Origin of the sequence: Psychromonas sp. MME2 (assembly GCF_040566515.1) — a bacterium.
Lineage (GTDB): Bacteria > Pseudomonadota > Gammaproteobacteria > Enterobacterales > Psychromonadaceae > Psychromonas.
Genome location: NZ_JBEWXI010000012.1, coordinates 346,029 through 403,699, shown reverse-complemented (window position 1 = coordinate 403,699; position 57,671 = coordinate 346,029). Strand labels below are relative to the sequence as shown.

The window sequence follows — 57,671 nt, the reverse complement described above, 5'->3', positions numbered from 1 at the left end:
ATTGTGCAAGTTGCTGTGAGATTTTATGACGAATTAAAGGATGTAATAAGGCTTCTAGCCATTTTTTTTGCTCTGCATCGTGAAAAATAATCTCACGTAATAGTGCGCGATTTAATTCACCTTCTATTAAAATTTCACGCCCAAAATGTTGTTCTATTGAAATTAATGCCGGTTGCCCTTTAGCAACAACTTCGCGAGCAAGTATATCGGCATCAATAACCGTAACATTTAACGCAGAAAAAAAGCAGAAACAGTCGATTTACCACTTCCTATTCCGCCAGTTAAGCCGATAATTACTGTCATACGCACTCCTATTTAATCACAAACAACTATTTTATAAGAGTTCTCGTTTGAGATCATTGCTATTAACAAGGTATTGAAGGTAATATTTATTATTATTTATTATTTAATGGGAACAAAGCATGGTTGGAAGTGAAATAGCGGAAAGCGTAAGAATCGCCTTGCATGAAGATTTAAATGGCTTACCAGCCACAGAAGGAGATATTACAGCAAACTTAATTCCTCAAGATAAGCAAGCCAAAGCCCTTGTCATCACACGTGAAGATGCTGTTTTTTGTGGTCAAGCATGGACGCAAGAAGTGTTTAGGCAACTCGGTAACCAAGTAAAAATAACGTGGTTGGTTAAAGATGGTGATTTTGTCCCGGCCAATAGCAAACTATTCTATCTTGAAGGACCCGCTCGCACATTATTAACCGGTGAGCGCACTGCACTTAATTTTATTCAGACACTCTCTGGAATTGCCAGCAAAGTAAAACTCTATATAGACTTAATCGCAGAAACAAAATGTAAATTACTCGATACACGTAAAACTCTACCGGGTTTACGCAATGCGTCGAAATATGCGGTACTTTGCGGCGGTGGGGTTAATCATCGTTTAGGGCTGTTTGATGCCTATTTAATTAAAGAAAATCATATTTTAGCTTGCGGTGGCATTGCTGAAGCTGTCGCGGTGGCAAGAGAACAACATCCAGAACGTTGGGTTGAAGTGGAAGTTGAAAGCATTGACGAGCTAAAGCAGGCATTGGATGCAGGCGCACAGCGTATCATGCTCGATAATTTTACTATTCCGATGATGGTTGAAGCTGTTGCTATCAATAACAGCAGAAGCCACAAAGCCGACTTAGAAGTATCAGGTAACGTTAACCGTAAAACCATCCTATCCTATGCACAAACTGGGGTTGACTTTATTTCCGTTGGCGCGCTTACCAAACATGTACAAGCAATTGATCTATCGATGCGTTTTATTGAATAGCGCGTTATCGTTTGAGTTCACAGTAACACTTTGAATAATTGAAAATTGCAGAAAAACTTCCTAAAATCACATTTTATAGCCCTGCATTTTAGGAAGTATCTTTATGTTTACTCGGTTGACAGTATATTTTGCCTTGTTTTTTTGTTCATTACTGCACGCGATGCCGCCCCCACCTATTCAACTCGCAACAATTTATCATGAAGATATTGATATTACAGAATATTGGGTGAGTGAAAAACTTGATGGCTTTCGTGCATATTGGGATGGTAAACAACTTATATCACGACAGGGTAATGTATATAATGCGCCTGCTTGGTTCACTAACGATTTTCCCTCTGTACCATTAGACGGTGAACTTTGGATTGGACGTAATCAATTTCAAACAGTAGCCTCTGTTGTGCGCAAACATTATCCCATAAATAGTGAATGGAAACGTGTCTCTTTTATGATATTTGACCTTCCTACCTCCCCATTAAACTTTACTCAGCGCATTGATAATATGGAAAAAATTATCGCTAACAGCTCATCACCTTATCTTAAAATGATCCCACAACAAAAAGTACAAAATAATCAGCAATTACAACAAATGCTCGAGCAAGTCTTATCTGGTGGTGGAGAGGGGTTAATGTTGCATAAAGGTACAGCTTTGTACCAAGCTAAACGCAGCCAAGATTTAATGAAGTTAAAACAATATCAAGATGATGAAGCCGTTGTGTTGCAACATGTTCCTGGACAGGGCAAATACGCCGGTAAATTAGGCTCAATACTGGTTAAAAACAGCGAGGGTGCCATCTTTAAAATTGGCACTGGATTTTCCGACACAGAGCGCGAAAATCCCCCACCGATTGGAGCGATGATCACCTATAAATACATGGGCAAAACGGATAATAACATTCCTCGTTTTGCTAGCTATATGAGAATTAGAGAAAATTTTTAAAGTTTTTCTACATAAAACAGCGAGACGGCCCCACTTTTTTATAATTGGGCAATCACGCTTTTATTGGCTTGTGGAAATTCATATAAGCTCAATTGCGCTTGGCTGACCCACTTAATGGGCTGACCTTCTCGTCCCGTTGCGATACCACTAAATTCAGTGACTAGATAAAAATGTAAATGTAACTGCGCATCGCTATAGTTAAACAGCTTAGATTCTATCAGCACATATTGCTGAGCAATTAAACCAACCTCTTCTTTAAGCTCTCGGCACATAGCTTGCGCTGGTTGTTCATCGCTTTCAACCTTACCACCGGGAAACTCCCATTTACCACCTTGATGTACCTGATCGGGGCGTAAACAAATTAAGTAAAGACCATCGCTATTTTTGACAACAGCGATACTGATTTCAGTGATTTTCATATTTTGACTAAACCTATTCTGCCATTCAAAATTAATTATACCACTCGGGTTAAGTATGTGATCTAAATTTTGCGCAGGAAAAATGGCTTAATTTGAGGCGTAAGTTGACGTAAATGGTTGCTCCCTTTTCGAAACTTACAACAAAAAAGTAAGTTATTTTAACCAGTAAAATAGATCAGCTATTTACTCCGATTGGTATTACTTAAAAAATTTAAAGGTAACTTTACTCGTCGCTAAAAATTCAACGTCGTAACAGTCATTTCTATACCCATGTTACAGTGTTACTCATTTTTAAAAAACTCAATGAATATCCCAAACAGTTCTTTGACGCTGCCGAGTTGATGGGATCTATTTAGCGATGTAATGCCTTAGCAAGCGCACTTAGAGAGGATTTTTTAAAAATAATGGTTCAACGATTGTTGAACCAAGCCCTGTATGGCTTACTCCACCCGAATAAGGTAGTGATGAGTTCGGGGAGAACCATATCTTTACACTGTAGTATGACTAGTTTAATGACGTCTGATAGTCCGAAAATATCTTTCTGCCATTATCATCTGTGATATTAATGCTATAGCTGCTCGCAGATGAAAGTGATGAGTCGAATGAAATATTTACCCAAATTCCATCTAATGTAACCGAGTATAGTGCAGAATCTAGCTCTAGATTCGTTTCTCTATCAAATATAGAAACAGTAAACTCCCCAAGATTATTGAATATAGGCAAAATAGCCCGTGACATAGAACCAAGTTGTGTATCCTCTTCAGCAGGTGATTGAACAAGTCCGTGATTGGGAGATAGCCCAGAATAAAAAAATCTATCTTTTATATCAGCCTTGTCTGTAAGAATAGGTCCCTGCTTACTTAAAAAACCAGTACGGCTGGTGAAAGAAAATATATCAGATTCCATGGCAAAAGAAGCAGCAAAACGATTTCCAGGTTGGTAGGTCTGACCATTATCGAATTCCGTTTCAATATCAAAAGAATATGGACGGGGATCAAATTTTGAAATTGAGGCTTTAATACGGCTTTTACCATCATCAATAATTAAAGTCCCATTAAGGAAGTGATTACTATAAATTAATTCAATCGGTTCAGGAGTGGTAATAAATACTGAGACATCTTCACCATTATATTTTGTTATTTGACCATCATAAGCAATGCTATAAATACCCGACTCATAATCGAGCTGTCTCTGCAAACTCATACTGGCAAATTTTACTACTTCATCATCACTCAAATGGTTGCTAGCTATAGTACTTTCTGAAAAATTAAGTGTCGTTAATGTACGATGTGATCCCGTGATTGTTTGTACCAATTCAACATCGAAATCATCTCTAAGTTCGGGCTCTTCATCTAGTGAAGAAGACCAGCTTATATTGCGACTAGAGAGCCTGCCATTCAATGCCAGCAGATAGCCTTCTTTTTCAATATCAGTGAGTTCAAGTACTAACACACCATTAAGATGAGGCAAAAAAACAGAGCAATCGTGAAACTCCATTTGCAATATATTATTATGCAAAGTAGCAGTAAAAGTGCCAAAATTGCACTTGCCCTCCTTGGTCCCCTCCTGTGCATTCAACAGATGTAATGCACTGAGAGTGGTGTCTGCTAAATAAAAATAAGGGTTTAAATTTTCCAAGCTATCACTGGCTATACCATAGGATGCCTTCGTCTGTGCTAGCATCTCCTGATCATTAGTCGAATTCTCCTTGCATCCAGACAAAGCAATAAAACAACATGCTGTTATAAATAAAAACCGTTTAAAACCGTCCATGTACATCGTAATTTCCTTTCCAAGTTTAGGGTTGAGCGTATCAACCATGAAAATGTCACGTATAAAATCGTGGGCCATTTAACGTTTAACGAGGCTATCGCATTTATCACTAGCAGCCTGATTTTATTAAAAAAAATAGTAACTCACAGTTATTTGACAATAAATTAATATTTGTTTTTTTTAATCACTAAATACTTAAATTGAGTAATAATCTCTTAATTGGGGGGTAATTCGGGGGGTTAATTCGGGAAAACTGGGTGAATTCGGGGAAAACTGGGGAATTCTCCTTGCATCCAGACAAAGCAATAAAACAACATGCTGTTATAAATAAAAACCGTTTAAAACCGTCCATGTACATCGTAATTTCCTTTCCAAGTTTAGGGTTGAGCGTATCAACCATGAAAATGTCACGTATAAAATCGTGGGCCATTTAACGTTTAACGAGGCTATCGCATTTATCACTAGCAGCCTGATTTTATTAAAAAAAATAGTAACTCACAGTTATTTGACAATAAATTAATATTTGTTTTTTTTAATCACTAAATACTTAAATTGAGTAATAGATTCTTAATTGGGGGGTAATTCGGGGGGTTAATTCGGGAAAACTGGGTGAATTCGGGGACATCCATATCTTTTCATTTATAAAAATATAATAGCCATTCTTTTTAAAAATAATCTTAATCAGCGCTTTGCTGTAATTAAATAGTTAAATTCCCGCACTTGAGACTCAATCCAATATGTTTAAACAAGTTTTATTAAAATCAACGCACAGAGCCTCCTTAACGAAGCGCTAATAGTTAATAAAAAAACAAATGATTGGGAGTTAATGCAGCATACAACTCAGTTTGTTTTGCCCAGATACCCAACATCGGCCTGTATGCTCGGCAAATAATGTCAGCTCTTCGAGTGAGCCCACTGCACCATGGTAATCTTTACCAAAACTCACCGCTAAGGACAACCAGGTATCACTCTCTAAGCCAAGGGTACTTAATAAGCTTGGCAGTTGGCTCGAAATCACGCCGCGCTTATCCTCTCGAATGGCTCGTCCAGTCCAATCAACAAGCTCTAAATAATCGAGCAAGGCATAGGGTATACCTTCTTGGGGCGTATGACATTCTGCCGCTAAAAAACCAAATAAGGGTTTACTGTTATCATGGTGATGCAACGCTTCATCGTGACTACATTTACTGTGGATACGCTCAAATATGGACGTAAACTCCGATGTTTCCACACTTTCTGACATTTTTGCTCGCACGGGGTTTAAATCAACATAAGCCATGCAAGTTAATAGTGCTTTTTCATCAAGCAATGCTTGCGACTTAAAGCGCCCTTCCCAAAAGCGTCCTTTACAGTTATCTTCGGCGTTCGCTTTGCGGGCAATAAATTCATTTAATGCGCGCATGAACCAAGAGATATCAAGCAAGCGATGACGCCATTTGCTGATTATATCAAGCGCCACCTCTATTTGACCTGCGCAAGTCAGCTCCCCTTTGCGCCATCGCGAAACTATTTCTGAGCCGGAATAAAGTTGATACCAACGTCGGCAAACTTCTTCATCGCTACAGGCGCTAATCTCGGCTTCATTAGCATGTAAAACAAGGTGATAGTGATTAGACATAATCGAATAAGCGCAAACATCAATGGCAAAGATATCACTTAATTGCCGAATGCGATTCATCATCCATTGCCGGCGATGTGAATAGTTTTTACCGCTGTAATTATCTTCGCCACACAAAAATGCACGGCGAACACATCGAGAAATGCAATGATAATAAGGTGTGTCCACAAGAGAAATTAACGAAGCACGTGATTGTGTCATACCAAACCCCCACAACTGTAAACAAAAACACTGTTTATATAGTAGGTACAATATTCAATTTAGTCAAAAAGGTGTGGGTGTCCTGAACTACTTGACATCAAACATATTAAAAGACTTTGCCTCACGACAGAATAAAGGTGACTTAGGTTTTACCAGCGTATTACACACACATAATCGTAAAAGAGAATGTCATCCTCATCTACATATCATCGTGCCCAGTGGAAGCTATGATGCAACGAACAAGCAGTGGCATAAAAATGATAAGAAATATCTCTTTAATGAATTGGCACTCGCCAAGGTATGGCGAGCAAGAGTGATTGATGCAATCAATCACCACCCCGAGTTAGCTATGCCCAATGATATTGCTAAAAAATGGGTCGTTGATTGTCGCAAGGTCGGATTTGGTTTGTCATCATTCCAGTATTTATCTCGTTACCTGTACCGTGGCGTGTTACCCGATAAAGACATTATTAATGTCAGCGAAAAAACAGTGACCTTTAGATATAAAGAAGGAGGAACAGATATTATCAAAAAGCGAACATTACCCGTACTTAAATTCTTATGGTTAATCTTACAACATGTATTACCAAAAGGCCTGCAGCGCGTTCGTGATTACGGTTTCTTGAGAGGTAATGCTAAACAACTTCGCTTGCAAATCATGCTGATACTAGGGAGTCATTTAAGCACGGTGGCAATAACACCAAAACGAAAAAAAACCGTCTACATCTGCCCATGTTGTCAGCATGAAATGAGTTTTGTAGGTATAAAGCGACTGAGAAATTAGCGTGTTATCACGCGTGATCTTCTACGAAGAATTCATAACAGAAAGCGAATAAAAAGAGGTGTATTGGCATTCAACCAAAAAAGATAACAGATTGATATAATTGAACTATCAATTGTATATTAGCGAAACTCGCCTAAAGAAAAGTGACAAATTAAATTTAGCCTTCAGCAAAATCCACTATTTACTATAAAGAGAAGCAATTCCCAATCGGGCTTGTTCAACACCCGAATAAGGTGTCGGCTGCGCAACACCTATTCTTGTTTGTTATAGCTCTAGCTTTGCGGGACGGTAATCAAATGAATGAACAATTATCTCTCCTGCATGAACCAAATCATGGCAAGTTTTACATACAACTAGAATATTCTCAGGTGTAGCCTCACCGCCCAAACTATAATCTAAAATATGATGCCCATGTATATCTATATCCGATTCACACCGTAATTCACACCTATATCCTTCTCGAATTTTAGCTAATGCAATAGCACGAGCATGGGCGTGATTTCGGGTACTACTCATCGTTGTCATCGTTATTACCCTCTATTAGCTTAATCCCAGTAGAAGGTGATTCAAGACCTAGCCTTTCAGAAGCAAGGGCGATAACTTCTTCCATAAAATCTTCAATTTTTTCTTCATCACCAGATGCCTTGGCCATAATATCCGAAGCGGATTTGTTTTGTAGCTTACTCTTCTCTACTTTATTTGGAACTTTATTGATTACTAGGTCTTCACCTATTAAGCCTAACTCTTCTGCCTGTTGAATAATTTCATTGAATGCTTCTTCAACTTTAGCATTCTCGCCAGAGAATCTTGCAATGATACTTTTCTTTTCCACACCTACTTCCTTTCAATGATATGAGATACTAGCCCATGCTTTTTAGCCACCTCTTTTATGAGCTTTTTAAGCTCCTTTTTCTTTTCAGGAGGTACACGTCGATAAATTAATGAACCAGTTACTTGATCGCCATCCGTAATCTCAGTACCTGTATTAATTTTCTTAGGAGGTTTAGCCACTTTACTCCTCCCATAGCTCTGCAAGATCATTCAAATCTGCGTCAGCAATTAACTCAAAATCACCATCCCCTTTTGTAATAGCAAGGACATCGAATCCAATTACCTGATTTTCCTTGTCCTTGTCCATCTTCATCTTGTATATAACATACTCGCCAGTATCTTTACTTACGTGAATATCTTGTCCTTCTACTTTTACCACCCGATCACCATTTTTGATGTCTAGGATTTCAAATTTTAAAATATTCATTATTACTCCTTATGAGTTACAAACTTAAAAATATGAGTGAGCTATAACGCCGCTAAACACTGGCGCGTAGGTTGGCAGTGTTTTTGCTGGCTTTTTGTTTTAGCAAAAACAGTGACACCCGTTATGCGTCCAGTGCTTTGCTTTGTTAGTTTTGTCTGCGCGTTGATCTACTTTTATAGACTTTATTCTTTTTTAAAAAGCTAAAGGAATTAATATTAAAGTGTCCACTTCCTAGACTTTTAGGACACACCATTAATTTATTATCTTCTTGTTCATTTGTGATCATTTTTAAACCGCAATGAAACTTTTCTGTATCCGCAGAAATTAATATAAAAATAAATGAGTAGGTTTCATTATGAGAAAATATTGAAGCATCCATTTTACAAATAAACTCTTCGATTTCTCCAGGTTTTAGAAGTTTTTGTATATCAAAACTTTTACTTGTAGCATTAATAGAAGTGTCATCTCCTTTATTTATATATAGCCTATCAATATATAGGTTTTTATTTCCTGAGCATGAAATAAAAAACTTACTTTCGTAAAATTTATTATCATTTTCAATCTTCCAACGGAACGAAATTAATCGACAATTAAACTCTAGCGAATTCCAAATATGAGTTTTAAATATGCTGAATAGTGACAAAAAAACTGCCGATATTGATATTAATACAGTCCAGCTTTTTGCGTCCATATAAATTCCAATTTGAAAATAGATGCCAATTTCTATGGCAAACTAACGCCGCGCTCTGCGGAAATTTAGGAGCGCCAGCGAGTAAATTTTCCGTAGCAGCGCCTTGTTAGATGATTAGTTACACTCAAGCACTTTTACAACTTCGCTTTCTAATCGCTCCCTAAGAGTTTCAAGGGTGCCTTTTGTTAGAGCATTTACATTGTATTGATAAAAGTGCCTTTTCACTATTTCATGGCTTCTATTCACCTTTTCTAGCCCAACCATTGAATATTCTGCAGAAAGCTTTGCTTCGTCATGATTAGTGTGAATCGCAATGCTTGTTGAGATTGCCTCTATGCTGCCGGCAAGCTGGACGAGACCATGTTTATTTAATGAATTCCATGCGTAATAAGGAGAGTGCCTGATCGTAGACACAAGCGCAGCCATGTACATCGCCAACTTATTATGATCAATTTCAGTTTTATCTGTGGTTATGCTTTGAAGGTCATGAAAAAGATACCATTTAAATTCATCTACTATGCTGAAATCGAGAGGGTTTGTTATTGGCGAAAAAATATCATTGTATATTAGAGTTGAAACTACAGGAGAATCAACTTTACCCGGAAAATCTTTGTGGAAATGATGAATAGCATCTGCATCGCTAAACACTCTACAACCTTTACCTCGAGCTTCATGCTTTGCTGCGCGAGTTACGGCATCGCCAAGAATAAATGAACCAAAAGATTCCTTGTCATTTGTTGGTATTATGACCTCGCCGTAACTTAAGCCGCCTCGGCATAACACACCAGAAAGCGTTAACTCCCACATCAGTTCTGACGAAGCCAATAGGAGCTCGCGGCTACTCTCCGACCAAACAAAAGCACAATCTGAGAGCTGCGATATTTTCACATCATATTTGTAGTGAACATTACGGAGCACCTCTCTAAATCGTTTAAGAGTCCATGCTGCAATAATTTGATTAGGGCTTGAAAGCCCTTTGCTTCCATTTATTTCTACTTCATAGATAGAAGTATCTATTTTTTCATTAATTCCATTTAAATTTATCTCGCCCTCAGTAAGCGCGCTCATGCCAAGTATATCAATGAAAAATACAGCGGCTTCTTTCGTCTCAAATTTCATTGATTGGTTATTCCTCTCCATTTTTGGTTTTCATCTAACAGCTTTATAAATGGCATGATGTAATGCACCGCGCCACTTATCTTATTTAAAATGATCATCACAATATCTATTAATCATCATTTAATCAATCAGTTCGCTAACTATTTGCATAAACTTTGATTTGAGATAGGTATGACACTGCCACCTATCACCTTTTTGAAATCATGCCCTAACCCACTAATTTATATAGAAAATCAGAATGTTAACAAATATAACCTGCACGGTGACGTAAAACTCAGCGCCACCTATCTCATTTTTTTAAACAATAAAAAATAGAAAAATAACGATTAAATTCAATTGGTTAAGCCTGATTTGTAACATAACGCCTTCTGAGATAGGTATGACACTGCCACCTATCACCTTTTTGAAATCATGCCCTAACCCACTAATTTATAAAGCAAATTAGAATGTTAACAAATATAACCTGCACGGTGACGTAAAACTCAGTGCCACTTATCTCATTTGGTTAAACAATGCGAAATTAAGAGTATCCACTTTTTTTAATAAAAACAAAAACCAGTCTCACTCTGCTGGCTTCTCTTTGGTATAATTCATGCGCGCCGCGAAAATGAACAAATCGCCCCTCTTATTGATGCGTCTAGCAAAGCGATCAAATATATTATAAATAGTTTGTCATTTTGCTAGATCTAGCCCAATTTCACTACCGCTAACATTTGCAATTTAATGACATGCAATTATGATGGAGGTATCCGAATGTAATAGAAAAGTGAGAATTATAATGATTAAAAACTACTCTGATAGCCTATTTGAAGAAATGAAACTGCTCGCTAAATTCCCTGAAAAATCTCAATTAGAAGGTATTAAAATTCATCACGATGCGAACCCTGCAATGATCTCCGCTGCACAATCTTTATATGATAAAGGGCTGATATCACAACCCGATGGTGGATATTTAACCGATAGTGGTTTAGAAACCGCGGATCATCTTCACCACGTACTTGTCACACTAAGCTAATCGCTACAATTGCCTATTGAGTTCTATCCCTAAGCAAGGTACATTCAGCCTTAATATTTCCCAATTAAGGCTTTTTCTATGAAAGTTATTTCATTTAATATCAATGGGCTACGCGCTCGACTTCACCAGCTTCAGGCTATTATCGATAAACATCAACCTGATGTAATTGGTCTGCAAGAGATAAAAGTTGATAATGACGCTTTCCCGCGTGAAGCGGTTGAGGCAATGGGATACCACGTTTATTTTCACGGCCAAAAAGGGCATTATGGCGTGGCGATGCTCTGTAAAAAGCAGCCAACAGCAGTGCAATATGGCTTTCCTACTGATAATGATGATCATCAAAAACGGATGATCATGGTGACCCTTGATAATGAACATGGTGAAAAAACACAAGTTTTAAATGGCTATTTTCCACAGGGTGAAAGTCAAGACCACCCTATTAAATACCCTTATAAGCGTCAATTTTATCAAGATCTTAATCAATACCTACAAGAACATCACAGTGCTGATGATAATATTATTATTATGGGTGATATCAATATATCCCCACTCGACCTCGATATTGGTATTGGTGAGGTGAATGCTAAACGTTGGTTAAAAACAAAAAAATGTAGCTTTTTACCTGAAGAGAGAGAGTGGCTTGCTAAATTAATGGATTTTGGTTTTGTCGATACCTTCCGTTTATTACACCCAGAAGTAACTGATCAATACAGTTGGTTTGACTATCGTTCTCGTGGTTTTGATGATAATCGCGGACTACGTATTGATGTCATTTTAGCCACGGAAAAACTAGCAGAAAAAAGTATTGAGGCAGGGATTGATTATGAGTTAAGGGGCATCGAAAAACCTTCTGATCACGCCCCTATCTGGACTGAATTTGCATAATCTATCCGCTCAGTAACATTTAGCCGATTTACTGCTGACAATCACCCTGCCCAGAAAATCGACCCATTGCAGTCAATAACATAGGCAATGAGTCGACAATTTCGTGCATGCTAGGGAGCTGCATGAATAACTCTCTCATTGCGACATCTTCCGTCTTCACATGTGCCATTTTGCTCAATAATAGCATCGTTGTTTGCACAATTTGCGCAAATTCTGCCCCCGATTCTTCACTCAATTGCCCCCATACCTCTTCTGCATACTGAAATGCACGTAAGTAGCCCGTAGCAAATGCCATGCCCGCTGCTGTGATTTGCTTATTTTCATCTAACCATGTATCACGCATCATTAATGCAAGAGGTTGCTGGCTTTGATACTGCTCTAAGCAAGCTTGATAAGCGGTTAATATTGTCGTGGCAAATTCATTGGCTAAGGCTTCACTGGTAAAATTAAACGCTTTATCTTGCTGCCACAGCATGGGTAACCAAAGTTGTAATTCGACTTCTTCAGGTAGCGCCGTAATTGCGTATAAAAATCCAATTACCTCATGAAGGTCACGGCCATTCTCTTGTATTTCTTGATGCTCAAATAAAGCCGTTAATAGCGGGTAGAGTTGTTGATGCGAATTCATAATTCAACCTCAATTTTTGGCTATCGTAGATAATAAAAAACCTACCAAGGGTAGGTTTTTAAATTTTGCAATGAGAGCGGTTTAATTTACACTAGCTTTTGCGATAGGTCGTATAAATCTTGACGGAATGTACGCTTCATACTCTCTAAACATTCAATAATATCGTGGTTAACTAGTTTTCCACTTTGAATACCGATACAACGAGCACTCTTACCTTCCATCAATAATTCAACAGCATTAGCCCCCATACGGCTCGCAAGAATACGGTCGAAGGCCATTGGAGAACCACCACGTTGAATATGGCCTAATACGGTTGCACGCGTCTCTAGACCCGTTTTCGCTTCAATTCGTTTTGCTAATTGATTCACATCGGTTACATGCTCTGTAATAGCAACAATTGCATGTTTTTTACCTTTTTCAACACCCGATTTTATTTGCGAAACTAGCGCGTTTTCGTCAAATTCAACTTCAGGCACAATGACAAATTCACTACCACCAGCTATCGCAGCCCATAAGGTTAAATCGCCACAGTAACGTCCCATAATTTCTACAATAGAGATACGTTTGTGTGAAGAAGAGGTATCACGTAGACGGTCTACAGCATCAACAACGGTATTTAACGCTGTCATAAAACCAATGGTGTAATCAGTACCTGCAATATCGTTGTCGATAGTACCGGGTACGCCAATACATGGATATCCCATCTCACTGAGTTTTTTCGCTCCCATATAAGATCCATCACCACCGATAACTACAAGTGCTTCAATACCATGTTTTTCTAAATTTTGGATAGCTTCTCTACGAACACTTTCCTCTTTAAATTGGGGAAAACGCGCAGAGCCTAAGAATGTTCCCCCTTTATTGAGGATATCAGAAACAGAATGACGATGAAGTTGCTTAATTTTATCTTTATGAAGGCCTTCATAACCGTCATAAATCCCGAACACTTCAATACCATTTGCTAAACAGGTACGTACCACCGCGCGAACTGCGGTATTCATTCCTGGAGCATCACCACCACTTGTTAAAACACCAATTTTTTTAATCACTTGTTACCTCTACCAATTACATAAATTGACAATAACCGACATTTTAACCATTCGCGTAAACGAACGGTTAAATCGTTGGACATTATAATATTAAAACCATTACGGCATATACCTATAATCACTCAAATTACGCTCATCAATGTGTTGTTAAGCTTCTTGCAAGACGCTAATAGTTTGCAAGAGTAATTATTATATTGCAAATGAAAACAGGTATATACGATACTGAAAATCCCCGGCGAGAAGATAGAAGCATCATGCTACTTATTATCTCAGCTGCGCCGACAGTAACGAAAACAACTCAAATACAGCACTAGTTATAGTTTACCTTTTTTTATTCAATGTCGTTACTTGATCAAAACAAAATTAACATAAAAACAAAAAACGGCTTATATACAATTATTTGTAGTAATTATACTCAGCTTTGTGCAATTATCTTACAGTAAATATGACCTTTCTTTGTTCTTTCGCAAAATAGTTTCAAATAAAAAATAGCTTTGCACTGTCATCGTCATGTCACATTTCTATATTACTTTATCTCAACAATAAATATAAAGAGAAATAATATGAGAAATAAAAAAAAGACAATACGTAATAAAAACATTTGGTATTCAATTTGGACTTCTAAAATCACAAACTTTAGCCCTAAATGTGATGCTCCGTATCGCCCCATTCGAGTTTCATGCAAATAATAACAACCGATTAAATAATCGATTGTTATTGTTTTACTAACCTAATGTGTCTGAAGCCACTTTATAAGATGGATCTTCAATAAGATTAACTTCAACTAACACGCCGGCCTTGTGCAGTAATTTACGGCAATCACGGCTGAGGTGGCGCACATGCACTTTTTTACCCTCTCGCACATAACGGTCGGTTAATACGCTTATCGCCTCGATTGCAGATTGATCGACAACACGCGATTTGGCGAAATCAACGACAACATGGTGTGGATCATTCTGCACATCAAAGAGCTCTAAAAAGTTACTGACTGAGCCAAAAAATAATGGTCCATCAATACGATAGCTCTTTTCTGTCTTTTCTAAGTTATGTTCAACTTCAGCATGAATATGCTTAGCATGCTCCCAAGCAAAGACTAAAGCTGAAACAATAACACCAACAAAAACAGCTATCGCTAAATCACTGATCACAGTGACAGCACTGACTAAAACGATAACAAAGGCATCTTTTTTAGGTATGTTACGCATCATTTTGAAGGAAGCCCATTCAAAGGTTCCCAATACGACAATAAACATTACACCGACCAGTGCGGCAAGCGGTACAATTTCAATTAGACTAGAGGCAAACAAAATAAAACATAAGAGCCCTAAAGCAGCTGTAATACCAGATAAACGGCCACGACCACCAGAGTTGATATTGATCATCGATTGGCCAATCATGGCGCAACCGCCCATACCACCAAAGAGACCATTAACCATATTTGCAGCGCCTTGAGCAATACACTCTTTGTTAGGACGCCCACGCGTACCAGTCATCTCATCAACAACGGTTAAGGTAAGTAACGATTCAATTAATCCGACCGCGGCCAGAATTAATGAATAAGGGAGAATAATTTGCAATGTATGCCATGAAAATGGCACTAAAGGTAAAGCAAAACTCGGTAGACTGCCGGCTACAGTGGCATTTTCATCCCCCGTCATGGTGCGTAAAAAATCAACAACGGTACGCGTATCTAGAGCCGGAATGAATTGAACCAATAGGGTGACAATAACGATAGCCACTAATGTTGAAGGCACAGCTGTCGTCAATTTAGGTAAAAAATGAATAATTAACATCGTTAGCAAGACTAAAGCCAACATAATGTATAATGGCGAGCCTTGTAACCAGTCGAACTCACCCATTGCATTTTTAACTTTAAATTGCCCAAGCTGAGCTAAAAAAATAACAATCGCGAGACCATTAACGAAACCTATCATCACCGAATGGGGCACCATTCTGATAAATTTACCAAAACGGAAAACACCAAACAGTATCTGCAATAGCCCCGTTAATAATACCGCAGCAAATAAAAATTGCAGGCCATGTAATGAAACCAAAGCCACCATAACAACCGCCATTGCGCCTGTTGCCCCCGATATCATACCCGGTCTACCACCAAAAATAGAGGTAACTAAACCAACCATAAATGCAGCATAAAGGCCAACCATGGGGTCAACACCTGCAACAAAAGCGAATGCAACGGCCTCTGGCACTAAGGCAAGGGCGACGGTCAACCCAGAGAGAAAATCATTTTTGACACTGTTCTTACTGAACGTGGGGAAATCAAACACGGCTTATAGTTCCTTAATAGCACGAATAAATGGGGGCAAATTATAGCCATGTTTGATGGGAATTGATAGCTAACGATTAATAATCAATCTTTATAACGCTCATTTATTGCTTGAGTGCTCTCTTGATAACGCTGCATATTCTCTGCTTGTTGTTGCATAGCATGTTGCTGTAAAACAACGCCACGAGCATCTTCATTAGTAGATAAATAATATGCTGTGGGAGCCGATATTCCGTCTCCATTACCGGTCAGGATATTGGCCATATCTGCATGAATTTGATACTGGGCTTGTGCTTTTTTAAATTGCACGTATTGCTGCAACTTCTCACCGGTTAGTGGTGTGTCAGGTTGTTCAGGCAAAGTGACGTTTTGCGACTGAAGCGGTGCCGTTTTTATTGATGCATTTTCACTTTCAGCAAGCTTTATCGCTTGTGCTGAAAAATTAACCTGCACCCCCGGCTCGGCGGTTACAGTGGGAGTTGTTTTTGCGGTATCAACGACAGAGGTCGATGTGGGCATGAGTTGGATCTGTTGATAGCCATTGATTTGCATAAATAGATAGCCTTAACTTAAGTGGAATTCGCATCCTACACCGCTTAATTTTCGCACTTAAGTTGCGCAAAAATCAATCAAATCCATTTGCAGGAGCGAATATACATTAATTATAAAAATAATCAATAGCAGCTCAAAAGGTTATGGCGAAAGCTCTGTCTCTCTTTCCCACGCTTGCTGATGATATTGATATAACTGGTTTGATCCTAAGTAGTTAACTTTTATTTTCTCTTGATCGTCGTAAAAATGTTTATTAAAAATAAAAGCACTATCGATAAGTGGGCTAGTTATCCATTCTGTGACAACGGGGATTTCATTGATTTTCTGCAAACGATGTTTAGCACTAATGCCTCGTTTCGTCGCGATAGTCCACCCCCACTCTCCAAATGAGGGTACATTCTCATGAAATTGTTGAACATGATTAAATTGTGCTTTTTGAACCGTTTTAGCAATCGATATAAAGGCATTTTGAGCATGAAACGGCGAAGTTGACTGCACCACCATAACGCCATCGGCATTAAGTAGATTATTTAAACGGTAATAGAAATTCACACTATAGAGTTTATTGAGATCTGGGTGGCTAGGATCCGGTAAATCAATAATAATCGTGTCAAAAATCAGCTTTTCTTGGAGTAATTGATCAATGGCGATAAATGCGTCATCGTTAATGACCTTAACACGCGGATCATGAAAACTATCTTTATTTAGTGCAGATATTTTACGGGCGAGTTGCTCAGGTAAGTACTCACTGGGTGATTTAAACAAAGCCACTAAATTGGGGTCCAAATCAATCAACGTAACGGCTTCAGGTTGCCACTTCAATACTTCACGTAATGCCAAACCATCACCACCACCAATAATTAGGATGCGCTTGTGTTGATTTGATGCGAGCATGGCTGGGTGCACTAAAAACTCATGGTAAATTTGCTCATCTAAACTAGAAAATTGTAAACGACCATTAATATAAAAATTAATGATCGACTCCATTCCGCCACCTAAATGTCGTTCTGTAAAGACTAAATTTTGATAAGGTGTTTGCGTTTGATAAACCACCTTATCCAGATAGAGCATATTTTGCATCTGCTTTTGCCAAAAACCACCATATTGGAAAACTAACGCGACCAACAAAGCCAAAAGAAAATGTCCACACAGTAAGATTTTAATATTGCGAAGCTGTTTTTTAAAGCGCATTAAAAATACAAAACCAGCGACTAAGTTAAGGCTTGCGGTGATAGCAGCGGCTTGACTGATTTCTATACGTAGCATAAAAATCACCCATATCGCCGCGCCTACCCCCGCACCAATATAATCCGCCCCATAGATAGTCCCCGCATTGTGCGCAAGATAGTGGCCATAAACCTTTTCACGGATACGGGCAATTAAGGGAATTTCCATACCAATTAAAAACCCTAAAATAAATGCAAAAAGATAGGGTAATTGCGTGCTGAACCAACTAAATTTAGCCAGTAAATCTCCCTGAGGAAGCGCATCCATTGGTAGTTGATAGGTATCTGCAATTAAGTGCGGTAAGGTTTGGCTAAAACCAATCACCGAGGCGATAAACAGTGTTGCACTGCAACCAATAAAGGCCACTACTAACTCTAAAATAACAAAGCCTTGAAAAGCATCTTTTACTTTTTTTGCTGCAAATGCGCCTAACCCCATGGAAACAATCATGATGCCGATAATGGCATAAATGACCGTTTCAACACTCCCTAGGATACGGGCAGAATAGTGCGAAAGCAGGTATTCGTAAATCAAGCCGCAACAGGCTAATGCCGCCATAATTACAATTAACAGAGTGTCATCAATTAATAGTTTTAATTTTTTTGCATCAAACATCGATATTCTCAGTGGTCGAGATATAAAAAAAGGCCATCGGGGATGGCCTCATCAAATACTGCTTAAAAAAGGCCATCGGGGATGGCCTCATCAAATACTGCTTAAAAAAGGCCATCGGGGATGGCCTCATCAAATACTGCTTAAAAAAGGCCATCGGGGATGGCCTCATCAAATACTGCTTAAAAAGGCCATTGGGGATGGCCTCATCAAATACTGCTTAAAAAGGCCATTGGGGATGGCCCCATCAAAAACAGTTAATACTGGCATTAACTTAAGCCATTAGTGCCATTAGTAATAAAGCAATGGCAAATGAGATGGCAAATTCTATGGTAGCAATACCGATATTTTCTTGATTTTCTATCTCTTCACGACGATCAATGCCCCATAGAACAATACATTTCGCGAACATGGTTAATACCGTTAATACGACCATTAAAATCAAGCTAATAATTGCCCAAGAGGCAATGCCATCGAGTAAGTTTTGCGCATCATAAACAATGAAGTAACTCGCTGCGGTCACTGACATTGATGTGGAAACAAGGTATCCCGCATAACGGATTGCCAATGCAACTTGTCCAAGTTCTAAGGTTGATTGGAAACTATTGGCATTATGACGTAAGTACTGCCATTCAAAAATACGGGTAATGATAACGAGCATAAGCTGCGATACAATCCATGCACAGAAAATAGCAATAAATGTTTTTATGTTTAGACCATCAACCCAAATAAGCGCAGCTCTCACCACTATCGCGGTGGCGATAACCGATGCCGCATCAACAATACCCACTGAAATATTACGATTTAATATTTGCTCATGTTTGTTGAATTCAGGTAGCGCCATTTTATCATGGATATAACGCCCCGCTTTAATCATCACCAAGCCAGCAAAGCCGTAACATAGCATGCCGATTAACTCGATTAAATATGAGCCTGCAAGCTCCCCGGTAATGGTTCCGCTTAAGGCGATGCCCATCGCAGCAACGCCACCAGCCATACTGATGCCATAGGCAAAATTATCTTTAATGGCAAGTTCTTCATTAGTATTGACTTTACCAATCATCCCCATGGTATAACGCATACCACCTAAGAGCAGAATGGCCACGCCCATATCAATTAAAAGATAACCAATAAGCGAGGCATCTTGCCCTAATAATGCGAATAATTCATTCATATCTAAATCCTATTTTTCACAATTGCCATCACTACGATGGATTAACTGTTGCTAAACTTTTTTAATAAAGGCAATAAAATAAAGTAGCTTATATTTCGCCTATCCCTATTTTATATCTTACTTACCGCGCCTAAACCCGCGAGAAGTTGTCGATTTACTATTCCTAAAACTACTTGATGATTTAGCTTTAGAAAAACTAGATTTCCCAGCAAAAGGCGTTGCTTTTTGCGCCTGGCGACTAGAATTGGAAATACTGCTTGCGCCAGTTTTCGATTTAGCATAAGGACTTTTAAAACCACCTTTGTTAGCAAACTGTTTACGCGTTTTAGTGGCTAAATTATCCTGAGCTTTAGCCTGTTGTGGAGACGTATAACGGTTTCGACCATAGTCATTATAATAGCTATAATCTCGACGTGATGACCAACGGTCATACTGTACAGGACGTGGCGATAGTGCAGAAAACATCGCATACATACCGTACCATTGCCAAAAAGAGATACCACTACTATTGGTTTGCCACTGACCATACCCCGGATTACCGACTAGCTGACTACCTGGCCCAGAGTCTTCTGCGCCGTTAGCCCTTAGGCTTTGTTGCTTGCTAATGGCATTGACACGCGCTAACTGACCATCGGACATATCCGCAATAACATTAATGGGATCTGACAGTGCATCGTTAAAAAGAGCGGGATCAGAGGCGGCAATAAGGTTTTCTGATTCTAATAATTGCGCTTCGATATCGCCGAGCACTTGAGGCTGTTCTTTAAGCGTTTGCGAGCGTTGTAATAACCCCTGCATCATCGGCCCACTACGACTGGCATCTAAACTCAATTGTTGTAAGAGTGGCTGTAACTCTGCTTTTTGCTGCGCTAATAACCTTGCATACTCTCTTAGTAACATGCCATTACGAATGCGGTTGTTATCAAGATCATTGGCCAAGTTATTGAGTAAGTAGTCTGCGGTTTGAATATTACTCTTGAGTTTTTCCGGTCGATCATCACCGCATCCGCTTACCAAAAGAGTGGTACACAATATAAGTAATAGCTTTATTTTCATTACTTTTCCTAATTCGATAAATAATTTATAACACGTTGTAAATCATCTAATGTATCAACACCAGCAGGGGGCACTTCACAGGCCTGTTGCACATCAATTTTAAAACCATGCCACAATACGCGTAACTGCTCAAGCTTTTCAATGGACTCCAGTGGCGAAATGGACAGTTGCGCATACTGTTCAAGGAAACTAACTCGATAGGCATAAATGCCGATATGACGTTGTAAGTTCGCACTATTCACAGACTGTTTGCTTTGATTCTCCGGGGTGAAGTTATCGCGATCCCATGGAATGGTTGCTCGGCTAAAATAGAGCGCCATATTATTTTTATCGCAAACAACTTTAACGGCATTACTATTAAAGACATCGGAAAATTCATTAATGGGGGCACTTAATGTTGCAACACTCGCTTGCTGATTGTTTTGTAAATTAGTTGCCACTTGACTTATCACCGCAGGGGGAATTAGTGGTTCATCTCCCTGCACATTAACAATAATTTCATCACGGTTAAATTGGTAATGGTGACAGACTTCCGCTAAACGATCCGTTCCCGATTCATGGGTTGCTGAAGTCATACACACATCGATATTATTGAGCGCCTTTAATGCATCTTTAATACGGTGATCATCTGTTGCGACAATTACCCTTGATGCACCACTTTTTAGTGCTTGTTCGGCAACACGCTGGATCATTGTTTTACCAACAATATCAAGCAACGGCTTAGCGGGTAAACGGGTAGAGTGATAACGCGCTGGAATAACCACAACAAAAGACATTTTTATCGTTCCTCATCACAGCTTATTTTACGCGCTCGATTGTGCAACAAAGCAGGAATGCCATCTTCAATGGGATAGGCAAGATGGTCAAATTTACAGATAAGCTCATTATTGTTTTTATTAAAGCCTAATTTTCCCTTACAAACAGGACAAGCAATAATATCGAATAGTTTAATATCTAACATTTTATTTCCTTAATTTTATCTAACAACTGCACAGCAAAGGAGTCTGGTAATACCGCTTCGATGGGTAAATACCACCAATTAGGTTGTGCAAAGGCTAAACATTTTACGGCGTCTTTTTCAGTCATCACTAAGGGTCGCTTACTATCGAACTGCTTAAAATCATCTTTACCATAGGCATAGTGATCCGCAAAGGAGACTGTTTTGTGTAATTTATAGTGTAGTTTTTCTAATGTTGTAAAAAATCGTTGTGGGTAACCGATTGCAGCACAGCTATTTATAAGGGTAGGTGGATGTAATTCTCCACCTTGTCCATCGACGCGCACACAGTCACGCGGCTGAAACAGCATAGCGACTTCCGTCTCTGATTGCCCACCATTATTAATCACAAAATCGACTGTTTGTAAACGTGATAGCGGCTCTCGAAGTGGTCCCATGGGCATTAAGTGGCCATTTCCCATGCGCCGCTGCCCATCGACAACCACAATTTCTATATCTCGCTGCAAGGCATAATGTTGCAGGCCATCGTCGCTAATTACAATATCCACGGAACAGTGCTGATAGAGATGATCAACGGCCTGAGTGCGAATGGGATCAACGACAATGGGAATACCAAGACGCTTAAATAACATAACGGGCTCATCACAGGCACTTTACCACTGACTTGATCCGTGACTAACAGGGGGTATTGACCACTTTTCCCACCATAGCCGCGGCTAACAATGCCCGGTTTGTAGCCCTGTGCTATTAGCAACTCACATAACCATATCACAAAGGGGGTTTTACCATTTCCACCGACAGAGATATTTCCAACTACAATAACAGGTAATGGGCTTTTACGACTTTTAAGCAATCCGCTTTGATATGATTTTCGGCGCAGCGCGCTAATTAGCCATAACAGCAATGAAAAGGGGTATAACCCCCAGCACCACCAACTTACGGGACGATACCAAAATGGCATTACAGCTCCCCTGAAGCTTGCATTTTACATAGGCTATGGTAAATCGCTTTGCCCGATAATAATTCGCTATGAGTCCCCTGCTCAACCACTTTACCTGCATCAATCACCAATATTTTATCGGCATGCTCGATGGTAGATAAACGATGCGCAATAACAATCGAGGTACGGTTTTTCTGTAATATATCTAAAGCCGCTTGGATATGACGTTCAGACTCGGTATCTAACGCCGAGGTCGCTTCATCTAAGATCAAAATTGGGGAATCTCTTAATAATGCACGCGCAATCGCTAAACGCTGCCTTTGTCCACCCGATAACATTAAGCCATTCTCACCGATAATGGTATCTAGCCCATTTGGAAAGCCGTCAATAAATTCCATCGCATGCGCCGTCGTTGCAGCTTGAACAATATCCTCATGGCTGTATTTACCTTCACTTGCATAGGCAATATTATTGGCAATAGTGTCATTAAACAGATGTACACTTTGTGAAACAATAGCAACTTGCTGGCGAAGTGAAGCTAAGGTGTAATCTTCAATATTTTCACCATCAAGTGTGATTTGCCCACTATCAATATCATAAAAACGGGTTAATAAATTAGCGATTGTTGATTTACCACTGCCAGAACGCCCGACTAAGGCGATCGTTTCACCGGCTTTAACAGTAAAACTAATGCCATCTAAGGCTGGTTTTTCAGCCGTAGGGTAAGTAAACACAACATTATTAAGTTGAATATCTCCCTTAGCACGTTGGATCTTAAGTTGGCCATTATCCTTAGCAGGCTCCGTATCTAAAATATTAAACAAACTACTACTCGCAGCAAGACCGCGCTGAATTTCAATATTAACCTGCGTTACCGCTTTAACCGGTTTCATCAACATGATCATAGAGGTAACGATAACAACGAATGTTCCTGGTGTTAGGCTCGCCATGATCTCCGGAAAGGTGGCAAGGTAAAGAACAAACCCCAATCCAAAGGAAGCGATGGTCTGAATTAAAGGGACACTGATTGCCGATGCGCTAGTCAATTTCATGTTTTGTGAGCGCACCCGATTACTGACGCCATTGAAGCGGTTGCTTTCCACATTCTGCCCACCAAACATTAACACTTCCTTATGCCCCTTGAGCATCTGCTCGGAAGCCGTCGTGACAGACCCCATTGCATTTTGTAGATTTTTACCGATTTTTCTAAAGCGTTTACTAACGACACTGATAGCAATACCAACAAAGGGACCAACCAATAAAAAAACTAATGAAAGCTGCCAGCTTTGGAAAAACATCATCACCATCAGTGCTACAACGGTTGCCCCTTCTCGGAAAATTTTGACCATGGCATTACTGGCTGCATTGGAGACTTGGCTAGCATCATAGGTAATTTTCGAAAGGAAATTGCCGGTATTCGTTTTATCAAAATAACTGATGGGTAAAACCATTAAATGGTTAAACAATTGGCGTTGTAACTTCATGACAACATTGTTACCTACCCAAGCCATGCAGTATGAACTTAAAAAAGCAGCGAGCCCCCGTGCCGCGACGATCAGGACAACAAAAAATGGCATAAAGGTAAGAACACTCGGATCATCCCCGTTAATCCTTTATCCATTAAGGGTTTAATCGAGTACACAAAGGTTGCATCGACAACCGCATAACCGACCATGCCAATCACAGCTCCAAACCATCCCATTTTAAATTCTTTTACATACGAGGCTAAACGTTTAAAGACTAGCCAACTATTCTGTTCTGAGTTTGTCATGAGCATACCAATTCATAAGTTAAATAATTCCGATTAGGTATTATACCAATCGGAATTAAGTATGTGATTTAAATTTTGCGCAGGAAAAATGACTTAATTTGAGGCGTAAGTTGACGCAAATGGTTGTTCCCTTTGCGAAACTTACAACAAAAAAGTAAGTTATTTTAACCAGTAAAATAGATCAGCGATTTATTCCGATTGGTATTATTCTCTTTTCTAAGAAGAAAGAGAATGATGATACCAATAAGATGCAAGATCTTCTCTATATGTTTGTATCTTAATTTGTTCTTTATCGATAGTAAAACGAACAAACCCGCTTAAACCACTATTGACCATTTTAACCGATTGATTTTTATAGCGCAGTTTAACCTGTTCATCGGGAAATCCCCAACGATTCATAAATCCACTCGTAAACACGACCCATTGTGGTGATGCACTACGAATAAATGTAGCACTAGATGAATAGCGACTACCATGATGAGGAGCAAAGAGTATATCACTAGCAAGTCGATGTTCGGCATTTTTTACTAATAATAACTCCTGCTTCTTTTCAATATCCCCGGTCAACAATAACGAATGTAAGCCATCACTAACCCGTAATACACAAGAGTTATTATTGTTATTACGCGTTAATACGTTTGGAGAGAGCGCCGTAATGGTTAATCGCCCCATTAACCAGCGCTGCCCCGCTTTACATTGCCGTGTCACTACCTCTTTATCTAATCCAGGTAATGGTTCGCCCATTATGATTTGCTTTATGGCAAAGTGATGATTAATTGTAGCCAAACCACCCGCATGGTCATTATCACTATGACTAACAAATAAATAGTCTAATGTTGTTATGCCCAGTGAATTAAGATAGGGTAATATTTCACTCTTGGCGGTCACAAAGCCAGATGGATAACTAGGCCCTGTATCATAAAGCATGTATTGACCTTGGCTGCGAATCAACACTGACAACCCCTGCCCCACATCCAACACCTCAACAAACCATTTTTCCTGCTGTTGTTCTTCTTGATACAATGATATGCCAACAAAAAAGACAAGCAGCACTGAAAAAAGATAAGTGACAACAGGCGTTGCGCATCTTTGATAATGGATAATCAAAATAACAACCAACAGGCAGATGGCCATCATAATTAACTTTACCGCAGTAAAAGAATAATCCTCATACCCTTCACTAAAGATTGCAATATAATGTAAAAAATGGCCAATAAGATAATCTGCAAGCGTAAATAAACCACTGGCAAGCGGTTCTGCGAATATGGTTAACAAACAAGCGAATAAAACAAGTGGAATAATTAATAATGAAAATAGCGGCACTGCAATAAAATTAACAACGGGTGCAAATAAGTTGAAAGCTGAAAAACTAAGCAACTGCAGTGGCAGCATCAGCAAGGTTAAACCTAATTGAATCAGTATTAATGCTTTTATATAACCCCTTGATGTTTGCCAGAGAGTTCTTTTTTTGTCGATATTATCTATTTTAAAAACAGAGCTAAAACGCCAGATAATCAGCAAAATAATGGTTATCGCCGCAAATGATAACCACAAACTAAGGCTCAATATCGATAACGGATCCCAAAGCAAAATTAGAAACAGAACCAACATCAAGAGATATGTTAAAAAATACCTTCTCTTCAAGGATAACAAAAAAACGGCAATCGCCAACATCAGTAATGCCCGTTGTGTTGGCAAAGAAAACCCCGCTAAATAGGCATAAAAACACACCCCACACAACGCGCCATAATTGACAATATAGTATAATTGCCACCCCAAATAATTTTCCGCTAATAATCGCTTACAAAAATAGCTTAATAGTAGATAAAAAAAGGAAAAAAACAGACCAATATGTAAACCTGAAATAGCCAAAAGATGGGTAATACCTAATTTTTTAAATAACGTTTTTTGCTCAAAACTAATTAAGCTCTTATCCGCAAAGGAAAGGGCTAATATGACCCCCTGTTGTGGCAAGGTAGCGATGATTGATTGTACTTTCTCATAAAAACGACCACGCAATGAAGGAATTTGAGAAACGTATCCCAAATAAGACTTTACCGAGGCTTGATAAGCAATATGCTTCAGAGTAGCGCCACTTTTGACTATCAAATCCAGCCGGGTTACCTCGCCCCCATATAGGTTTTAAACGCACTTTAAAACGTTGAATTTGCCCCTCCTGAAGCGACACATTAGGAGAATACCAGCTCATCAACAATGATGGATGATAATTTAAGGCCCCACCATCAACTTCCATCAATTTAGCGGTAAAATAGCCTCTATTTTTAACACTTATTAATGAACTAATTTGCACAATTATGGTATGGTCTTTCCCGTCTACTAGCTCTTGTAAAGAAGCGTTATTAGCAATGGGCAGAGCAAATGGCAATGCGCCAGTTAACGTTAGTTGCGCATAACAACTAAAATAGATGGCAGTAACAGGAATAACAGTTAGAATACGAAGCCTTGGTAAAAATAATAAAACGACACAACAGAGAGCCAACAACAAAATGGCATGTTCACTTAATAACTGCGGCCAATATAAGGTCGACATAAAAACTGTAATTGCGAGACTCAAGGCAATACGCATTATTATCCGAATTATTAACAATAAATCCTAATTATATGCCAAAAAAATTTATTCAACGGTTTTCTCCAAAACCAGAAACATTAAAAGCACATCCTCATTTAAAGTATTTAGGTAAGGCGTTGCATAACCCGGGCCTCTGGCATCTAAATAGAAGAAGCGCTTCAGGTGCCATTGCTGTTGGGCTGTTTTGTGCTTGGATGCCAATCCCATTTCAAATGGTGCTAGCGGCCGTTATTGCCATGATTTTTATGGTAAACTTACCTCTTTCTGTTGCTTTAGTTTGGATTTCTAACCCAATAACGATGCCACCTCTTTTTTATGGTGCTTACCGATTAGGGGCTTTTATCTTGCAAGAAAAAGTGGTTGATTTTAATTTTGAACTCTCCTTTTCTTGGCTAGCGCAAATTTTAGAGACCATTGCACCTGCGCTTTTATTAGGATGTTTTATTCTCGGTATTGGTTGCTCATTTTTAGGCTATTTATTAACCCGTTTAATCTGGCGTTTCACCATGGTTCAAAAGTGGCAGAAACGTAATAAAAAATATAATTAACTCAATATATTAGATTGCCAATCATGGATCATAAACAAGGATTACAAATGATAAACAAACATCTTTTTATTATTCCCCTTGCAACACTCGTCTTTTCCCCTATTAACAGTATTGCAGCAGAAAAAGATTATATTACTGTTAGTGGTTACCTAGGCGGACGAATTAGTAATGACTTAGAAGATAAAGAAACCGATGAAAAAGCGGATCTAAGTAATGATTTATCACAGGCGCTTTCCGTTGCTTGGCGCTATAGCCGTAATAAAGAAACTGAAATTATGTTTTCCACGGCCAAACAAACCTTAACGACCTCTGGCGAACAAAATATAAAAACTGACCTACGCATAAGTTATTTACACTTCGGTGGGCGAGTCATTTTCCCATGAAAATGGGTTTTCCAACAGCGTTGGTTTAGGGATAGGGGCAACCGTTTTCTCCCCAGATGATAGTCAATATGACACAGAAATAAAATTCTCAGGGAATATTACCGCGGGACTGCGTTATGAATTAACACCACAATGGGCACTTCGTGGCAATCTACGCGTTTATGGTACGGTATTGAATTCCGATAGCACTATGTTTTGTGATAATGGAACCTGCTTAATTCGTTCCAGTGGAGAAGTTTACGTACAAACGGAAATCATGACCGGAATAGAGTATAAATTCTAATAAAAATATAAAAGGGTAAAATGACCGAATATCAACATTTTACCCTATTAATTTATCAGTCTTCTAATGTACTTAAGTCTCCCTCATCGAGCCCTAATGCACGCGCTTTTAATACACGACGCATAATTTTACCGGATCGCGTTTTTGGTAAACTATCCACAAAGGTAACATCTTCAGGCTTCGCTATTTTACCAAGCTCGTTAGCAACATGCTCTTTTAACTCATCTTGTAATACTTTGTCGCCTACAACGCCCTCTTTTAACAAAACAAAGGTATGGATTGCATTGCCTTTTAACTCATGCGGCAAGCCTATGGCTGCTGCTTCAATAACCGTTGGATGACTCACCAAAGCACTCTCAATTTCCGATGTACCAAGGCGATAACCTGACACTTTCAGCACCTCATCCATCCGCCCGATGACCCATATATAGCCATCTTGATCAATTTTAGCTGAATCTCCTGCTTTATAATATCCTTTACCTTGGTAGTCTCCCCAGTACAGCTCTGCGTAACGTTGATCATCCCCCATAATCGTGCGAGCCATACCCGGCCAAGGATTTTTTATGACCAATTTCCCCTCTTCACCAACGGCTACGGCATTACCATCATCATCAACCACGCCAATTTCATTACCAAAAAATGGCTGTGCTGCTAATCCCGGTTTTAATGGCGTAATTGGTAACGGACAAATCATAAATCCTCCCGTTTCAGTTTGCCACCAAGTATCAATAATTGGGCATTTACTATTACCGATCACCTCGTAAAACCAACGCCATGCCTCTGGATTAATTGGCTCACCCACACTGCCCAATAGCCTTAGTGATGATAGATCATGGCGTTTCGCCCATTGGTCACCAAAACGCATCAGCCCTCGGATAGCTGTCGGTGAGGTATATAAAATATTAATGCCATACTTTTCAACCATTTGCCACCAGCGATTGGGGTAAGGGAAATTAGGAGCACCTTCATACATAATGATAGTGCTAGCATTGATTAAAGGACCGTAAACGATATAACTATGCCCTGTTATCCAGCCTGGATCTGCTGCACACCACCAACAATCAGCAGGTTTAATATCAAAAGCCATGCGGTGCGTTGTGCTAGTATAAACACTGTAACCACCATGGGTATGGAGCATGCCTTTTGGTTTACCCGTCGTACCTGATGTGTAGAGAATAAACAGGGGATCTTCAGCATCTAATTGCACCGTTGCACATTTAGAACTAGCAATGGGCAGTGATTTTAAGTTGTGGTACCAAAAATCACGTTCAGCTTCCATATTGACATCCAAGCCGTTGTATTTAACGGTGATACAGACTTCAATCGTCGGGGAACGCTTCATCGCTTCATCGGCAATACTTTTTAAATCTATTTTTTTACCACGACGGGAACCACCATCCGCGGTAATTAAAACACGACTATTTGCATCACTAATACGTGATGCTAATGCCTCGTAGCTAAACCCTCCATAAACAACACTATGAACCGCACCTATTTTTGCACAGGCTAACATAGCAAAAACTAACTCAGGTATCTGCGGCATATTCAATCGTTACTATATCGCCTTTTTTAATACCCATACTGGTTAAAATATTGGCAAACTGACACACTTCACGATTCAGTGCATAGTAGGAAAAACTACGTGTTTCACCACCTTCACTCTCCCAAATTATCGCAAGTTTATTGCAATCTGCACCTTGTAAATGACAATCTATGGCGTTGTGTACAATATTAGTTTGTCCACCAACGAACCATTTATAAAAAGGTTTATTACTATCATCTAAAACTTTATCCCAAGGCTTATACCATTCAAGCAGTGATGCTTGTTCAGCCCAAAAACCTTCTCTATCTTCAATTGAGCGTTTATAAAGTGTTTCATAATTTTGTACATTGGCTTGTTCTACTACTTCAGAGCTAGGGAAATAAAGTTGCTGTTTAGAATCCATCGTAATATACCTCTATTAAAAAAACTAAATTGAGTATAGGATGAATAAAATATTGCTAATTCAAATTACCTTAAAAAGCACATTTCTATTAAAACTATTTGATCTAAAACACAAATGCGATTGTTTTTTCAGGAGTGATATGAGCCAAAGGTCACAAAAAACATTTTTTATTAGAGAAATAAAGAGTTAACTATGAAGTAATAGTCTTATAAACTTTTTACGTTATAATTGCTCCCATGTTCCCGATATAGAATTAAAATAACATGCGCACACCTCGATTTTATGATCCACAACCACTTTTGATTAATAGTGAAATTATGCTTGGCGATGATGCTACTCAGCATATTCGCGTTTTGCGTTTAAAGCCGGGCGCAAACATTATGTTATTCAATGGATCTGGCGGCCAATATCTTGCCACTTTACAAGATGTACAAAAGCGCAGTTGCAGCGCCTATATCGACTCTTTTCAAGAAACAAATAATGAAAGTCCATTAGATTTACATTTAGGGCAAGTCATTTCCCGTGGTGATCGCATGGAGTTTGTTATTCAAAAAGCGGTAGAATTAGGTGTCAACGAGATAACCCCCCTACTCAGTGAACGGTGTGGTGTAAAAATCAATCCTCAACGCATGCAAAAAAAGCAACAACAATGGCAAAAAATAGCGATTGCAGCCTGTGAACAATCGGGACGCAACATGGTTCCCACCATTCATGAAACTCAAGATTTAGCCACTTGGTGTGCTATCCAAGAAACCGCTGTGAAGTTAACATTACATCCTCGTGCATCAATATCAATTAATCAGTTACCTGATAATATTAATAAAATTCGTTTGTTAATTGGCCCCGAGGGTGGATTAACCGACGATGAAATTAACCTAACAGAAAAACTAAACTTTACAGAAACATTACTCGGACCGCGCGTTTTACGTACTGAAACAGCGGCCTTAACAGCAATCACCGCATTACAATGTCGTTTTGGTGACCTTGCATAATCTATTGCCACGACTAAGGAAATAATATGTCCATTAAAATTGGTATCGTCATGGATCCAATCTCTAAGATTAAAATCCATAAAGATTCAAGTTTCGCTATGTTATTGGAAGCGCAAGCGCGCGGATGGGAGCTTTATTACTTAGAAATGCAGGATCTCTATTTAGAGAATGGCCGTACTTTTGCCAGCAGCAAAAAATTAACCGTGCAACGCGATCCTCAACATTGGTATCAACTCGAAGAGAGTATCGACCATCCTCTCGCCGATTTAGATGCTGTATTAATGCGTAAAGATCCACCATTTGATACCGAATATATCTATGCCACCTATTTACTCGAACGAGCAGAAGATGAAGGATGTTTAATCGTAAATAAACCACAAAGTCTACGTGATGCCAACGAAAAATTATTTACCGCATGGTTTAGTGAATTTACTCCCACAACTTTAGTAACACGCAGCAGCCAAAGAATTCGAGATTTTCATAACAAGCATAAAGATGTTATTTTAAAACCCCTCGATGGGATGGGCGGCGCTTCAATTTTTCGTATTAAAGAAAACGATGCCAACATAGGCGTTATCATCGAGACATTAACCAAACACCAACAGCGTTACTGCATGGCGCAAACATTTATACCCGAAATTAAAGATGGCGATAAACGTATCTTAATAGTAGATGGGGAGCCGATGCCCTATGCGCTTGCACGTATTCCAGCTAAGGGAGAAACACGAGGTAATTTAGCAGCGGGTGGAAGTGGTGTTGCACAACCTTTATCGGAAAGTGATTGGCACATCGCGAATACGATTGGACCAAAATTAAAAGAGAAGGGCTTAATTTTTGTCGGGCTCGATATTATCGGTGATAAAGTTACTGAAATTAATGTTACCAGTCCAACCTGCATCCAAGAAATTGATAATGCCTATGGCACCAATATCAGTGGAAAGTTGATGGATGCCATTGAAAAACGCATTAATAATAAATAAAAAAAATAATATACCTAATTTTTGCCATACTTAACGTGTGGCAAGCACAAATTTAACGGGGAGTATCACATGGAAAATATCATCAATGATAACCCTAACAGTACCTATAGCAGTACTGAAACGGAAATAATTGACACGCTAAAGAACCATTTTTTAATTGCAATGCCCTCACTCACCGATCCTTATTTTAAAAAATCAGTGGTCTATATTTGTGAGCATGATGAAAAAGGAGCGATGGGATTTATTATTAATTTTCCGGTAAAGTTAACGCTACAAGAATTATTAAAAAACGTAGAAACCATTTCTCATCAACCAGAGCCACCACTGCTCGATCCTGTTTTTCTAGGTGGGCCATTAGAATTAGAGCGTGGTTTTGTATTGCATTCGCCATTAACAGATAACTCACAAAGCACACAGTTAAATGAACAGCTGATGATGTCTAACTCGAATGCCGTTTTATCAATATTAGGTACCGATAAAGCACCCGAAAAATATATGGTTACCTTAGGCTATGCGAGCTGGGATCCCGGCCAGTTAGAACAAGAGATTAATGACAATAATTGGATCACCATAAAAAGTGAAAACGATATTATCTTTAATACTCCGCCGCCGATCGTTGGAGTGAATCTTTACATCGACTTGGTATTAACCCGGAACAATTATCAACAACAGCTGGCCATGCCTAAAAGCGAGCCAAAAAAGCGATAAATATGACTGCAATTAAAGAAACACCAAAAACCGTGTTAGGTTTTGATTTTGGCACTAAAAGTATCGGGGTTGCCACTGGGCAGATGGTGACAGCCACCGCACAGCCTCTTGCGGCAATTAAAGCAAATGACGGTATTCCCGATTGGAATATCGTTGAGAAAGTCATTCGTGATTGGCAACCAGACCTAGTCATTATCGGTCTCCCTTTGAACATGGATGGCACGGAGCAGCCTATCACTCAACGAGCTAAAAAATTCGCTAACCGATTGAATGGACGTTTTGGGGTAAATATTGCGCTACAAGATGAACGGCTTACCACGGCTAGTGCTAAGGAATTTATCTTTTCTCACGGTGGTTATAAAGCATTAGAAAAAGGTAAAATAGACAGTGTCTCTGCCGCATTAATTTTAGAAAGCTGGATGGAAGGTTATTACCAATAATAGATAAGCCTCATTTATCTTAAAACGAGACTTATCTCACCACATTATTCTTCTTTGATATGTTTAGCAAGCGCGCTATATTGCGTTGTAACATTGCTGCCAAAGAGAGGATCCATGTAATCTTTATGCTGCCACTGCTGCTCTAAATTTTTCCAATCATCGGCAGTTAAACTCTTTTCAATAAGCGGTAATATTTCTTTCTCTTCATAGTTTAAATGAGAGGATTGCAATCCACAAACTCCTGCAGTTTAACAATAAAAAGATCCTTAGGGACGATTGCATCAAGTAAAATAATATCTAATAGCTCATCAAACTCTATTGTCACTTTTTTTATGGTTTGGTGCTCTTGCGATAAGCGATTAATGATCTCGTCTGGTACGTCTCGGTACTTAATATAGTAATCGTAAATAAGATCTTCCATTGGATGATGGTATTGATCCGCATATTGGCGTAAATAGGTGATAATGGCTTTAATCAGGCGATAATCGACCTTTTCATCAGCCTCTAACAAACGTATATTTTTGCGTAATAACTTTAAAAGCAGACTCATATTAACATGATCATTATGGATAATTTTTAGCATAATAGATGACTCATCAAGTGATATATAACCAAGAGTATAACCATTCATTAGAAATAATCCGCAGAAGTAAATCACATTACGCATTATTTTATAACAGCGTAATACCAATTCGCATAATATTATAGTCATAGCATGTTGAGGAAAAATGATGGAGAGCAAGAGTATGATTAAGTAATATCTGTCTATTACAATTTAATGCAACGCTGTTATCTATTTTTTTAATCGATAAGATAGATCAGATACTTATGCTGATTGCTATGAAACAATTAGCCCACGGCAACATTTTCTCGTATCATTTATACTCGAGTTACCTCACAATGTTTTGTCAGCCACGAGCTCAAATAGCAGAGCAGCCCCAACGTGAGGTCATTGTTCTTCACTTTTAGAATGTGGCAAGCTAGGACTGCTTTTCGAGCAGGCCCCCCGTTGGGAACGCTTGCTAGCTTTGCATTTTAAATATAGCAACATTAATCAAATTTGGTGATCATTGTGAACACATTCAGTCAAGAATTTAATAGCATTAAAGGATGGCAAAAGAGCTTACCTTGCATGACGGCTCTATTAGATAATATTGAAAAAAATGTTAGGGATATTACGGCGGATAACCTTATTTTGCCTAGCAGCAATATGATATTTAATGCATTTAAACATTCCACTTACGAAGATATTTCAGCGGTAATAATAGGGCAAGACCCCTATCACCAAACCGTTGATATGAACGGCCATACCGTCAATCAAGCAATGGGACTCGCCTTTTCTGTCCCCGAAGGGGTTAAATCCCTCCTTCATTAACAAATATACATAAGGAGCTTGAAAATAGTTTTAGCCATTTTACGCGACCAACACACGGCAATTTAACCGCTTGGACATCTCAAGTGCTGTTACTTAATTCATCCTTAACCGTAGCGCACAGCAAACCCGCAGCTCATGCAAAAACAGGGTGGAATAAATTTACCGAGGAGATCGTTAACGCATTAATTCAAAGACAAAAGCCTTTAGTATTCCTGTCATGGGGTAAGCACGCCCATAAAATTACCGCACGCGCAGAAAATACACACCACTATGTCATTAAAACCTCACATCCCAGCCCCCTAGGAGCAAGAAAATCAGGACTAGATTTTGATGCATTTCTAGGCTCAAAGTGCTTCTTAAAAGCCAATGATTTTTTAAAAATGCAAAATCAGCCCCCAATAAAATGGCAAATAGAGTAATAGAGATTGGTATCACACTCTAAAAGTGAATAACAATTACCTCATGTTACGTCTTGCTCTGGTATCCGAGCTAGCGACGGATAAAAAATATTGAGGTCATACCAATCCGCATTACTTTCTACTCAACCTGGTTGCTTAAAATAATAGAGAGCGGCATGCTCCGCGATGAAGCATTAACTTTATGATATTAAAAATTTTTGCGCTTACATTATTCCAAGCTGAGGTTATTTAAAAAACGTTTTAAAATTACAACTTGGAATAATGCTCAGAAAAAGAATAGTAAAAGAAAAAAGAACGCCTTACAGCAAAGGTGAAATTTTCTAGCAATAAAAGAAGCAGATAAAGACCATTTATCCTATTTTCCTCCATTACCATTTTAATTTTAATTTCTTACCTTGATAAACAGATAAGCAATTGTTAAATAAAAGTTAATTACTAACAATTACTTAACAATGACGTTGTATAAAACCGTTATTTATTAAATTGATCTAAAACAATTAAATAACCGATAACTAATTGTACTGTATGGGTTTATTGATTTTTATCAATTTTATTTTAATAAACCGCATTAAAAATACGTGATTATTGATTTACATCAAGCAAAGTTACCCATATAATAAATTCAGAATTATTAAGAACCACGCAAATATAGTAATAAATTTACTAAGTTGTAATTTTATTACTAATTATTTTTATTAAACATATGAATAAGGAGCTTAACATGGCTTTTGGTATCCAAATTACTCAATCTGAAAACAAATCTCTACTTAACTCATTCTGGCTATTAGATGAAGCAAATGCACAAGCACGTTGTTTATGTGTAAAAGATAATGCATATGCTGAAGATCAAGTTGTTTCACTTGCAGAGTTAGGCGACATTCAATACAAAGAAGTTGCTGTTCAAGCTCCAGCAGCACAGGAAGGCGGTCAACATTTAAATGTAAATGTATTACGTCGTGAAACATTAGAAGATGCGATTAAACACCCTGAAAACTACCCACAATTGACTATTCGTGTTTCAGGTTATGCTGTTCGCTTTAACTCTTTAACACCTGAGCAACAACAAGATGTATTAACACGTACATTTACAGAATCTCTATAAGAGAGGCTAGATAATAAAAAGGGAAGCTATTGCTTCCCTTTTTTATTGCTATGATTTTTTACGTCGTTGGCGAATTAATCCCTCTTGAATCGAACTGGCAACCAACTTACCTTCACGAGTAAAGAAACGTCCACTCACTAAGCCTCGGCCATCGGCTGCAACCGTACTTTCGATTTCATATAATAACCAATCATCAAGATGAAAGTCATTATGGAACCACATTGAGTGGTCAATGGTAACAACTTGCATTCCCTCTGATATAAAAGAGACACCGTGTGGTAGTAGCGCTGTTGGCAAAAAATTAAAATCGGAAGCATAGGCAAGTAAATAACGGTGTACACGTAAATCACTCGGCATTTTACCATTTGCCTTCATCCAAATTAATCGCTTAGGTGCTTCTATTTCGGGCTCCACTGGATTAATAAAAAGAACGGGTCGCATCTCAATAGGTTTTTCACAAACAAGTTTATCGCGAATAGATTCCGGTAACATATCACAATGGATCAATGCCATCTCTTGTTCAGAAATAAGATCTTCAGGTGGCGGTGCATCGGGCATGCTATTTTGATGTTCAAAACCGGCTTCTACGGCTTTAAAGGATGCGGTCATATAAAAAATAGCCTGACCGTTTTGAATCGCTTTGATACGTCTTGCTGATAACGTATTACCATCACGAATACGCTCTACATCATAAACAATAGGCTGATTGACATTACCAAGGCGCAGAAAATACGAATGGAAGGAGTGAATGTGCTGTTTGGAAGTACCGTCTCTTTGGCAGCAGAAAGCGCCTGTCCCATCACTTGCCCACCAAAAACAACCCCTAAACCCAGATCTTGGCTCTTTCCACGAAATAGATTTTCTTCTAATTTTTCTAAACTAAGCTGATCTAAAAGATCCTTTAATACTTTCCCCATCCTAAGCTTCCCTTAAAAAGAGCGTGTCACACGCTCTTTATTATTTGCAGATATCATTAAAGCACAAGCAATTATAAAGCCATTAATAATGCGCGAACTTTTGCAAAATCAGCATTAAACTCCTTTGACAATAAAGCTAAATCTGCACGAGAAGCGAGTTCTTCAGGAATAAATATTTCATGCCCTAAAATATCTTCAACACTCTCTTTAAATTTAGCCGGATGCGCTGTGCATAAGAATAGACCAGTTTCTCCATCATTTAACTGTTTGCTTAATTCATGGTATGCAATCGCACCATGAGGCTCACATAAATAGCCTAATTGATTTAATTCTAATAGCGTTGTTTTAGTCTGGGCGTCGCTCACTTTGCCATAGCCTAGCTCCGCTAAAGACCAGTTTTTTACTTTAAATAATTCTTCAATACGTGGCCAGTTATTTGGCGCACTAACGTCCATCGCATTCGATAATGTTACCACTGTTTTTTTAGGCTCCCAGTTACCTTGGGCAAGATAACGTGGCACAGTATCATTTTCATTTGTTGCAGCAATAAAGCGTTTAATAGGTAAGCCTAATGCTTTAGCTAATAATCCAGCGGTTAAATCACCAAAATTACCACTTGGCACAGAAACGACTAATTCTTTACGCTGCTCCACTGAAAGTTGCGCGAAGGCTTCAAAATAATAACAAATTTGAGCGACTAAACGACTGATATTAATAGAATTTGCAGAGTTAAGTCCAATTGCTTCTTTAAGTTCTTGATCATCAAACGCTTGTTTCACCATTGCTTGACAATCATCAAAATCACCTTCGATAGCGACCGTTGTAATATTGCCACCTAATGTACAAAATAATTTCTCTTGCAATGGGCTGATCTTACCCTTTGGATATAAAATGACGACATTAATATTTTCCATACCATAAAAGGCATGAGCAACTGCCGCCCCGGTATCGCCGGAAGTCGCTGTTAAAATAGTGATTTTATTATCACCTTTAAATTGCCCTAAGCATTGCGCCATGAAACGTCCGCCGAAATCTTTAAAGGCTAATGTTGGTCCATGGAAAAGCTCTAAGGCATTAATATTTTCTGTTACACTTTTTACGGGTGCTGGAAATGTGAAGGCTTTTTCAACAATACTATGCACAACATCTGCGCTTAATTCATCACCGATTAAATGCGATAAAATTGCACTAGAGCGATCAACTAAATTCATTTCCAATAATGCGTCAATATTATCAAGTGGAATAATTTTTTCAGGAAAAAATAGACCTTGACCACGCCCTAAGCCTTGCTTAACGGCTTGCTGAAAATCAACTTGTTCACTGTTATCTTTAATATTGTATAAATTCATAGTTCGTTCCTAACACGCGTGCGCCTTTTTCATCAAGACGACATATATGACAAAATCCTTCATCATTTTGAAGAAAATTTTCCGTTAACCATTGTTGTAATAATTGTGCTTGCTGAAGGTCAGTCATGACGGCAAAAACCGTCGGCCCAGACCCTGAAATCCCCATCGCCAATGCACCACTTTGCTCAGCAAAAACTCTGGCCTCTTTAAAGCCAGGAATCAATTGTGAACGATACGGTTCAGCAATTACATCCTTAAGCATCTTAGCCGCTAAATCTGCTTGGTCGCTGTAACAAGCATGTACAAATGCAGCTAAGCGACGCCCATAAGTTAATGTTTCGCTTAAACGGTATTGTGCAGGTAAGATATTACGTGCAGCAGATGTCGAAATAGAGATCCCCGGATAAGCAACGACCCAATACCACTCTTTAAATGAAGGGATCATTTGACTGATTATTCCACCTTCATTAATCATTAACTGCATACCACCTAAATAGCAGGGGGCGACATTATCATAGTGAATACTGCCGCTGATCTGCCCTTCCATTTCCCCCATTAATGTCAACATTGTATTTTCATCAAGCAGGTGGTCATGCCATGCATTAAGCGCTTCTAATGCGGCGACAATTGAGCTTGAACTTGACCCTAAACCACTACCAACGGGCAAGTTCTTTTCCAAAATCATTTTGACAGGCAATATCTCTTTATTTATTTTTTTTAATGCTGCCTGGTAGTTTAAATAACATTGATAAACAATATTACTGTCAGCGTCTTTAGGCAGCTTATCTGCATAACGGCCAACACACTCCAAAGAAAAACCAAAATCACCCTTTGATACTTTTACCCTGTCACCGAATAATTCACCACTTATAGGTGCTAAGGCGCCCCCCAATACATCAAAACCAACGCTAACATTGGCTGTCGAGGCTGGTGCGTATGCTACGACACTCATAAATTAAAACTCCTGTTTCCAATTCAGTGTACGTAATACGTCGGCAAATACACCCGCAGCGGTTACTTCCGTACCGGCACCATAACCACGTAAAACCAAAGGAATTGGTTGATAATATTGACTGTAAAAGGCGAGTGCATTCTCACCATCTTTCACTTTATTAAGAGGATCATCGGCCCCCACTGCTTTGATACTACACACGCATTTACCGTTTTCGATACTGCCTATATATCGTAATACTTGACCATTTTCATTGGCTTTTTTCTGTAATTCACTAAAGTAAGCATCGGCATCGCTCAGGCGTTCGATGAACTCTTCAACGCTACCGCTATCATCAAAACCAGGTGGTAAAGCTTGTTCGATTTCAACATCCTCAAGCGAAAGTTCCATGCCTGCTTCACGCGCTAAAATAAGCAGTTTACGCGCCACGTCCATCCCACTTAAATCATCACGCGGATCTGGCTCGGTAAAGCCCATTTTACGCGCTTCTTTAGTCACTTCTGAAAAGCTAAGTCCTTCATCTAACTTACCAAAAATGAAAGATAAAGAACCAGACAGAATACCATTAAACTTAATCAATTGATCACCTGCGTTAAAGAGGTTTTGCATATTTTCAATAACGGGTAAGCCTGCACCAACATTCGTATCATATAAAAATTTACGGCGTTTCATCAGCGCAGATAAACGTAACTGTTTGTAATATTCCATGCTGCTGGTATTCGCTTTTTTATTAGCAGTTACCACATGAAATCCAGCACCTAAAAAGTCAACGTAACGGGCTGCAATGGCATCATTACTTGTACAATCAACAATAACCGGATTAATAATATGTGACTCTTGCACCAAAGACTGCATATTGGATAAAGAAAGCGCTTGTTTGCCATTTTTTAGTAGCTCTCGCCAATTGGCTAAATCAATGCCTTGTTCATTCATTAACATCACACGACTATTAGCAATACCACAAACCCTGATTTGAATATTACGCTCGGCTAAACGATCCTGTTGACGATAAACTTGATCGACAAGCGCCCCACCAACACCACCGCAGCCAATTAAAAACATATCAATATATTGCACACTGCCAAAAAATGATTGATGGCAAGCGATAACCGCATCTTTGGCTTTATCTTCACCAATAACCACTGAAATTGAACGTTCCGAAGAGCCCTGTGCAATAGCACTGATATTAATAGATGCCTCGGATAGCGCAGTCAAGAAACGAGCAGCAACCCCATTCGCTTTTTTCATCCCATCCCCAACCAAGGAGATAATTGCTTGATTTTCCACCAACTCAATAGGCTCTAATAGATTGTTTTTAAATTCTAAAGCAAATTCTTCGCTTAAAACCCGCAATGCTTTAGGTGTATCAGCGGCACCAATACAGAAACTTAAACTATATTCAGATGATGATTGTGTAATCAAAATAATTGACACACCGGCACGTGATATAGTCGTGAATATACGCCCAGCCATGCCAACAATACCTTTCATGCCGGGACCTGAAATACTTAACATGGTTAAGTCTTTCAAATCTGAAATACCTTTGACTTGCAACGAATCATCTCCTTGTACTTGACCTATCAGCGTCCCATCTGCTTGAGGATTGTGGGTGTTTTTTATTAAACAAGGGATAGCATGTTGTGCAATAGGCGCAATGGTTTTGGGATGCAATACTTTTGCACCAAAGTAAGATAGCTCCATCGCCTCAGCGTAACTCAGTGAGCGTAATAATTTTGCATCTTTTACTAACCTTGGGTCACAACTATATACCCCATCAACATCGGTCCATATCTCACAACACTCAGCCCTTAAACAGGCTGCTAAAACAGCAGCTGAATAATCAGAGCCATTACGCCCCAACACCAGCGTTTCCCCTTGCTCATTACCAGCCGTAAAACCAGGCATAAGATAAATAGCGCCTTGAACAATGGCATCTTTAGCAAACAATGCTCGTGATGCATCTATATCAATTTGAGCTTCTAAATAACCACCTTTATAGGACATCAATTTTTCTTGAGGCTTAATCACCTCAACCGGATGCCCTTTAGCTATCAACAATTGTTTCATACAGGCAACACTTAACAGCTCACCTTTACTTAATATTTTTGCTTCAATATTTTCAGGGCATTGAGACAATAAACGAACACCTTCAAGTAATTCACTTAAATGTAAAAGCTCTTGCTCAAAAATAGTTTTTAGCAAATCATCGGCAAACTCTGCATAAGTACTTTTTAAACCGTTAATTAAATCGGCAAAAATACGTTGAATATCTGTTAAATGAGCTTCTGCAGAGAGCCCTTTACTGGTTTTATCGACAACGGCAACTAAATTATTAGTCACCCCCGCTGGTGCTGATAAAACTAAGGCGATTTGTGACTGCTGATGGTTATTAATAACAATATCTGCAACTTGATTAAAACGTTCGGCATTTGCTAATGATGTGCCGCCAAATTTAAGTACACGCATTTGAACAATCCCTGCTGTAACACAAAAAACCCGCAAATAATCGCGGGCTCTAAAAATGATTTATTAAAATAATTCAAAACTTGCCAGTGACTTATAATAACCTAACAAAAGGGCGTTCAGCACATAATAAGTTATATAAGCGATCATTGAATATTTTACTCTAGGTGATAATTGAAACTTTAAGCGCTATATCATAACAAAGCTTTATCGTGACTGAAACCTGTGAGTGTTTGCTAAACTCACTTTTATTCATAATATTGCTAGAAATGAGCATTTTTATTTTTTAAATTTGTTCCTCGCTTTAACCTTTTTTTTGAAAAGCTCATCAAATATTAATTTACAGTTGATACATATCAATATTAAATCTATATATGTAATTATTTAATACAATTTAGTTGTTATCTTAATGTTAAGTAATTATAGTTATTTGCATAATTACAAGGGTGTGAGTAACGATTAAAAGTCCTTCAACATAGGCGTTTTCTAATACTTCCTTTATCAATACCCTTGCAGTGAAAAAGAATAAAAAAACAACAAAACGTTAACACCTCCAAAACAGAGCTAAAATATCAAAAATCGAGACTATGACCCAGTCCAATAATCAGCAAAATGATTATTTAGATAACTAGCCAACGCTTATCAGCTAGCATGTAAACCTGCGTTTTGAGTGTAACGAATAGACAAGATTGAAAAATAGGAGTCAGCATGTCCACAGCAAATATACTCATAGTAGAAGATGAGCTAGTTACAAGAAAAACCTTAAAAAGTGTTTTTGAAGCAGAAGGTTATAATGTTTTAGAAGCAACTGATGGCAATGAAATGCATCAAATAATTAAAGAACACAATATAAACTTAATTATCATGGATATTAATTTACCCGGTAAAAATGGGTTATTACTTGCTAGAGAATTAAGAGAAATTCAGAATATTGCACTTATATTTTTAACCGGGCGAGATAATGAAGTCGATAAAATTCTCGGCTTAGAAATTGGTGCGGATGATTACATTACTAAACCATTTAATCCAAGAGAGCTAACTATACGAGCTCGCAATCTATTAACACGCACCATGCAAGATAACCTTTACTTTGAGGAAGTACGTCAAAAAGTAGAAAATTATAAATTTAATGGTTGGACCCTGGAAATTGAAAGTCGCTCATTAATCAGCCCTAATGGCGATGTATTTAAATTACCGCGCAGTGAATTTAGAGCTATTTTGCACTTTATTGAAAACCCAGGAAAAATACAAACGCGTGCAGAATTACTCATGAAAATGACTGGGCGCGAATTAAAGTCACACGATCGCACCGTTGATGTCACGATTCGTCGTATCCGCAAACACTTTGAAAGCGTGCCTGAAGGCGGTGAAATTATTGCCACCATTCATGGCGAAGGTTATCGTTTTTGCGGAAAACTTGAATAAATAACAGTAATTGGCAAATAGAAAATCCGGTGCACTCATGCACCGAATTTTATCTCCTCAAGTGCAATTGGTATAATACCGCGCGGCTATTGAGGCCGGCATGTAGCTCGATTTCGCATGACTTACTAGCGCCAGAAGATAACTTTTGTTGTGTCCAAAAGTCTACCCACTCCCCGTTTCCTTGCTCTTCTAAAATAAATTTTTTACTATCATCACTTTGATAATTAAATAAAAGGTGCAATTTCCCAAGCGGTCCCAAATCAAGTTTACCATGCGTTAACGATAAATCATCAAAGACAGTAGTGCCTTGCGTTATAGCCTGTCTAGCTATTAATACTGATAAGCTTTGCTCTGCAAAATCATTTAATTTATATAAGGGATCACCGGATAATAATAAACCTCCACTAGCGAGTAATACATCACGATGAAAATGATAGTTCTCAGCGCAAGTTTCTTGCCCTTCGATAGAGATTAATGTCGCACAATCGGGATCGATGTGCCATAAACCTTTATGCTGCCAACTTCGTAGAAATGTTTGTTTCGCTATTTGTTCAAAACGATATCCCTGTCGTTCAACATCATCGGAAACACGCATCGCATCGACTAAGCCAAGAGAGGGCCACATGGCAGCGTTGCATCCTAATAGCCAGGCATCACCTGCGCCCTTAGCAATAGCCTGCATACCCAGGCGATAAGCCTGAACACCAGTCATCGCCGTATCAAAACGACGTCCTTTTAATATTCCCCAATAATTGGCATCGAGTTTAAATAACTCCACGCCCCACTCTTCACGCATGGTGCGAACCACATGCGTTAAATGAGCGCAGACCTCAGATTGACTGCAGTCCAGAATATACCAAGGTGTACAACGCCATCCGCCATAGGTAACATCTTCAGCTTTCAATAAATCGCCATTTTCATGACGAACAAACCACTCGGGATGTTCTTTAAATAACGTCGACTCTGGTTGTGCAATAAAGGGGGCTAACCAAATAGCCGGTGTTTTACCTTTTGCTTTGATCTTCGCAATTACTTCTTTTACCCCCCCACTAAAATGTGCGGAAGGAGTTAACCAGTCCCCCATATATGCTTGATAGCCATCATCGAGTAGCACCCATTGCAATTCATCGAGTGGTCCAGACATAGCTGTAACATTTTGCAAAATATTTTCTTCTGAAACACTAGCATAATAGGCATACCAAGAACACCAGCCAATCGGCGATGGTTGGTTCACCCCCGCTCTTGGTGGATGATTGACATTAATCAATTGTGTAAAATCATGATACAACTGATTGATATCTCCTCCCTGTAAAACAGTAATCGACTCTAAAGCACGATTGTTCTCTTGGGCTTGTTGCAAGAGGTGTACACTTTCACCATCAATAAAAGCCTTAACACTATTATTCGTAAATTCAAAGTAGCCTGAAAAACAATGGCAGGAGGTAAAACCGAATAAAGTGAACTGCTTACCGTCTGCAATAATCAAGTAACTATAATATCTTTTTGCTAAATGGTTAGCATAGACGCGATAATTTTCATTGTTATCAGGACAACGTCCAAGGTCAATAGGATGGTTTAACGTGCCGATAGTTTGACATAACATTTGTAAACCATCACCTTGGATCGCAGCATCACCATTAACAGATAACTCAAATTCAGCAAAATTAAACTGTTCGAAATGGAAAGTATTGCCTTGTGAGGATGCAAATGTCGTTAATAGTTCATTACCATTTAAACGGTAATCAAGGAGCTCGGATGTGAGATTGACTGAAACTCCACAGGGAAAAGTTAGCGCTGCTTTGGTACTCATATCTTAACTCCTCATTCATTTAATACCAATCGTAATAAATAGCTGATCTATTTTACTGGTTAAAATAACTTACTTTTTTGTTGTAAGTTTCGCAAAGAGAACAACCAATCGCGCCAACTTGCGCCTCAAATTAAGCCATTTTTCCTGCACAAAATTTAGTTCATATACTTACCGGAATTGGTATTAATCCGATTGGTATAAAGAATCAATGTAATATAACCATCTAATTTATGCGACAAGTGTATTCATTTGCTTAATTTTAAGCAAAAAAAAACCTCAGTATAAATACTGAGGTTTTTAAAACTGGTGCCCGGAGCGAGACTTGAACTCGCACACCCATAAGGCGAGGGATTTTAAATCCCTTGTGTCTACCGATTCCACCATCCGGGCAAAACTTTTAAAATTTGGAGGCGGAACCCGGAGTCGAACCGAGATGGATGGATTTGCAATCCACTGCATGGCCATTCTGCCATTCCGCCAAAATTTTGGAGCGGTACACGAGACTCGAACTCGTGACCCCGACCTTGGCAAGGTCGTGCTCTACCAACTGAGCTAGTACCGCATCACATTTCATAATTAAAACTAATTATGTCGATAAGTTACTAACAACATGTTTCCCTATCGATGTGGCGCATTCTAATGATTATTAAGATTGAGTCAACACTCTTCTACAACTTTTTTCGACCTAAGCAATTGTTCGCTGTTTTTTTACACTAAGCGATCATTTATCGGACAAAGTCATCGACTTGATTTCAATGATGGCCATGCAGCCTTTAGATAAACCACCATTGACCAAAGCGTCAAGACCGTTGCAATATATAAACAGAAGAAGCCAACCCACTCCATTTCAATGGAATGTTGCCAAATAAGTAGGAATAACGCGAGCATCTGTGCGGCTGTTTTAATTTTCCCAACCCAAGAAACAGCAACACTGGCACGTTGTCCTAACTCAGCCATCCACTCTCTTAATGCGGATATAATAATTTCACGACATATCATAATCATCGCCGGAATGGTGATCCAGATAACCGCATAATGCTCAACAATCATCACTAAGGAAACCGCCACCATTATTTTATCGGCAACGGGATCCAAAAAAGCACCAAAAGAGGTTTGTTGATTAAGACGACGCGCAAGATAACCATCCAATACATCTGTGATACCAGCTAACCAAAAAATAAAAGCGGCCGCTGGGGCAGACCAATGAAAAGGTAGATAATATAGCAACACAAAAATGGGGATCAGAAAAATTCGAAAAGCGGTTAAAATATTTGGAATGTTTAGCATTAAGATGTCCTTTAAATAACGATACACGTAACGCTTGAACGTACCCTTATTTCTACGATTTGCGCTTACCTCTATTTTGGCATTTTATTGTTTCACAATGCAAATAGATAACGCGCTAAAATCACTAAAGAAGTAAATCAACGAGGCAACATGGATATAATAAAAGCGCAATACACAAAAAACATCCTTACTATCAATCAAAAGTTATGAATGTAACGCTTCATAAATATTTTCTGCCAGTGGTAGACTAATGCCTGGAATTTTGGCTAATTCATCAATACTGGCAGATTTAATCCCCTGTATCCCACCAAAATGGTTAAGTAATAATTGCCTGCGTTTTACTCCGACGCCAGCGATCCCTTCTAAGCTACTGGTGCGCCTTTTTTTATCACGCTGTTGACGGTGCCCCATTATCGCAAAGCGATGTGACTCATCACGAATTTGCTGTATTAAATGTAACGCAGGGGAATCCTCGGGAATTTCTAAAATATCATGGCTATAACCAATAATTAAAGTCTCTAATCCCGCCTTACGCGTCACTCCCTTCGCAATACCAATCAATAAAGGGACTTTATCTGGAAAATTATGCGCTAATGAACTAATAATATTTTCAGCTTGGCTAAGTTGCCCAAGCCCACCATCAATGAAAATAATATCAGGCGTATTTTCCACTGTCTGCAACGCTTTAAAACGACGGCCTAATACTTGAGCCATTGCCGCATAATCATCACCAGGCGTTATACCACTAATATTGAAACGTCGGTATGCTGACTTAGCCGCCCCCTCTCGGTTAAATACGACACAGGAAGCGACCGTTTTTTCTCCCATCATATGAGAAATATCATAACACTCCATACGCTCTATAGAGGTGGTCAACTCTAATTTCTCTTCTAACAATAGATAACGCTTTTGAATACTATTTTTTTGATTAAAGTGAGTAGTTAATGCAATTTGAGCATTGGTGATTGCGAGCTTAACAAACTGACTGCGTTGACCACGCACATCGATTTTCAATTGACATTTATAACCACAATAATCACTAAAGAGTTCAGTAAAAACAGCCCGTTCAGAGAAATCATCACTCAATATAATTTCCTTGGGAATGGCTCGTCCATTCTGCCCGGAAAGATAAAATTGACTCAAAAAAGAGCTCAGTATTTCATCTTTGCTCGAGTTTTTAGGGGTTTTTGGAAAATAATTACGACTTCCTAAAATACGTCCTTGGCGAACAAATAACAGATGCAGACTCGCCACGCCATGTTGGTAAACAAATCCAATAATATCAAGTTGCTCAATATCACCACTTACCCATTGTTGTTCTTGAACCTTTTTCAAGGATTGAATTTGATCACGGCGTTGAGCCGCCTTTTCAAACTCTAATGAGTGACTGGCCTGCTCCATTTCCTCCACCAGCTGCTCAATAACCTGCTGACTTTTACCCTGTAAAAACTCCGTTGCCAGCTTTACCTGATGGCTATACTCCTGCTCTGTCATCGCCTTTACACATGGTCCAAGGCAACGTTTTAACTGATACTGTAAGCAAGGGCGAGAGCGATTACTATAATAACTATCTTCGCATTGGCGAATTGGAAATAATTTTTGCATTAGATGTAAGCTTTCCCTTACCGCACCACCACTGGGGTAGGGGCCAAAATAAGTTCCTTTTCGCTTACGGTTTTGGGCTCTAACGAGCGTCAATTGAGGATGCTTATGAGCGCTGAGAAAAAGGTACGGGTAAGATTTATCATCGCGCAATAACACATTATATTTAGGCTTATATTGCTTAATAAAATTATGCTCTAATATTAACGCTTCCGTCTCTGTATGGGTAACGGTCACTTCAATATTAGCAATATGGCTAACCAAGGCGAGGGTTTTTGGGTGTTTTTGAGTCAGGCTAAAATAACTACTCAAACGTTTTTGTAAATTTTTTGCTTTGCCGACGTAGATAACCTCATGCTGACGGTTAAACATACGATAAACGCCCGGTTGAGTGGTAACTGTCGCTAAAAAATCTTCTGCAGAAAATAGAGTCATAAAAAAAAGACACCCTTAGGTGTCATTATATAAGTTTTTAACAAATGACTATCGTCAATAATGTTAAAGTTTGTCAGCATCAAGCATGCCATATCGAATAGCTAAATGGGTTAATTCAACATCGCCGTTAACACCAAGCTTCTCAAATAGTCGATAACGATAGCTGTTAATGGTTTTTGAACTGAGGCTAAGTTGCTCAGATATATCCACAACACGCTGTCCCTTAGTTATCATCATCATAATTTGCAACTCTCGCTCAGAAAGCACTCTAAACGGATCTTCATTATCAGGAACAATCTGCGAAAGCGCCATTTGTTGTGCTATTTCTGGTGCTAAGTAGCGCTGTCCTGAATTGACCGCTCGAATAGCATTAAGCACTTCATCTGGACAGGCGGCTTTACTTAAATACCCAGCGGCCCCTGCTTGCATGACCTTAGCTGGAAATGGATTTTCAGTATGCATGGTAAGCATGATAATTTTAATATCTTCATTAATGCGTAGAATTTTACTCATCGCATCTAAGCCGCCTATACCGGGCATATTCATATCCATCAACACAACATCAGGATGATTATTACGACACCATTTTACAGCTGCCTCACCACTATCTGCTTCTCCAATTACTTTCATGCCTCGAACATCATCAATGATACGGCGAATCCCTGTACGAATCAACTCATGGTCATCGACCAACAGGATATTTATCACAAAAAATTTTCTCCGTTAATACCTAAAAGGGTTTTAGATATCGAATATAAAGCGCAGTAACTTGCGTTAATTGATAGTAACCAATAAATAATCTTTTACAAAATTAAAAAATATCACGCTTTGCGCCACTTAACAATAATGTAAATCAATCGTGCTAATAACTTACTGCCAATAAATAAAATTGCCAGCGAGATAAAGAAAGATGAGCATGAGATAGATGTAACATACAAAAAAATATGCAACATAAGCCACTTCTATCGGCAATATATCTCAATATACATATCAGGTATTTCGGCACTATTGTCCTTGCAGATTTTGCATCTTGAAATAGCATAAGTATCAATATGGCATAAACAGTGTCATCTTTTTGTCATAATTATTAGGTTATATAGACAACCATCAGCAATAACGAATCAAAGATCATCAAGATCCATAGCGAAGGAATGTAAAATGAGTAAAGCGCCAGCATTAACGCCAAACACAGACAACAATTTTATTGCTCTAATAATGAATGTCAGTAAATATGATAATATCATCTATTTTAATTTCCATCTAGAAACACCGATATGTTTCTATTTTGATCGCGACAGTGGGTGCTTATTACCTGTTACACTTGATGGTAATGGCCATCATTCATTGAACGCTATCGACAATGAAAATAATTATAAGGTCGAAGGATTATTTGATATTAAAACTAAAACGTTCAATTGCCATACCGCAAGGATTAATAATGTAACGCCTGATAATAAAGGCGATTTATATAATGTCATAAAAACGATTGTGCTAAATAACTATAAATACAAAAAATCCCTAGATAAAAAAACAAAAGTCGTCATTAAAGAGCAAGATAGTGATATCACCAAACAACTTTCACTAAAATGAATAATACTTTGATAAATAGTTATTACTGCTTATTGGTAATACTTTAATGCCTATAAAGGGCATTCCTGAGGCTGTTGACCTTGCGAATAAAATTACTGCTAAAATGCAAGGTCAACAGCCCCTAAGGTAACTAAAATTTATGATTATATAAATGAAAACAACCTCCCCCCCACGGAACACCCACTGTTTTACCTGACCAATGCATTCTGCAGTATCTTGCTGAGTTAACGCTTTAGCAAAATAGCTATATACCCATGCCATTTTTAACCATCAATAATATTGAATCAATTTATCACAACTATCAAATATCATTACCCTTCGTTTTATCTTATTGTTTTTAAGCACCAAAAAACTCAAGTGCATTAATTTAATCGATATATTTTTACAAGGAGAAAAGCATGTTCAACAGAAAAATAAAAAATAAATACCAACAACAGAGCGTAAGTTATCGCAGGGATAAACGATGAATACTAACAGAAATTATCCCATTAAGTTAATCAACAGCCATCAACAGCCGTCCGCTCAAAATAGTGTATTAAAACAAGTTGAGCAATATGGTATTTCAAAGGTGCAAAAATCCTTAGCGAAATCCTTTGCATTAGCCATTTTTGCCAGGCGCATTCATCGCTATTGCATTTGTTTTTTATATCACAGTTACCACTGGTGCGAGCAATACCCCATGGGGACTGATTCGATTAGCAGGTGGCATAGCATTCAGCTTAGGTTTAATCCTTGTTGTAGTCTGTGGCGGAGAATTATTTACCAGTACGGTATTAAGCTGTGTAGCGTGGGCTCAGGGATTATGTTCAACAGGACAGCTCTTGAAATGCTGGGGACGCGTCTATTTAGGTAATCTAGTCGGAGCGGCGATAATGTTAGCGTTGGTCATCACTGCTCGCATGCACCTTTTAGATGGTGGGCAGTGGGGGATCAATGCATTACAAATAGCACAACATAAACTTGAACATACTTGGGCACAGGCTTTCGCTCTCGGCATTTTATGTAATCTACTCGTTTGTTTAGGTACATGGATGACGTTTAGCAGCAAAGATACTTTAGCTAAGTCCATGTTACTGATATTGCCAGTTGCCATGTTTGTTAGCAGTGGTTTTGAACACAGTATTGCCAACATGTTTATGGTGCCCCTTGGTCTTACGATTAAATCGATCAGCGATCCCGCTTTTTATATTAATCACGGTCTATTGATAACTGATTTTGCTCATCTCACATGGTCTAACTTCATTTTACACAACCTTATTCCAGTAACGCTGGGCAATATTGTTGGGGGTGGCTTATTCGTAGGTATCGGATATTGGTTGATAGACAGAGAAAAAACCACACCAACAAACAAAAAAACAACAAATAATAAACAATTAACCCCTTTAGGAGATATAGACATTATGAAAACAACATTACAGCACATAACAGTAAAAGATATCATGAATAAAACACCTTTACTGCTAACACAAACTCAAGATATTTACCAAGCACTCGCTTTATTAACCGAAAATGATCTTAGCGCTGCCCCAGTAGTCGATAAAGCACAACAACTGCTTGGTTTTATCTCAAAACAAGATCTTTTAAGACACCTCTGGTCTGAAGAATATTCAATAAAACTAGAATGCCAAATTAGTGATATTATGCAAACAGAGATCCTAACTGTTGATGCCGCACAACCCATCACGACTCTGCTTGAGTTCATGGTAGTCGACAAAGATAAATTATTCCCAGTGAGTGGCTCAGGCATGTTAATCAGCAATCAATATCAAAGTTATGATCAACGTTTGAAATCAGCATCAGCACAACGACCTTCTATATATCCTGTAACAGAGCAAGGCCGATTAGTTGGAGTTATTTCTCGCAGTGAACTCGCAAAATTCGTAGTTAAGCAGTATACACCTAATGACCAATGTAAAATTGAAGCGGCTTAGTTTTATAATCTTACTAATTGCTCATATCAACGAAATTATCGGGTGATTAAATAAAGAAGACTAGTTAATAAACTTAACAAGGTAAGTGTGCACTTACCTTGTTTTTGCTTTTTTAGAATTTGACACTAAACGTTGTGCTTCTCTTAGAACACAATCCCTTAATGGATTTTCACCCGTATTTTTTCGCCATATAAATGAAATACTTCTATCCATATTCAATTGAGGTGTTGACAATATAACTAAATCCCCCTTTTCAACCTCCTGTGCAACATCTAGATAAGGTAAGCAACTTAAATACACACCATTTTCCACTAACGCTTTTAATACTTGAACACTTTCATAAATTTTACATACATCAATATGTTCAATTATACCGTGGATAGCGCCATCAAAAATACGTCGAGTACCCGCCCCTATCTCACGCATCACCCATTTCGCTTGCTCTAATTGCGCACTATTCACTTTATTTAATTTGGCATAAGGATGATTAGGGTTGCAAAAGATAACTAAGTGGTCATCAAGCAATTTTTGCTGATGAAGACCTGTATGGTCAATACGCCCCTCAACCATTCCCAAATCACATTCATAATTTAATAGGCATTGAATAACAGAATCAGTATTCTCCACCATTAAATCTAAATGCAGTTCAGGAAAATCTTCATCAATTTTACTAATTAATTTAGGTAATATATGTTTGGCAGGTGTTTGACTAGAACAAATTGTTAAATTACCACTAATAATCTGTTGGTCGTGTAACCCGAGTTCAATTTGCATTGCCTCTTGTAATAAATGTTTTGCCTTTGGCCTTAACCAACGCCCCCAATGACTTAAAGCAAGTCGGTTCCCTTGCCTAATAAATAATGGTCTATCAAGTACGTGCTCTAATTGAGAAAGGGACATACTAACAGCAGACTGAGTCATTGATAACTGCCGCGCAGCTGCACTAACACTTTCATGCATAGCAACGGCATCAAACACCGCTAATTGTTTTAATGAATACTTCATGAACACGATTCCTGAATGATTTACGACGCCAAGTATCAATTTTTTTGATACCTGGCGTCGTAAATCATAGCGCAGCTATTGTCAGTAAACAATTAATTTAAATAGTAATTTATACCTAAGAAATAATGGCTATTTGATTGACCTAGAAACAATAAAGCCCCAACGTAAGTTGAGGCTTTATTGTTTGAATATGGTGCCCGAGGCCGGACTTAACCGGCACTTCTTTCGAAAACGGATTTTGAATCCTGATATTACAGGTTACCGTAGTAGTATAGGATACTTAACATATTGTTTCAAATGACTTAGGTTCTTTTCGGTTTAATACAACTTAGACAGGTTTACGCCAAATTTACGCCAAATTTCATACCCACAGAGGCATATTCAATTTAAGTTAAATAAGATTTATTTATTATTTAATTTTAACTAAAAAATAGGCTATCTATTTTTAAGTGCATCAGGTACAGGAACAAATAGTCTCTATGATGTAACCATTAAAAATGGTTATTTAATAGTGAACTAGCAAAAGATAACGTCATAGTGAATTTTATCAATGGCTTGTGTAGCCGTATATGGATTCAAAAGCTGTAAAATCTGACTTTCTAATTTTTCATCTAAATTCGGAAAGTCCATATGACTGTCAAGCAAGTCAAATTCATCCTCATATTTATCTTTAGCACTCTTAATTGATTTAGTTGCTTCTGAGGCTGCTGATTTAAAATTTTTATAAAGCTTCGACTCTCCCAAATACCCCCTCAACTCTCCATCAACAATCTGACCATGAACAGCATCCGCTCCGTATACAGGCATTCTAGGGTTGGTTTTCATTGATACTTTACTCAATAACTTAGGAGCTAATAGATATACGTCAAGTAAGGTAAACAATATCAGTTCTCCCAATTCTCCTTTGGCTGTATGTCTGCTAATTTTTCTAAGTGCTTTTTGAAAAAATATTCCGAAGCCGTTACACTTTTTATTCCTAGTTTTTTTCAACTTCAGAACAAGAGAATACAAAATTTTGGAGAATACTATTTTTTACACATTCAAAAAAATCTGTATAGTCACTTTTCCCATCTTCAGTACATGGGAGATATACTAGTAGAGTGTTGACATCTCAATCATCTGCTAACTTAAATGAAACTAGCACCTCTTTTAGTATGCTTTTTATTTCATCTACATTTGTTAATTGGGACTGTAAGGTGATATCCATAAACGATGAAAAATCCTCTGAAGCAAATGAGAAACAGCATACCCTATTAAGCATGAGTACCATTATTCAAAATCAATTATTTGTAAGAAAGTGATTTTTTTGTGATGAAAACACCACTTGAAAGCGTTATTTCACATCAAATTATACGGTGTCACAGTTAGGTTAAATATCAAAATTTGGAAAGTACTTCACAGGAGCATCATTTCTGGGGTCAGATCTTGCCTTTTGCTATTACTATTTTGTTGAGAGAAAATCAGGATAAATTGGGTATCTCAACCGATAATAGAGCAAAAGTTCTATCTCGCTCTGTGCCCCAAACCGAGATAGAAAACTAAATTGCAAACGACCCCAAGCGAGTTAGAAGCTATAAAAAGCGACCAGAATTACCAATCCACAACAATTATCAACTATATAAATGCAAACCAATTGTCATTAAAAATACTATATATAAGGAGGTTAGAGTTATTAGAAGAAAGTGTTAACTGGATATAATTGTTCTCCAGAATTTTCAATATCACGTCTCTTTATCTCCGATTCAACCAAGCCTAATAGTGCTAAATTATGGTTCTTGTTAGCGTACCGCTCATTAAAACTTTTTATACTTTGAGCAACACAGCTACCCATTAGTAAGGTCTGAAGTGCTATTGATATCTCTTTAACATTTTTAACCCAGATAGAAAGGTTTAAGGCTTCTAAACGAGCTGCATGGTCGAATTGATCATAGTCTTGAGGAATGACGATGCAGGGCTTCTCGAACTGAAGACAATAATACAAAATGCCAGCGCCACCATGATGGATCACAAAATCGTATTTTGGTAAGTAACATTCATAATTGATGTAAGAAAACCTAAAGCATTGATTATGACTTTTGGCATAACTATCGTTATTGGCATTCCCATCGGTAAAATGAAATACCACATCGGGAAATTGTATCGATAGTTTTTCAACTTCCTGATATATACCTTTTTTACACCAATCGAGGTGCGTTCCAAGAGTTACTAGCACATAGCGTTTATTTTCCTGAAACATAGGGGCTTCATGTGCAGGTTCATCTGTGATTTCAGGAGTATAAAGCATAGGACCAACAAATTTAGCCGCCTTTGGCCAGTTTTTTGAAAACTCAAAATCTTGATAGCCAAGGCATAAAATACAATGTTTTGAATAGATAACTTCTGTGCCATCTTCTCGGTAAATATTATCTAGACCTAAAGAACGAATAGTTTTTTTGCATAAATAAAAAGCACTTCGTTTAAATAGCCTCACCAATTTACGGCCTAACCAATCTCTAGCCTTTAACGGCAGACTGTCACTTTCTTTCCAGCCACCTAAATAACTCGGAGTTCCTGTACTAGATTCAATAACACAGGGCGAAGGCATACTTGTCCACCAAACAATGTCATTTTGATCCGCGACAATACCCGCAACAGGTAATGTGAAATCGGCAATCATTAAGTCACATGAACGTTCAGCGTAAATAGTTTCTAGCTCTGTTTTCAATAGTCTGAAAAAACTTATGACTTGCTTAAATTGAGCGATCAATTTTGTTGGTGAACTTCGTACCGCATAGGCAGGGTTAACACACTCAATCAAGATTTTATCGTCAATGGATGTAAGCAATAATGGTCTAAGACCTGCCGCTTCAATATCAACTTTGGCCGTTTCCGATGATAATACGGTAACGTCAAAGCCATGCGCTAACAGTTGCTTGCCCATCGACAAAATGGGGTGCAAGTGACCTTTGAAAGGGGGGGCTAAGAGATCAATACTAATTTTTTTCACGTGCACTTTTCATGTATATTATTCATTTGATTTTTCTTTATAGAACAGATGACTTGCTGCAAAACGTTTAATATCTCTGTACTCTCGAGATAGTCCATATGACCACAGTCAACGAGATAGTCTACCTCTTTGAAGAATAATTTTGAAAGCCAGTCATTTCTCCCTTGAATCATTGTAACTTGTGTTTTAGGTAGAGTTCTAGCTACAGGTCCATAAGCAATAACATGCATATTTTTAAGTAGTTTAACTGGTAAATGTAAATTATTTAACAACTCAAGCCCACAACTTCCAGCCATTACAATACAGTAACCATATTGCTCAAATTGTTTAATAACCTGTGCTCGGTATTGTTTTTCAAAATGAGGCTTTCTCGATAAAAAGTACTGTAAAGTATTTGATAAACTAGCATTCAATAAGTTAGTTTCATGATAAACATTCATTTGACTATCATACGGAAAATTAAAAGGCGCAACACTAACACCTTCTTCCTCAAGAAAATCAGCAATCTTTTTCTGTTTGGGGCTTAACTGGCAGCAACGCCGGTTGCTTTGCCCTGTTATAAAAATAGCTTTCATCAAAATCATTACTTTTTAATACTGGTAAATTGGCTATTGGAATCCACACGATAAAAACGATTTCTCCAGCGTATTTTTTTACTCATAAATGCATGTACTAAATGAAGTGTTTGTAAACTTTCTGATAAAACAGATAACAACAGACCTTTCATACTCCCGGCAATAATCCACTGTCGTACTATCAGCGTTATGAGTAGTGTCGAAGCACTAATAACTGAAAAGTTAAAAAATAACGTAAACCATAAGCTTAACAATAATAAGGACGGTAACCCGTGCAGTGAGAAAATAATGGCTTTAGTTTTATTGTTCTGTTTAAAGAATAAAATATTAGCAAACACATACCAACGGTGCATTTGCCTAAAATAATGCTTTGCGTCATCAACCGAGGTTGCTATTAGCTGAATAAACGTAGTTTGACGTATCGTACCACCATGGGATAAAACATGTTCTGCCATCGCAAAATCATCCGTCAAACAACCAAGAATGGGTTCAAAGCCACCTATTGTATTTAACTGTTCTCGTTTAAATCCATAACACATGCCATTAATCGTTATTGGTTTCATATAAGGAAGCAAAGATAAATAGGTAAATGAAGCATTATTATTAACAAAAGCCGCAAGTAAGCGTGAATAGAAATCACCTTGTTCACGGTATTGTGGCAAGCCAGTGACTAATTCACAGTGTGCTAAGTCGGCTAACATCATCTGTAATGATGGCTCAGGTAAAGTGGTATCGTCATCAAGCACTATGCAATAGTCTTGCTGACACTGCGATAACACTGCATTTAACTTAAACAGCTTGGGATTAATACTTTCAGGTGCTTCGGGGAAAGATAATTTAACGATATTTTTATCATGATGTCGCTTAATAAGCTCATCAACTATTTCATGCCCTACGGGATCTTCGTCATCAACCAACCAGTAAAAGCAGGCCTCTTTCAGAATAAGAAGATTGCTTTCTAGTGTCCATGACAAGCTAGCATCACCACTAAGTATGGGTTGAAAAATGGCGACGTTCTCTAATAAAACAGGCTTTTGGGGCAAAATGACTGTTTTACAATAAGATTGTGCGCTAAGCTTTTTAAACAGTTGTAGTGATAGATAAAGACAAGCGATCAAAATATTAAACATTTTCTAATTCCCACTGAATAAAGTTTTCAATGCCTTGCTCAATGGTCATTGACGGTGGACCGAAATCAGTTAGCATTTTAGTAACATCAAATGTTTTTGAATTAGCCAAAACACTCACTCCGTAACGAGTGATTGGCGGCTCATTTTTAATGTTGAAAGCGCGATAGCACCATTCAACAATCCCAGCCAACCTCATTGCAGTTTTCATACTGACTTTTTT

56 protein-coding genes, 3 tRNA genes and 3 pseudogenes (2 of these 62 cut by a window edge) are annotated in these 57,671 nt (G+C 38.4%); 18 read left to right on the top strand and 44 right to left on the bottom strand.

Features of this window, described 5'->3' with window-relative positions; genetic code table 11:
- Nucleotides 1–259, bottom strand: the start of a protein-coding gene (gene coaE / locus AB1A03_RS12350; protein WP_354625304.1) for a dephospho-CoA kinase. 305 nt of this gene lie to the left of the window's left edge; 259 of the gene's 564 nt are visible here — the first part of the coding sequence; its start codon is at nt 257–259; its stop codon lies beyond the left edge, outside the window.
- A gap of 163 nt (nt 260–422) precedes the next feature.
- Between coaE and nadC the strand changes: the two genes are divergently transcribed.
- Both nadC and AB1A03_RS12340 read left to right on the top strand, forming a co-directional pair.
- On the top strand, nt 423–1,274 hold the full coding sequence (gene nadC, locus AB1A03_RS12345; protein ID WP_354624939.1) for a carboxylating nicotinate-nucleotide diphosphorylase: 852 nt from the start codon (nt 423–425) through the stop codon (nt 1,272–1,274).
- Between the two features lie 103 nt (nt 1,275–1,377).
- The gene (locus AB1A03_RS12340) at nt 1,378–2,211 is read left to right on the top strand and encodes a DNA ligase (RefSeq protein ID WP_354624938.1); all 834 of its coding nucleotides are present in this window, start codon (nt 1,378–1,380) and stop codon (nt 2,209–2,211) included.
- A gap of 38 nt (nt 2,212–2,249) precedes the next feature.
- On the opposite strand, the gene mutT is transcribed toward AB1A03_RS12340, so the two are convergent.
- From mutT to AB1A03_RS12325, 3 genes are all read right to left on the bottom strand, one after another.
- Nucleotides 2,250–2,630 carry an 8-oxo-dGTP diphosphatase MutT gene (gene mutT / locus AB1A03_RS12335; protein WP_354624937.1) on the bottom strand — a complete coding sequence of 127 codons (381 nt, stop codon included), beginning with the start codon at nt 2,628–2,630 and terminating at the stop codon, nt 2,250–2,252.
- A 504-nt stretch (nt 2,631–3,134) separates the two neighbouring features.
- Nucleotides 3,135–4,451: a hypothetical protein gene (locus AB1A03_RS12330; protein WP_354624936.1), complete on the bottom strand. Its 1,317-nt coding sequence runs from the start codon at nt 4,449–4,451 to the stop codon at nt 3,135–3,137.
- Between the two features lie 775 nt (nt 4,452–5,226).
- Nucleotides 5,227–6,222, bottom strand: coding sequence for a hypothetical protein (locus tag AB1A03_RS12325; protein WP_354624935.1), 996 nt, complete (start codon nt 6,220–6,222; stop codon nt 5,227–5,229).
- A gap of 52 nt (nt 6,223–6,274) precedes the next feature.
- On the opposite strand from AB1A03_RS12325, the gene AB1A03_RS12320 reads away from it, so the two are divergent.
- Nucleotides 6,275–7,006 carry an IS91 family transposase gene (locus AB1A03_RS12320; protein WP_502945967.1) on the top strand — a complete coding sequence of 244 codons (732 nt, stop codon included), beginning with the start codon at nt 6,275–6,277 and terminating at the stop codon, nt 7,004–7,006.
- A gap of 264 nt (nt 7,007–7,270) precedes the next feature.
- Here the strand turns inward: AB1A03_RS12320 and AB1A03_RS12315 are convergent, their stop codons facing one another.
- The 6 genes from AB1A03_RS12315 to AB1A03_RS12290 all read right to left on the bottom strand — a co-directional run bounded on the left by AB1A03_RS12315 (nt 7,271) and on the right by AB1A03_RS12290 (nt 10,074).
- Nucleotides 7,271–7,522 carry an HNH endonuclease gene (locus AB1A03_RS12315; protein WP_354624933.1) on the bottom strand — a complete coding sequence of 84 codons (252 nt, stop codon included), beginning with the start codon at nt 7,520–7,522 and terminating at the stop codon, nt 7,271–7,273.
- Complete coding sequence (locus tag AB1A03_RS12310; RefSeq protein ID WP_354624932.1) at nt 7,515–7,838, bottom strand: hypothetical protein; 324 nt, start codon at nt 7,836–7,838, stop codon at nt 7,515–7,517. The genes AB1A03_RS12315 and AB1A03_RS12310 overlap by 8 nt, the downstream gene beginning before the upstream one ends.
- A 2-nt stretch (nt 7,839–7,840) precedes the next feature.
- Nucleotides 7,841–8,017, bottom strand: coding sequence for a hypothetical protein (locus tag AB1A03_RS12305; protein ID WP_354624931.1), 177 nt, complete (start codon nt 8,015–8,017; stop codon nt 7,841–7,843).
- Nucleotide 8,018: 1 nt separating this feature from the next.
- Nucleotides 8,019–8,264 (bottom strand): hypothetical protein, encoded by a 246-nt coding sequence (locus AB1A03_RS12300; RefSeq protein WP_354624930.1) that lies wholly within the window; start codon nt 8,262–8,264, stop codon nt 8,019–8,021.
- A gap of 145 nt (nt 8,265–8,409) precedes the next feature.
- Entirely contained in the window at nt 8,410–8,955 is a 546-nt protein-coding gene (locus AB1A03_RS12295) for a hypothetical protein (protein ID WP_354624929.1), read from the bottom strand.
- Nucleotides 8,956–9,069: 114 nt separating this feature from the next.
- Nucleotides 9,070–10,074: a hypothetical protein gene (locus tag AB1A03_RS12290; RefSeq protein WP_354624927.1), complete on the bottom strand. Its 1,005-nt coding sequence runs from the start codon at nt 10,072–10,074 to the stop codon at nt 9,070–9,072.
- A gap of 778 nt (nt 10,075–10,852) precedes the next feature.
- Here AB1A03_RS12290 and AB1A03_RS12285 point away from each other — a divergent pair.
- Both AB1A03_RS12285 and xthA read left to right on the top strand, forming a co-directional pair.
- Complete coding sequence (locus tag AB1A03_RS12285) at nt 10,853–11,089, top strand: TIGR02647 family protein (protein WP_354624925.1); 237 nt, start codon at nt 10,853–10,855, stop codon at nt 11,087–11,089.
- Nucleotides 11,090–11,167: 78 nt separating this feature from the next.
- On the top strand, nt 11,168–11,974 hold the full coding sequence (gene xthA, locus AB1A03_RS12280) for an exodeoxyribonuclease III (protein WP_354624924.1): 807 nt from the start codon (nt 11,168–11,170) through the stop codon (nt 11,972–11,974).
- A 28-nt stretch (nt 11,975–12,002) separates the two neighbouring features.
- On the opposite strand, the gene AB1A03_RS12275 is transcribed toward xthA, so the two are convergent.
- From AB1A03_RS12275 to AB1A03_RS12210, 14 genes and pseudogenes are all read right to left on the bottom strand, one after another.
- Complete coding sequence (locus AB1A03_RS12275) at nt 12,003–12,602, bottom strand: UPF0149 family protein (RefSeq protein ID WP_354624923.1); 600 nt, start codon at nt 12,600–12,602, stop codon at nt 12,003–12,005.
- Nucleotides 12,603–12,688: 86 nt separating this feature from the next.
- Nucleotides 12,689–13,651, bottom strand: a complete 963-nt coding sequence (gene pfkA / locus AB1A03_RS12270) for a 6-phosphofructokinase (protein ID WP_354624922.1) — start codon at nt 13,649–13,651, stop codon at nt 12,689–12,691.
- A gap of 725 nt (nt 13,652–14,376) precedes the next feature.
- A complete protein-coding gene (locus AB1A03_RS12265; RefSeq protein WP_354624921.1) occupies nt 14,377–15,939 on the bottom strand; it encodes a SulP family inorganic anion transporter in 1,563 nt (520 codons plus the stop codon).
- Between the two features lie 83 nt (nt 15,940–16,022).
- Nucleotides 16,023–16,490, bottom strand: a complete 468-nt coding sequence (locus tag AB1A03_RS12260) for a hypothetical protein (RefSeq protein ID WP_354624920.1) — start codon at nt 16,488–16,490, stop codon at nt 16,023–16,025.
- A 141-nt stretch (nt 16,491–16,631) separates the two neighbouring features.
- A complete protein-coding gene (locus AB1A03_RS12255; protein ID WP_354624919.1) occupies nt 16,632–18,332 on the bottom strand; it encodes a polyamine aminopropyltransferase in 1,701 nt (566 codons plus the stop codon).
- A 271-nt stretch (nt 18,333–18,603) separates the two neighbouring features.
- Nucleotides 18,604–19,503, bottom strand: a complete 900-nt coding sequence (locus tag AB1A03_RS12250) for a DUF350 domain-containing protein (RefSeq protein ID WP_354624918.1) — start codon at nt 19,501–19,503, stop codon at nt 18,604–18,606.
- 117 nt (nt 19,504–19,620) lie between these two features.
- Nucleotides 19,621–20,559, bottom strand: coding sequence for a hypothetical protein (locus tag AB1A03_RS12245; protein WP_354624917.1), 939 nt, complete (start codon nt 20,557–20,559; stop codon nt 19,621–19,623).
- An 8-nt stretch (nt 20,560–20,567) separates the two neighbouring features.
- Nucleotides 20,568–21,335, bottom strand: coding sequence for a 3-deoxy-manno-octulosonate cytidylyltransferase (kdsB, locus tag AB1A03_RS12240; protein ID WP_354624916.1), 768 nt, complete (start codon nt 21,333–21,335; stop codon nt 20,568–20,570).
- 2 nt (nt 21,336–21,337) lie between these two features.
- Nucleotides 21,338–21,520, bottom strand: a complete 183-nt coding sequence (locus AB1A03_RS12235) for a Trm112 family protein (protein ID WP_354624915.1) — start codon at nt 21,518–21,520, stop codon at nt 21,338–21,340.
- Entirely contained in the window at nt 21,514–22,149 is a 636-nt protein-coding gene (gene lpxK, locus AB1A03_RS12230; protein ID WP_354624914.1) for a tetraacyldisaccharide 4'-kinase, read from the bottom strand. Before lpxK ends, AB1A03_RS12235 begins: the two co-directional genes overlap by 7 nt.
- On the bottom strand, nt 22,053–22,478 hold the full coding sequence (locus AB1A03_RS12225; protein ID WP_354624913.1) for a tetraacyldisaccharide 4'-kinase: 426 nt from the start codon (nt 22,476–22,478) through the stop codon (nt 22,053–22,055). Before AB1A03_RS12225 ends, lpxK begins: the two co-directional genes overlap by 97 nt.
- Nucleotides 22,478–24,228, bottom strand: a pseudogene (gene msbA, locus AB1A03_RS12220) (lipid A ABC transporter ATP-binding protein/permease MsbA). The gene AB1A03_RS12225 and the pseudogene msbA overlap by 1 nt, the downstream one beginning before the upstream one ends.
- Nucleotides 24,229–24,444: 216 nt before the next feature.
- Nucleotides 24,445–26,274, bottom strand: a complete 1,830-nt coding sequence (locus tag AB1A03_RS12215; RefSeq protein ID WP_354624912.1) for a DNA internalization-related competence protein ComEC/Rec2 — start codon at nt 26,272–26,274, stop codon at nt 24,445–24,447.
- Nucleotides 26,228–26,815, bottom strand: coding sequence for a DUF4131 domain-containing protein (locus tag AB1A03_RS12210; protein ID WP_354624911.1), 588 nt, complete (start codon nt 26,813–26,815; stop codon nt 26,228–26,230). Before AB1A03_RS12210 ends, AB1A03_RS12215 begins: the two co-directional genes overlap by 47 nt.
- A 35-nt stretch (nt 26,816–26,850) precedes the next feature.
- On the opposite strand from AB1A03_RS12210, the gene AB1A03_RS12205 reads away from it, so the two are divergent.
- Genes AB1A03_RS12205 through AB1A03_RS12195 form a run of 3 tightly spaced genes read left to right on the top strand, consistent with a single transcriptional unit; the run spans nt 26,851 to nt 28,032 of the window.
- Nucleotides 26,851–27,366, top strand: a complete 516-nt coding sequence (locus AB1A03_RS12205) for a DUF2062 domain-containing protein (protein ID WP_354624910.1) — start codon at nt 26,851–26,853, stop codon at nt 27,364–27,366.
- 47 nt (nt 27,367–27,413) lie between these two features.
- Nucleotides 27,414–27,749 (top strand): hypothetical protein, encoded by a 336-nt coding sequence (locus tag AB1A03_RS12200; protein WP_354624909.1) that lies wholly within the window; start codon nt 27,414–27,416, stop codon nt 27,747–27,749.
- Nucleotides 27,727–28,032: a hypothetical protein gene (locus tag AB1A03_RS12195; RefSeq protein ID WP_354624908.1), complete on the top strand. Its 306-nt coding sequence runs from the start codon at nt 27,727–27,729 to the stop codon at nt 28,030–28,032. The genes AB1A03_RS12200 and AB1A03_RS12195 overlap by 23 nt, the downstream gene beginning before the upstream one ends.
- A gap of 55 nt (nt 28,033–28,087) precedes the next feature.
- On the opposite strand, the pseudogene acs reads toward AB1A03_RS12195, so the two are convergent.
- Nucleotides 28,088–29,978, bottom strand: a pseudogene (gene acs / locus AB1A03_RS12190) (acetate--CoA ligase).
- 263 nt (nt 29,979–30,241) lie between these two features.
- On the opposite strand from acs, the gene rsmE reads away from it, so the two are divergent.
- The 4 genes from rsmE (at nt 30,242) to ruvX (ending at nt 33,098) form a co-directional block, all read left to right on the top strand.
- Nucleotides 30,242–30,970, top strand: a complete 729-nt coding sequence (gene rsmE, locus AB1A03_RS12180) for a 16S rRNA (uracil(1498)-N(3))-methyltransferase (RefSeq protein WP_354624905.1) — start codon at nt 30,242–30,244, stop codon at nt 30,968–30,970.
- A gap of 26 nt (nt 30,971–30,996) precedes the next feature.
- Nucleotides 30,997–31,950: a glutathione synthase gene (gshB, locus tag AB1A03_RS12175; protein WP_354624904.1), complete on the top strand. Its 954-nt coding sequence runs from the start codon at nt 30,997–30,999 to the stop codon at nt 31,948–31,950.
- Nucleotides 31,951–32,019: 69 nt separating this feature from the next.
- A complete protein-coding gene (locus AB1A03_RS12170) occupies nt 32,020–32,658 on the top strand; it encodes a YqgE/AlgH family protein (protein WP_354624903.1) in 639 nt (212 codons plus the stop codon).
- Between the two features lie 2 nt (nt 32,659–32,660).
- A complete protein-coding gene (ruvX, locus tag AB1A03_RS12165) occupies nt 32,661–33,098 on the top strand; it encodes a Holliday junction resolvase RuvX (RefSeq protein WP_354624902.1) in 438 nt (145 codons plus the stop codon).
- Nucleotides 33,099–33,142: 44 nt separating this feature from the next.
- Here ruvX and AB1A03_RS12160 read toward each other — a convergent pair whose 3' ends face one another.
- Both AB1A03_RS12160 and AB1A03_RS12155 read right to left on the bottom strand, forming a co-directional pair.
- Nucleotides 33,143–33,328 carry a hypothetical protein gene (locus AB1A03_RS12160; RefSeq protein ID WP_354624901.1) on the bottom strand — a complete coding sequence of 62 codons (186 nt, stop codon included), beginning with the start codon at nt 33,326–33,328 and terminating at the stop codon, nt 33,143–33,145.
- Entirely contained in the window at nt 33,310–33,729 is a 420-nt protein-coding gene (locus AB1A03_RS12155) for a hemerythrin domain-containing protein (protein ID WP_354624900.1), read from the bottom strand. Before AB1A03_RS12155 ends, AB1A03_RS12160 begins: the two co-directional genes overlap by 19 nt.
- Nucleotides 33,730–34,170: 441 nt before the next feature.
- Here AB1A03_RS12155 and AB1A03_RS12150 point away from each other — a divergent pair, with 441 nt between their 5' ends.
- From AB1A03_RS12150 to grcA, 3 genes are all read left to right on the top strand, one after another.
- Nucleotides 34,171–34,473 (top strand): uracil-DNA glycosylase family protein, encoded by a 303-nt coding sequence (locus AB1A03_RS12150; RefSeq protein WP_354624899.1) that lies wholly within the window; start codon nt 34,171–34,173, stop codon nt 34,471–34,473.
- Nucleotides 34,458–34,892 carry a uracil-DNA glycosylase gene (locus AB1A03_RS12145; protein ID WP_354625303.1) on the top strand — a complete coding sequence of 145 codons (435 nt, stop codon included), beginning with the start codon at nt 34,458–34,460 and terminating at the stop codon, nt 34,890–34,892. The genes AB1A03_RS12150 and AB1A03_RS12145 overlap by 16 nt, the downstream gene beginning before the upstream one ends.
- A 703-nt stretch (nt 34,893–35,595) precedes the next feature.
- A complete protein-coding gene (grcA, locus tag AB1A03_RS12140) occupies nt 35,596–35,994 on the top strand; it encodes an autonomous glycyl radical cofactor GrcA (protein WP_502945952.1) in 399 nt (132 codons plus the stop codon).
- Nucleotides 35,995–36,042: 48 nt separating this feature from the next.
- Here the strand turns inward: grcA and tesB are convergent.
- The 4 genes and pseudogenes from tesB to thrA all read right to left on the bottom strand — a co-directional run bounded on the left by tesB (nt 36,043) and on the right by thrA (nt 41,678).
- A pseudogene (gene tesB, locus AB1A03_RS12135) lies at nt 36,043–36,911 on the bottom strand (acyl-CoA thioesterase II).
- 71 nt (nt 36,912–36,982) lie between these two features.
- Nucleotides 36,983–38,260, bottom strand: coding sequence for a threonine synthase (thrC, locus tag AB1A03_RS12130; RefSeq protein ID WP_354624897.1), 1,278 nt, complete (start codon nt 38,258–38,260; stop codon nt 36,983–36,985).
- Nucleotides 38,241–39,212 (bottom strand): homoserine kinase, encoded by a 972-nt coding sequence (gene thrB / locus AB1A03_RS12125; protein WP_354624896.1) that lies wholly within the window; start codon nt 39,210–39,212, stop codon nt 38,241–38,243. Before thrB ends, thrC begins: the two co-directional genes overlap by 20 nt.
- Before the next feature lie 3 nt (nt 39,213–39,215).
- The gene (thrA, locus tag AB1A03_RS12120) at nt 39,216–41,678 is read right to left on the bottom strand and encodes a bifunctional aspartate kinase/homoserine dehydrogenase I (protein ID WP_354624895.1); all 2,463 of its coding nucleotides are present in this window, start codon (nt 41,676–41,678) and stop codon (nt 39,216–39,218) included.
- Nucleotides 41,679–42,383: 705 nt separating this feature from the next.
- Here thrA and arcA point away from each other — a divergent pair.
- On the top strand, nt 42,384–43,100 hold the full coding sequence (arcA, locus tag AB1A03_RS12115) for a two-component system response regulator ArcA (protein ID WP_354624894.1): 717 nt from the start codon (nt 42,384–42,386) through the stop codon (nt 43,098–43,100).
- A 49-nt stretch (nt 43,101–43,149) separates the two neighbouring features.
- Here the strand turns inward: arcA and AB1A03_RS12110 are convergent, their stop codons facing one another.
- From AB1A03_RS12110 to uvrY, 7 genes are all read right to left on the bottom strand, one after another.
- Entirely contained in the window at nt 43,150–44,910 is a 1,761-nt protein-coding gene (locus AB1A03_RS12110) for a glycoside hydrolase family 36 protein (protein ID WP_354624893.1), read from the bottom strand.
- 304 nt (nt 44,911–45,214) lie between these two features.
- Nucleotides 45,215–45,300, bottom strand: a tRNA-Leu gene (locus AB1A03_RS12105).
- Between the two features lie 15 nt (nt 45,301–45,315).
- A tRNA-Cys gene (locus AB1A03_RS12100) sits at nt 45,316–45,389 on the bottom strand.
- Between the two features lie 7 nt (nt 45,390–45,396).
- Nucleotides 45,397–45,472, bottom strand: a tRNA-Gly gene (locus tag AB1A03_RS12095).
- Between the two features lie 176 nt (nt 45,473–45,648).
- Entirely contained in the window at nt 45,649–46,197 is a 549-nt protein-coding gene (gene pgsA / locus AB1A03_RS12090) for a CDP-diacylglycerol--glycerol-3-phosphate 3-phosphatidyltransferase (RefSeq protein ID WP_354624892.1), read from the bottom strand.
- Nucleotides 46,198–46,401: 204 nt separating this feature from the next.
- Nucleotides 46,402–48,234 carry an excinuclease ABC subunit UvrC gene (gene uvrC / locus AB1A03_RS12085; protein WP_354624891.1) on the bottom strand — a complete coding sequence of 611 codons (1,833 nt, stop codon included), beginning with the start codon at nt 48,232–48,234 and terminating at the stop codon, nt 46,402–46,404.
- A gap of 63 nt (nt 48,235–48,297) precedes the next feature.
- Nucleotides 48,298–48,942, bottom strand: a complete 645-nt coding sequence (uvrY, locus tag AB1A03_RS12080) for a UvrY/SirA/GacA family response regulator transcription factor (RefSeq protein WP_354624890.1) — start codon at nt 48,940–48,942, stop codon at nt 48,298–48,300.
- 450 nt (nt 48,943–49,392) lie between these two features.
- On the opposite strand from uvrY, the gene AB1A03_RS12075 reads away from it, so the two are divergent.
- Together AB1A03_RS12075 and focA are read left to right on the top strand one after the other, a co-directional pair.
- On the top strand, nt 49,393–49,824 hold the full coding sequence (locus tag AB1A03_RS12075) for a hypothetical protein (RefSeq protein WP_354624889.1): 432 nt from the start codon (nt 49,393–49,395) through the stop codon (nt 49,822–49,824).
- A 608-nt stretch (nt 49,825–50,432) separates the two neighbouring features.
- Nucleotides 50,433–51,755: a formate transporter FocA gene (gene focA / locus AB1A03_RS12070; protein WP_354624888.1), complete on the top strand. Its 1,323-nt coding sequence runs from the start codon at nt 50,433–50,435 to the stop codon at nt 51,753–51,755.
- A 93-nt stretch (nt 51,756–51,848) separates the two neighbouring features.
- Here the strand turns inward: focA and AB1A03_RS12065 are convergent, their stop codons facing one another.
- The 6 genes from AB1A03_RS12065 to AB1A03_RS12040 form a co-directional block, all read right to left on the bottom strand.
- On the bottom strand, nt 51,849–52,760 hold the full coding sequence (locus AB1A03_RS12065; protein WP_354624887.1) for a LysR family transcriptional regulator: 912 nt from the start codon (nt 52,758–52,760) through the stop codon (nt 51,849–51,851).
- Nucleotides 52,761–53,276: 516 nt separating this feature from the next.
- Nucleotides 53,277–53,657, bottom strand: a complete 381-nt coding sequence (locus AB1A03_RS12060) for a HamA C-terminal domain-containing protein (RefSeq protein WP_369434232.1) — start codon at nt 53,655–53,657, stop codon at nt 53,277–53,279.
- Between the two features lie 775 nt (nt 53,658–54,432).
- On the bottom strand, nt 54,433–55,746 hold the full coding sequence (locus AB1A03_RS12055) for a glycosyltransferase (protein ID WP_354624885.1): 1,314 nt from the start codon (nt 55,744–55,746) through the stop codon (nt 54,433–54,435).
- Entirely contained in the window at nt 55,743–56,324 is a 582-nt protein-coding gene (locus tag AB1A03_RS12050) for a hypothetical protein (RefSeq protein ID WP_354624884.1), read from the bottom strand. The genes AB1A03_RS12055 and AB1A03_RS12050 overlap by 4 nt, the downstream gene beginning before the upstream one ends.
- Before the next feature lie 5 nt (nt 56,325–56,329).
- Nucleotides 56,330–57,451: a glycosyltransferase gene (locus AB1A03_RS12045; protein WP_354624883.1), complete on the bottom strand. Its 1,122-nt coding sequence runs from the start codon at nt 57,449–57,451 to the stop codon at nt 56,330–56,332.
- A protein-coding gene (locus tag AB1A03_RS12040; protein ID WP_354624882.1) for an NAD-dependent epimerase/dehydratase family protein crosses the window boundary here: on the bottom strand, nt 57,444–57,671 show its 3' end. The gene runs 723 nt beyond the window's last position; the window shows 228 of its 951 coding nt (coding positions 724–951); the start codon falls outside the window, past its right edge; it ends in the stop codon at nt 57,444–57,446. The genes AB1A03_RS12045 and AB1A03_RS12040 overlap by 8 nt, the downstream gene beginning before the upstream one ends.

Bases quoted from the DNA above. Each gene is read 5' to 3' on its own strand.
- nadC (WP_354624939.1), top strand. From the start codon at position 423: ATGGTTGGAAGTGAAATAGCGGAAAGCGTAAGAATCGCCTTGCATGAA.
- AB1A03_RS12340 (WP_354624938.1), top strand. From the start codon at position 1,378: ATGTTTACTCGGTTGACAGTATATTTTGCCTTGTTTTTTTGTTCATTA.
- mutT (WP_354624937.1), bottom strand. From the start codon at position 2,630: ATGAAAATCACTGAAATCAGTATCGCTGTTGTCAAAAATAGCGATGGT.
- AB1A03_RS12330 (WP_354624936.1), bottom strand. From the start codon at position 4,451: ATGGTTGATACGCTCAACCCTAAACTTGGAAAGGAAATTACGATGTAC.
- AB1A03_RS12325 (WP_354624935.1), bottom strand. From the start codon at position 6,222: ATGACACAATCACGTGCTTCGTTAATTTCTCTTGTGGACACACCTTAT.
- AB1A03_RS12315 (WP_354624933.1), bottom strand. From the start codon at position 7,522: ATGAGTAGTACCCGAAATCACGCCCATGCTCGTGCTATTGCATTAGCT.
- AB1A03_RS12300 (WP_354624930.1), bottom strand. From the start codon at position 8,264: ATGAATATTTTAAAATTTGAAATCCTAGACATCAAAAATGGTGATCGG.
- AB1A03_RS12295 (WP_354624929.1), bottom strand. From the start codon at position 8,955: ATGGACGCAAAAAGCTGGACTGTATTAATATCAATATCGGCAGTTTTT.
- AB1A03_RS12290 (WP_354624927.1), bottom strand. From the start codon at position 10,074: ATGAAATTTGAGACGAAAGAAGCCGCTGTATTTTTCATTGATATACTT.
- AB1A03_RS12285 (WP_354624925.1), top strand. From the start codon at position 10,853: ATGATTAAAAACTACTCTGATAGCCTATTTGAAGAAATGAAACTGCTC.
- xthA (WP_354624924.1), top strand. From the start codon at position 11,168: ATGAAAGTTATTTCATTTAATATCAATGGGCTACGCGCTCGACTTCAC.
- AB1A03_RS12275 (WP_354624923.1), bottom strand. From the start codon at position 12,602: ATGAATTCGCATCAACAACTCTACCCGCTATTAACGGCTTTATTTGAG.
- AB1A03_RS12260 (WP_354624920.1), bottom strand. From the start codon at position 16,490: ATGCAAATCAATGGCTATCAACAGATCCAACTCATGCCCACATCGACC.
- AB1A03_RS12255 (WP_354624919.1), bottom strand. From the start codon at position 18,332: ATGTTTGATGCAAAAAAATTAAAACTATTAATTGATGACACTCTGTTA.
- AB1A03_RS12250 (WP_354624918.1), bottom strand. From the start codon at position 19,503: ATGAATGAATTATTCGCATTATTAGGGCAAGATGCCTCGCTTATTGGT.
- AB1A03_RS12245 (WP_354624917.1), bottom strand. From the start codon at position 20,559: ATGAAAATAAAGCTATTACTTATATTGTGTACCACTCTTTTGGTAAGC.
- kdsB (WP_354624916.1), bottom strand. From the start codon at position 21,335: ATGTCTTTTGTTGTGGTTATTCCAGCGCGTTATCACTCTACCCGTTTA.
- AB1A03_RS12235 (WP_354624915.1), bottom strand. From the start codon at position 21,520: ATGTTAGATATTAAACTATTCGATATTATTGCTTGTCCTGTTTGTAAG.
- lpxK (WP_354624914.1), bottom strand. From the start codon at position 22,149: ATGTTATTTAAGCGTCTTGGTATTCCCATTGTCGTTGATCCCATTCGC.
- AB1A03_RS12225 (WP_354624913.1), bottom strand. From the start codon at position 22,478: ATGCCATTTTGGTATCGTCCCGTAAGTTGGTGGTGCTGGGGGTTATAC.
- AB1A03_RS12210 (WP_354624911.1), bottom strand. From the start codon at position 26,815: ATGCGTATTGCCTTGAGTCTCGCAATTACAGTTTTTATGTCGACCTTA.
- AB1A03_RS12205 (WP_354624910.1), top strand. From the start codon at position 26,851: ATGCCAAAAAAATTTATTCAACGGTTTTCTCCAAAACCAGAAACATTA.
- AB1A03_RS12200 (WP_354624909.1), top strand. From the start codon at position 27,414: ATGATAAACAAACATCTTTTTATTATTCCCCTTGCAACACTCGTCTTT.
- rsmE (WP_354624905.1), top strand. From the start codon at position 30,242: ATGCGCACACCTCGATTTTATGATCCACAACCACTTTTGATTAATAGT.
- gshB (WP_354624904.1), top strand. From the start codon at position 30,997: ATGTCCATTAAAATTGGTATCGTCATGGATCCAATCTCTAAGATTAAA.
- AB1A03_RS12170 (WP_354624903.1), top strand. From the start codon at position 32,020: ATGGAAAATATCATCAATGATAACCCTAACAGTACCTATAGCAGTACT.
- ruvX (WP_354624902.1), top strand. From the start codon at position 32,661: ATGACTGCAATTAAAGAAACACCAAAAACCGTGTTAGGTTTTGATTTT.
- AB1A03_RS12155 (WP_354624900.1), bottom strand. From the start codon at position 33,729: ATGAATGGTTATACTCTTGGTTATATATCACTTGATGAGTCATCTATT.
- grcA (WP_502945952.1), top strand. From the start codon at position 35,596: ATGAATAAGGAGCTTAACATGGCTTTTGGTATCCAAATTACTCAATCT.
- thrC (WP_354624897.1), bottom strand. From the start codon at position 38,260: ATGAATTTATACAATATTAAAGATAACAGTGAACAAGTTGATTTTCAG.
- thrB (WP_354624896.1), bottom strand. From the start codon at position 39,212: ATGAGTGTCGTAGCATACGCACCAGCCTCGACAGCCAATGTTAGCGTT.
- thrA (WP_354624895.1), bottom strand. From the start codon at position 41,678: ATGCGTGTACTTAAATTTGGCGGCACATCATTAGCAAATGCCGAACGT.
- arcA (WP_354624894.1), top strand. From the start codon at position 42,384: ATGTCCACAGCAAATATACTCATAGTAGAAGATGAGCTAGTTACAAGA.
- AB1A03_RS12110 (WP_354624893.1), bottom strand. From the start codon at position 44,910: ATGAGTACCAAAGCAGCGCTAACTTTTCCCTGTGGAGTTTCAGTCAAT.
- pgsA (WP_354624892.1), bottom strand. From the start codon at position 46,197: ATGCTAAACATTCCAAATATTTTAACCGCTTTTCGAATTTTTCTGATC.
- uvrC (WP_354624891.1), bottom strand. From the start codon at position 48,234: ATGACTCTATTTTCTGCAGAAGATTTTTTAGCGACAGTTACCACTCAA.
- AB1A03_RS12075 (WP_354624889.1), top strand. From the start codon at position 49,393: ATGAGTAAAGCGCCAGCATTAACGCCAAACACAGACAACAATTTTATT.
- AB1A03_RS12065 (WP_354624887.1), bottom strand. From the start codon at position 52,760: ATGAAGTATTCATTAAAACAATTAGCGGTGTTTGATGCCGTTGCTATG.
- AB1A03_RS12045 (WP_354624883.1), bottom strand. From the start codon at position 57,451: ATGTTTAATATTTTGATCGCTTGTCTTTATCTATCACTACAACTGTTT.